Annotated in this window: 52 protein-coding genes and 1 pseudogene (1 of these 53 only partly in view); 18 read left to right on the top strand and 35 right to left on the bottom strand. The window is 66.7% G+C overall.

All coding sequences use genetic code 11. The features are described from left to right. Nucleotides 1-4 precede the first annotated feature (4 nt). Entirely contained in the window at nucleotides 5-382 is a 378-nt protein-coding gene (locus ACIQ1T_RS01355) for a nuclear transport factor 2 family protein (RefSeq protein WP_395942690.1), read from the top strand. 68 nt (nucleotides 383-450) lie between these two features. Here ACIQ1T_RS01355 and ACIQ1T_RS01350 read toward each other — a convergent pair whose 3' ends face one another. Next, on the bottom strand, nucleotides 451-663 hold the full coding sequence (locus ACIQ1T_RS01350; RefSeq protein WP_314122654.1) for a cold-shock protein: 213 nt from the start codon (nucleotides 661-663) through the stop codon (nucleotides 451-453). Between the two features lie 238 nt (nucleotides 664-901). Between ACIQ1T_RS01350 and ACIQ1T_RS01345 the strand changes: the two genes are divergently transcribed. Further along, a complete protein-coding gene (locus ACIQ1T_RS01345) occupies nucleotides 902-1,093 on the top strand; it encodes a hypothetical protein (protein WP_395942689.1) in 192 nt (63 codons plus the stop codon). Between the two features lie 4 nt (nucleotides 1,094-1,097). Here ACIQ1T_RS01345 and ACIQ1T_RS01340 read toward each other — a convergent pair whose 3' ends face one another. Together ACIQ1T_RS01340 and ACIQ1T_RS01335 are read right to left on the bottom strand one after the other, a co-directional pair. Then, nucleotides 1,098-2,288 (bottom strand): DUF1501 domain-containing protein, encoded by a 1,191-nt coding sequence (locus ACIQ1T_RS01340; protein WP_395942688.1) that lies wholly within the window; start codon nucleotides 2,286-2,288, stop codon nucleotides 1,098-1,100. Beyond that, a complete protein-coding gene (locus tag ACIQ1T_RS01335) occupies nucleotides 2,285-3,757 on the bottom strand; it encodes a DUF1800 family protein (protein WP_395942687.1) in 1,473 nt (490 codons plus the stop codon). The genes ACIQ1T_RS01340 and ACIQ1T_RS01335 overlap by 4 nt, the downstream gene beginning before the upstream one ends. A 118-nt stretch (nucleotides 3,758-3,875) precedes the next feature. On the opposite strand from ACIQ1T_RS01335, the gene ACIQ1T_RS01330 reads away from it, so the two are divergent. Further along, nucleotides 3,876-4,475 carry a GNAT family N-acetyltransferase gene (locus ACIQ1T_RS01330; protein ID WP_395942686.1) on the top strand — a complete coding sequence of 200 codons (600 nt, stop codon included), beginning with the start codon at nucleotides 3,876-3,878 and terminating at the stop codon, nucleotides 4,473-4,475. Between the two features lie 13 nt (nucleotides 4,476-4,488). Continuing rightward, nucleotides 4,489-6,156, top strand: a complete 1,668-nt coding sequence (locus ACIQ1T_RS01325) for a putative bifunctional diguanylate cyclase/phosphodiesterase (protein WP_395942685.1) — start codon at nucleotides 4,489-4,491, stop codon at nucleotides 6,154-6,156. A gap of 4 nt (nucleotides 6,157-6,160) precedes the next feature. Here the strand turns inward: ACIQ1T_RS01325 and ACIQ1T_RS01320 are convergent, their stop codons facing one another. Then, nucleotides 6,161-7,267, bottom strand: a complete 1,107-nt coding sequence (locus ACIQ1T_RS01320) for a DUF5694 domain-containing protein (RefSeq protein ID WP_395942684.1) — start codon at nucleotides 7,265-7,267, stop codon at nucleotides 6,161-6,163. A gap of 181 nt (nucleotides 7,268-7,448) precedes the next feature. Between ACIQ1T_RS01320 and ACIQ1T_RS01315 the strand changes: the two genes are divergently transcribed. The 3 genes from ACIQ1T_RS01315 to ACIQ1T_RS01305 all read left to right on the top strand — a co-directional run bounded on the left by ACIQ1T_RS01315 (nucleotide 7,449) and on the right by ACIQ1T_RS01305 (nucleotide 11,243). Next, entirely contained in the window at nucleotides 7,449-8,543 is a 1,095-nt protein-coding gene (locus tag ACIQ1T_RS01315) for a Fic family protein (RefSeq protein WP_395942683.1), read from the top strand. Between the two features lie 24 nt (nucleotides 8,544-8,567). After that, a complete protein-coding gene (locus ACIQ1T_RS01310; protein ID WP_395942682.1) occupies nucleotides 8,568-10,259 on the top strand; it encodes a bifunctional protein-serine/threonine kinase/phosphatase in 1,692 nt (563 codons plus the stop codon). A 144-nt stretch (nucleotides 10,260-10,403) separates the two neighbouring features. After that, the gene (locus tag ACIQ1T_RS01305) at nucleotides 10,404-11,243 is read left to right on the top strand and encodes an outer membrane protein (RefSeq protein WP_395942681.1); all 840 of its coding nucleotides are present in this window, start codon (nucleotides 10,404-10,406) and stop codon (nucleotides 11,241-11,243) included. A gap of 85 nt (nucleotides 11,244-11,328) precedes the next feature. Here ACIQ1T_RS01305 and ACIQ1T_RS01300 read toward each other — a convergent pair whose 3' ends face one another. Continuing rightward, nucleotides 11,329-11,793 carry a chemotaxis protein CheW gene (locus ACIQ1T_RS01300; protein ID WP_395942680.1) on the bottom strand — a complete coding sequence of 155 codons (465 nt, stop codon included), beginning with the start codon at nucleotides 11,791-11,793 and terminating at the stop codon, nucleotides 11,329-11,331. Further along, nucleotides 11,793-13,292: a methyl-accepting chemotaxis protein gene (locus tag ACIQ1T_RS01295; RefSeq protein WP_395942679.1), complete on the bottom strand. Its 1,500-nt coding sequence runs from the start codon at nucleotides 13,290-13,292 to the stop codon at nucleotides 11,793-11,795. The genes ACIQ1T_RS01300 and ACIQ1T_RS01295 overlap by 1 nt, the downstream gene beginning before the upstream one ends. Before the next feature lie 280 nt (nucleotides 13,293-13,572). Between ACIQ1T_RS01295 and ACIQ1T_RS01290 the strand changes: the two genes are divergently transcribed. Continuing rightward, nucleotides 13,573-14,067 carry a MarR family winged helix-turn-helix transcriptional regulator gene (locus ACIQ1T_RS01290; protein ID WP_395942678.1) on the top strand — a complete coding sequence of 165 codons (495 nt, stop codon included), beginning with the start codon at nucleotides 13,573-13,575 and terminating at the stop codon, nucleotides 14,065-14,067. A gap of 3 nt (nucleotides 14,068-14,070) precedes the next feature. Here ACIQ1T_RS01290 and ACIQ1T_RS01285 read toward each other — a convergent pair whose 3' ends face one another. Beyond that, on the bottom strand, nucleotides 14,071-14,640 hold the full coding sequence (locus ACIQ1T_RS01285) for a YqgE/AlgH family protein (protein ID WP_395942677.1): 570 nt from the start codon (nucleotides 14,638-14,640) through the stop codon (nucleotides 14,071-14,073). Nucleotides 14,641-14,766: 126 nt separating this feature from the next. On the opposite strand from ACIQ1T_RS01285, the gene ACIQ1T_RS01280 reads away from it, so the two are divergent. Beyond that, the gene (locus tag ACIQ1T_RS01280; RefSeq protein WP_395942676.1) at nucleotides 14,767-15,252 is read left to right on the top strand and encodes a peroxiredoxin; all 486 of its coding nucleotides are present in this window, start codon (nucleotides 14,767-14,769) and stop codon (nucleotides 15,250-15,252) included. 36 nt (nucleotides 15,253-15,288) lie between these two features. Next, on the top strand, nucleotides 15,289-15,795 hold the full coding sequence (locus tag ACIQ1T_RS01275) for a very short patch repair endonuclease (RefSeq protein ID WP_395942675.1): 507 nt from the start codon (nucleotides 15,289-15,291) through the stop codon (nucleotides 15,793-15,795). Here ACIQ1T_RS01275 and ACIQ1T_RS01270 read toward each other — a convergent pair. From ACIQ1T_RS01270 to ACIQ1T_RS01250, 5 genes are all read right to left on the bottom strand, one after another. Beyond that, the gene (locus ACIQ1T_RS01270; RefSeq protein ID WP_395942674.1) at nucleotides 15,696-17,612 is read right to left on the bottom strand and encodes an ATP-binding protein; all 1,917 of its coding nucleotides are present in this window, start codon (nucleotides 17,610-17,612) and stop codon (nucleotides 15,696-15,698) included. The two genes, ACIQ1T_RS01275 and ACIQ1T_RS01270, sit on opposite strands and share 100 nt — an antisense overlap. Before the next feature lie 72 nt (nucleotides 17,613-17,684). Continuing rightward, nucleotides 17,685-18,731 carry a quinone-dependent dihydroorotate dehydrogenase gene (locus ACIQ1T_RS01265; protein ID WP_395942673.1) on the bottom strand — a complete coding sequence of 349 codons (1,047 nt, stop codon included), beginning with the start codon at nucleotides 18,729-18,731 and terminating at the stop codon, nucleotides 17,685-17,687. Beyond that, on the bottom strand, nucleotides 18,728-19,072 hold the full coding sequence (locus tag ACIQ1T_RS01260; protein ID WP_395942672.1) for a DUF952 domain-containing protein: 345 nt from the start codon (nucleotides 19,070-19,072) through the stop codon (nucleotides 18,728-18,730). Before ACIQ1T_RS01260 ends, ACIQ1T_RS01265 begins: the two co-directional genes overlap by 4 nt. After that, a complete protein-coding gene (locus ACIQ1T_RS01255; protein WP_395942671.1) occupies nucleotides 19,069-19,572 on the bottom strand; it encodes a SixA phosphatase family protein in 504 nt (167 codons plus the stop codon). The genes ACIQ1T_RS01260 and ACIQ1T_RS01255 overlap by 4 nt, the downstream gene beginning before the upstream one ends. An 86-nt stretch (nucleotides 19,573-19,658) precedes the next feature. Continuing rightward, entirely contained in the window at nucleotides 19,659-20,405 is a 747-nt protein-coding gene (locus ACIQ1T_RS01250; RefSeq protein WP_395942670.1) for a class I SAM-dependent methyltransferase, read from the bottom strand. A gap of 45 nt (nucleotides 20,406-20,450) precedes the next feature. Here ACIQ1T_RS01250 and gloB point away from each other — a divergent pair, with 45 nt between their 5' ends. Continuing rightward, nucleotides 20,451-21,179 carry a hydroxyacylglutathione hydrolase gene (gloB, locus tag ACIQ1T_RS01245; RefSeq protein WP_395942669.1) on the top strand — a complete coding sequence of 243 codons (729 nt, stop codon included), beginning with the start codon at nucleotides 20,451-20,453 and terminating at the stop codon, nucleotides 21,177-21,179. Here the strand turns inward: gloB and ACIQ1T_RS01240 are convergent. The 8 genes and pseudogenes from ACIQ1T_RS01240 to ACIQ1T_RS01205 form a co-directional block, all read right to left on the bottom strand. Then, the gene (locus ACIQ1T_RS01240) at nucleotides 21,169-21,885 is read right to left on the bottom strand and encodes a DUF4908 domain-containing protein (protein ID WP_395942668.1); all 717 of its coding nucleotides are present in this window, start codon (nucleotides 21,883-21,885) and stop codon (nucleotides 21,169-21,171) included. The two genes, gloB and ACIQ1T_RS01240, sit on opposite strands and share 11 nt — an antisense overlap. A gap of 100 nt (nucleotides 21,886-21,985) precedes the next feature. Continuing rightward, complete coding sequence (gene phbB / locus ACIQ1T_RS01235) at nucleotides 21,986-22,711, bottom strand: acetoacetyl-CoA reductase (RefSeq protein ID WP_395942667.1); 726 nt, start codon at nucleotides 22,709-22,711, stop codon at nucleotides 21,986-21,988. Between the two features lie 133 nt (nucleotides 22,712-22,844). Beyond that, on the bottom strand, nucleotides 22,845-23,906 hold the full coding sequence (locus tag ACIQ1T_RS01230; RefSeq protein ID WP_395942666.1) for an NAD(P)-dependent alcohol dehydrogenase: 1,062 nt from the start codon (nucleotides 23,904-23,906) through the stop codon (nucleotides 22,845-22,847). 75 nt (nucleotides 23,907-23,981) lie between these two features. Continuing rightward, nucleotides 23,982-24,731 (bottom strand): DUF72 domain-containing protein, encoded by a 750-nt coding sequence (locus tag ACIQ1T_RS01225; protein WP_395942665.1) that lies wholly within the window; start codon nucleotides 24,729-24,731, stop codon nucleotides 23,982-23,984. A gap of 104 nt (nucleotides 24,732-24,835) precedes the next feature. Then, the gene (locus ACIQ1T_RS01220) at nucleotides 24,836-25,183 is read right to left on the bottom strand and encodes a barstar family protein (RefSeq protein WP_395942664.1); all 348 of its coding nucleotides are present in this window, start codon (nucleotides 25,181-25,183) and stop codon (nucleotides 24,836-24,838) included. Nucleotides 25,184-25,312: 129 nt separating this feature from the next. Continuing rightward, nucleotides 25,313-25,444, bottom strand: a pseudogene (locus ACIQ1T_RS01215) (DUF72 domain-containing protein); the annotation flags it as partial. Continuing rightward, the gene (locus ACIQ1T_RS01210) at nucleotides 25,441-25,761 is read right to left on the bottom strand and encodes a type II toxin-antitoxin system RelE/ParE family toxin (RefSeq protein ID WP_395942663.1); all 321 of its coding nucleotides are present in this window, start codon (nucleotides 25,759-25,761) and stop codon (nucleotides 25,441-25,443) included. The gene ACIQ1T_RS01210 and the pseudogene ACIQ1T_RS01215, both read right to left, overlap by 4 nt. Beyond that, the gene (locus ACIQ1T_RS01205; protein WP_395942662.1) at nucleotides 25,761-26,006 is read right to left on the bottom strand and encodes a type II toxin-antitoxin system ParD family antitoxin; all 246 of its coding nucleotides are present in this window, start codon (nucleotides 26,004-26,006) and stop codon (nucleotides 25,761-25,763) included. Before ACIQ1T_RS01205 ends, ACIQ1T_RS01210 begins: the two co-directional genes overlap by 1 nt. A gap of 233 nt (nucleotides 26,007-26,239) precedes the next feature. On the opposite strand from ACIQ1T_RS01205, the gene ACIQ1T_RS01200 reads away from it, so the two are divergent. After that, nucleotides 26,240-26,956, top strand: a complete 717-nt coding sequence (locus tag ACIQ1T_RS01200) for a hypothetical protein (RefSeq protein ID WP_395942661.1) — start codon at nucleotides 26,240-26,242, stop codon at nucleotides 26,954-26,956. Nucleotides 26,957-26,972: 16 nt separating this feature from the next. Here ACIQ1T_RS01200 and ACIQ1T_RS01195 read toward each other — a convergent pair whose 3' ends face one another. The 12 genes from ACIQ1T_RS01195 to ACIQ1T_RS01140 form a co-directional block, all read right to left on the bottom strand. Further along, nucleotides 26,973-28,289, bottom strand: coding sequence for a retropepsin-like aspartic protease (locus tag ACIQ1T_RS01195; protein WP_395942660.1), 1,317 nt, complete (start codon nucleotides 28,287-28,289; stop codon nucleotides 26,973-26,975). A gap of 50 nt (nucleotides 28,290-28,339) precedes the next feature. Further along, complete coding sequence (locus ACIQ1T_RS01190; protein WP_395942659.1) at nucleotides 28,340-29,917, bottom strand: ATP-binding protein; 1,578 nt, start codon at nucleotides 29,915-29,917, stop codon at nucleotides 28,340-28,342. A 70-nt stretch (nucleotides 29,918-29,987) separates the two neighbouring features. Continuing rightward, nucleotides 29,988-31,349 (bottom strand): glutamate--cysteine ligase, encoded by a 1,362-nt coding sequence (locus ACIQ1T_RS01185; RefSeq protein WP_395942658.1) that lies wholly within the window; start codon nucleotides 31,347-31,349, stop codon nucleotides 29,988-29,990. A 227-nt stretch (nucleotides 31,350-31,576) separates the two neighbouring features. Then, on the bottom strand, nucleotides 31,577-32,308 hold the full coding sequence (locus ACIQ1T_RS01180; protein WP_395942657.1) for a 16S rRNA (uracil(1498)-N(3))-methyltransferase: 732 nt from the start codon (nucleotides 32,306-32,308) through the stop codon (nucleotides 31,577-31,579). 113 nt (nucleotides 32,309-32,421) lie between these two features. Next, entirely contained in the window at nucleotides 32,422-32,754 is a 333-nt protein-coding gene (locus tag ACIQ1T_RS01175; RefSeq protein ID WP_395942656.1) for a GIY-YIG nuclease family protein, read from the bottom strand. Nucleotides 32,755-32,859: 105 nt separating this feature from the next. Then, entirely contained in the window at nucleotides 32,860-34,038 is a 1,179-nt protein-coding gene (locus ACIQ1T_RS01170) for an acyl-CoA dehydrogenase family protein (protein ID WP_395942655.1), read from the bottom strand. 176 nt (nucleotides 34,039-34,214) lie between these two features. Next, on the bottom strand, nucleotides 34,215-35,999 hold the full coding sequence (locus tag ACIQ1T_RS01165; protein WP_395942654.1) for an acyl-CoA dehydrogenase C-terminal domain-containing protein: 1,785 nt from the start codon (nucleotides 35,997-35,999) through the stop codon (nucleotides 34,215-34,217). A 3-nt stretch (nucleotides 36,000-36,002) separates the two neighbouring features. After that, on the bottom strand, nucleotides 36,003-36,485 hold the full coding sequence (locus tag ACIQ1T_RS01160; protein WP_395942653.1) for a MerR family DNA-binding transcriptional regulator: 483 nt from the start codon (nucleotides 36,483-36,485) through the stop codon (nucleotides 36,003-36,005). Between the two features lie 171 nt (nucleotides 36,486-36,656). Beyond that, nucleotides 36,657-37,073, bottom strand: coding sequence for a DoxX family protein (locus ACIQ1T_RS01155; RefSeq protein ID WP_395942652.1), 417 nt, complete (start codon nucleotides 37,071-37,073; stop codon nucleotides 36,657-36,659). 194 nt (nucleotides 37,074-37,267) lie between these two features. Next, nucleotides 37,268-37,495, bottom strand: coding sequence for a helix-turn-helix domain-containing protein (locus tag ACIQ1T_RS01150; RefSeq protein ID WP_395942651.1), 228 nt, complete (start codon nucleotides 37,493-37,495; stop codon nucleotides 37,268-37,270). Between the two features lie 8 nt (nucleotides 37,496-37,503). Then, nucleotides 37,504-38,031 (bottom strand): DUF2975 domain-containing protein, encoded by a 528-nt coding sequence (locus ACIQ1T_RS01145; RefSeq protein WP_395942650.1) that lies wholly within the window; start codon nucleotides 38,029-38,031, stop codon nucleotides 37,504-37,506. Between the two features lie 118 nt (nucleotides 38,032-38,149). After that, a complete protein-coding gene (locus tag ACIQ1T_RS01140) occupies nucleotides 38,150-39,562 on the bottom strand; it encodes a protein adenylyltransferase SelO family protein (RefSeq protein ID WP_395942649.1) in 1,413 nt (470 codons plus the stop codon). Between the two features lie 228 nt (nucleotides 39,563-39,790). Between ACIQ1T_RS01140 and nhaA the strand changes: the two genes are divergently transcribed. The 3 genes from nhaA (at nucleotide 39,791) to ACIQ1T_RS01125 (ending at nucleotide 47,378) form a co-directional block, all read left to right on the top strand. Then, complete coding sequence (gene nhaA, locus ACIQ1T_RS01135) at nucleotides 39,791-40,987, top strand: Na+/H+ antiporter NhaA (RefSeq protein WP_395942648.1); 1,197 nt, start codon at nucleotides 39,791-39,793, stop codon at nucleotides 40,985-40,987. A 262-nt stretch (nucleotides 40,988-41,249) separates the two neighbouring features. Then, entirely contained in the window at nucleotides 41,250-43,904 is a 2,655-nt protein-coding gene (locus tag ACIQ1T_RS01130) for a TonB-dependent receptor (RefSeq protein ID WP_395942647.1), read from the top strand. Nucleotides 43,905-44,306: 402 nt separating this feature from the next. Next, nucleotides 44,307-47,378 carry a carboxypeptidase regulatory-like domain-containing protein gene (locus ACIQ1T_RS01125; RefSeq protein WP_395942646.1) on the top strand — a complete coding sequence of 1,024 codons (3,072 nt, stop codon included), beginning with the start codon at nucleotides 44,307-44,309 and terminating at the stop codon, nucleotides 47,376-47,378. A gap of 282 nt (nucleotides 47,379-47,660) precedes the next feature. Here ACIQ1T_RS01125 and ACIQ1T_RS01120 read toward each other — a convergent pair whose 3' ends face one another. Both ACIQ1T_RS01120 and ACIQ1T_RS01115 read right to left on the bottom strand, forming a co-directional pair. Next, a complete protein-coding gene (locus tag ACIQ1T_RS01120) occupies nucleotides 47,661-50,753 on the bottom strand; it encodes an efflux RND transporter permease subunit (RefSeq protein WP_395942645.1) in 3,093 nt (1,030 codons plus the stop codon). A gap of 9 nt (nucleotides 50,754-50,762) precedes the next feature. After that, nucleotides 50,763-51,932, bottom strand: coding sequence for an efflux RND transporter periplasmic adaptor subunit (locus tag ACIQ1T_RS01115; RefSeq protein WP_395942644.1), 1,170 nt, complete (start codon nucleotides 51,930-51,932; stop codon nucleotides 50,763-50,765). Between the two features lie 197 nt (nucleotides 51,933-52,129). Here ACIQ1T_RS01115 and lepA point away from each other — a divergent pair, with 197 nt between their 5' ends. Further along, complete coding sequence (lepA, locus tag ACIQ1T_RS01110) at nucleotides 52,130-53,938, top strand: translation elongation factor 4 (RefSeq protein WP_395942643.1); 1,809 nt, start codon at nucleotides 52,130-52,132, stop codon at nucleotides 53,936-53,938. A gap of 199 nt (nucleotides 53,939-54,137) precedes the next feature. Here the strand turns inward: lepA and ACIQ1T_RS01105 are convergent, their stop codons facing one another. Beyond that, a complete protein-coding gene (locus tag ACIQ1T_RS01105; protein ID WP_395942642.1) occupies nucleotides 54,138-54,686 on the bottom strand; it encodes a hypothetical protein in 549 nt (182 codons plus the stop codon). A gap of 303 nt (nucleotides 54,687-54,989) precedes the next feature. Between ACIQ1T_RS01105 and ACIQ1T_RS01100 the strand changes: the two genes are divergently transcribed. Then, nucleotides 54,990-55,565, top strand: a complete 576-nt coding sequence (locus ACIQ1T_RS01100) for a hypothetical protein (protein WP_395942641.1) — start codon at nucleotides 54,990-54,992, stop codon at nucleotides 55,563-55,565. Further along, nucleotides 55,562-55,785, top strand: partial view of a hypothetical protein gene (locus tag ACIQ1T_RS01095; protein ID WP_395942640.1) — the start only. The gene runs 550 nt beyond the window's last position; the window shows 224 of its 774 coding nt (coding positions 1-224); its start codon is at nucleotides 55,562-55,564; the stop codon falls past the right edge of the window. Before ACIQ1T_RS01100 ends, ACIQ1T_RS01095 begins: the two co-directional genes overlap by 4 nt.

The raw sequence follows: 55,785 nt of genomic DNA, 5'->3' as shown, positions 1-55,785 counted from the left end.
GTCCGTGACCCCCGAGACAAACAGGCAGACGGCGCGGGACTTCTACGACCTGATGTTCAACCAGTGTCGGCCCAGGGAGGCGATCGACCGCTATGTCGGGGATCGCTACATCCAGCACAATCCGGTCGTGCCGGACGGCAAGGACGGCTTCATCGCCTATTTCGAACGGATGGCCGAGGACTATCCCGGCAAGCGGGTCCATATCGTCCGCACGCTGGCCGAAGGCGATCTGGTGGTGTTGCACACCCGTCAGGAATGGCCGGGCGACAGCGACTGGGCCGGAATGGACATCTTCCGCTTCGAGGGCGGCAAGATCGTCGAGCATTGGGACGTGTTGCAGCGGGTGCCCGCAGAGGCGGCGAACGGCAACACGATGTTCTAGGTCAAGCCGCAATTGAAAACGGCGGCTCCGCGAGGAGCCGCCGTCGGCATTTCAGCTGGAAGCTGAAATCAGCCTTGGGTCTGGAGCTGGCCAGCCGATTCCTTGCCCGAACGCTTGTCGCGTTCCAGCTCGTAGGAAACCTTCTGGTTTTCGTCCAGGCCGCGCAGGCCGGCGGCTTCAACGGCCGAGATGTGGACGAAGACGTCCTTGCCGCCGTCGTCGGGTTGGATGAAGCCGTAACCCTTGGTCGGGTTGAACCATTTAACAGTGCCGGTAGCCATGATGAGACCTCCGCTAGAAGTTGACCGAGGGAACGTCCCTGCGGCCTGTCGGGTCTGAATGGAGCGGCCTGGACTCGGTGCGTTCGCAAAGAGGGTGGCGTTACGCAGAGAGATCGACAGAGCCTATGTGCTCAGGTCTTTGTGACAAATGCAAGCGCGGCCGCTGAGGGCCAATATTTGGGACGGGGGAACGGTCCAGCTTGGCAGGCGTTTCATGACGACCAGGAAAGGCTCCAACATGAACCGTACCCATGTCGTGGAGCGCGCGTACCAGCTCGCTCGCACCCCCGATTGTCTGAACACCGGCGACGTCGTCAAGGCCTTGTCCGCAGAGGGTTATTCGGGCGCCGAGATGTCCCATTTCCAGGGCACGTCGATCCGCGCCGACTTGAACCGCATCTGCAAGGAAGCCCCAAGCGAGGCCGCCTAGACCGTTAGACCAGGTTGTCCAGCGTCGGCGCCTCGGCTGCGCTGCCGGGGAAGACGCGGGCGTCCAGGGCGGCGCGGTCCACGCCCATATGGTCCCGCAACACCCCCTTGAACACCGATCGCACGTCCAGGGTCGGCGCCAGGTCGCGGCCCTCGAACAGGCGATTGTCGGCCAGGGTCGGCCAGTCGCCGATCAGGCCGCCCGGCTTGACCGCCCCGCCCGCGAGCAGCAGCGACGAGCCCGTGCCGTGGTCCGTGCCCTGGGTTCCGTTGGCGCGGGCGGTGCGGCCAAACTCGGTCGCGACCATGACGACCGTGTGCGACCAGTCGTCGGCCAGGCCATTCCTCAGACCTGAAACCAGCTGGTCCAGGCCCGTCAGACGGGTCTGAAGCTGGGCCTTCTGGCCGGCGTGGGTGTCCCAGCCGTCCAGCGAGACCGCGACGACATCGGCGCCGTCGGCCCCTGTCATCAGCCGCGCGACGGCGCGGCCCAGGCCTTGGGCGTCGTTGCGGCGCAGGGTCTCGCCCCCTCCGCCCCCTCCGCCCATGCCGACCAGTTCCTCGGTGGCCAGGCCGCGCGCCAGGTTTCGGCCCAGCAGGGGATCGTCGACATAGAGATCCTGCAGCAGGGAGGCGATCCGGTCCTCGCCACGCACCGCGCCCCCCGGCGCCCAGCTGGAGACGGGGGCGTCGCCGCGCAGGATCAGCGGCGTCTGCGCCCCGATCGACAGCCCCTTCAAGGCCGTTCCGCCCGCCGCGACCATGGCCCGGTTCAGCCAGCCGTCGTCCTGTTGGCGCAGGGCTTCGCCGCCGTTCTCGAGCACGTCCTGGGCGTCGAAATGCGAGCGAATCCGCACAGGCAAGGCCACGGCGGCGGCGAACCGCATCCGCCCCTGTCCATGCAGGGCGTGCAGGCCCGCGAGGGCGGGGTGCAGGCCGAAGCCCTCGCCCAGGTCCAGCACGCCGTCGGCCTCGCCCGGCGCGGGCAGGGCCAGGCCGCCGCGCAGGGCGACATAGTCGGGATCGGCGTGGGGCGCGGTGACGGACAGGCCGTCCATGGCCCCTCGGGCGATGATCACGACCAGCTTGTTCCGGGACGCGTTCGACTGGGCGACGACGCGCCCGGCGAAGCTCAGGCCCAGTCCGGCGGCGGAGGCGCCCAGAAGGGCGCGGCGGTTGAGGGCGACATGGGTCATCGGCGTTGAAACTCCGGCGACATGAGAAGAAGGGTCAGGGCCTCGGGCCGGCTTTCGGCCCGGGCGACGGCGAGGCGGGTGCGGTCTGTCATTCGGTCGCCCAGGGCCGAGGCCGCTGCAGCGTTCACATCGGCGATCCGGGCGGTCTCGGCGACGGTCCTGGCCCAGTTGAGGCGTTTGACCAGGGCGTCGGGGCCGGCCCAGTCGGCCGCCGTGTCGGGCCAGCCCTCGGGCGAGGGGGGCGCGAACGGCGGCTGGCCCATGGCGACCAGAGCCTGGCGCAGAGGCTGGATGGTTTGGGGCGGGGCGCCCAGCGCGCGGTGGGTGGAGACGACGAAGTCGTACGGGGTCTTGAACTTGGCCGGCTGGGCCGACCAGGTCTCGGGCGCCTCGATCAGGGCGCGGGCCACCTGGGCCAGATCGCCGTCGGACCGGGTCCAGGCCTGTTCCAGCCGGGCGACCAGAGGTTCGGGCGGCGTGTCCGAGGTGAAATGGGCGGCGATCCGGCGCGACAGGCGTTTCGCCGTGGCGGGATGGCGGGCCAGGTCGCGCAATATGGTCTCGCCCTGGATCTCGCCCGTCTCCGCATAGGTCCGGCCCATGACGGTGCGGGCGCCGGGTTCGTGGATATCGGCGCGGAAGACGAAGCCGTTGACGCCGGGCTGAACCTGGCGCGCCGCCTGTCGAGCGCGGCGGGCGGGGTTCGGCGTCGGCCGATCCTGGGCCCGGGGGACGGACCAGCCCGTCAGGGCGCGCGCCAGTTCGGTGACGTCGGCCTGGGTGTAGCCGGCGTCGGCGCCGACGGTGTGCAGTTCCAGCATCTCGCGCGCCAGGTTCTCGTTCAGGCCGCCGTTGCGGCGCGCGCCCGCCATACTGTCGGGACCGGCCGAGCGGGTCTGATCCAGATAGAAGAGCATGGCCGGATGCTGTTCTGCGGCGACCGCCAGATCCTCGAACCGGCCGAAGACGTGGGGGCGGATCGCCTCGCGCTCGTATTGTTCGATAAAGGCGCCGCTGTCGAACTTGACCGAGGAGACGGTGATGGCGTTGGCCCAGAACAGGGCCCAGCGCTCGGCGAACCCCTGGTCGGTCGCAGCCCCCAGCCGGACGCGCGCCAGAAAGGCCTGGGCCGTGTCCTGGGCGAGGTCGCGACGGGCGGAGCGGCGCATGGCCGCAGGCTCGGCGTCGCCGGGGGCGGGCCTGGCGGGATCAGACGCCTGGGCGGCGGCCGGCGCGATGTCCCGCCGGGCCTGGCGGCTCTGGCGCCGCCCGGCCTGGTAGTCGAGAAATTCGGTCATGCGCCGGTCGGAGGGAACCAGGTCGTCGGCGGGCTGGGGCGCGCCCTCGGGCCGGATCTGGTCCAGGGGCCAGCCGCGCGGGTCGGGGGCGACGCGGTCTATCTCTCCGGGGCGGGCGCCGAGACCCAGTCGGGTCAAGGCTATGGCGGCGTCGGTCGGGGATGAGGCCATGGGCGGTCTCCTTGTCCGTCGTTCCTCATTGTAACGCGCCGGACGCAAAACTCCGTCGCGCATCAGATTCGCGTGCATCCGTCGCCAAGCGGTTGTCCACGCGCTAGATTGGGGTTCGATGGCCCTGCTGGACTGGATGAGCGATGTGGCCGGACCCATGGTCCGGGGCGACGGCGTGCTGCTGCGGCCGCCGCGCGCGTCCGATTACGCCGCCTGGTCGGCCCTGCGCGACAATTCCCGCGACTATCTGCAGCCGTGGGAGCCGGCCTGGCCCGAGGACGACCTGTCCAAGCCCGCCTTCCGCCGTCGGTTGTCGATCTATGCGCGCGAGATGGAGCTGGGCAACGCCTGGCCCTTCTTCGTCTTCATCGACCACGGCAAGACCCTGGTCGGGGCCGTGACCCTGTCGAACGTTCGGCGCGGCGTCGCCGAGACCGGCACCCTGGGCTACTGGATCGGCCAGCCCTATGCCGGCCAGGGCCATGCGACGGCGGCGATGCGGGCGGTGGTCGGCTACGCCTTCGATAAGCTGAAACTGCACCGGCTTGAGGCGGCCTGCCTGCCGACCAACCACGGATCGCGGCGGGTGCTGGAAAAATCGGGCTTCCGCAACGAGGGAAGGGCCCGCGCTTATTTGAAAATTAACGGCGAGTGGGCAGATCATCTTCTGTTCGGCCTCGTCGAGGACGAGCATCGCGGCGACCGAGCGCCGACTTGAGGGGGCGACAGCCGTGAACGCGCGATCCCGATCGCTGGCCTGGGACGCCACGACCGCCATCGAGGCGCTCGCGGCCGCCGACACGGCCCTGTGGATCTGGACCCCCGGCGAAGACCATCTGAGATTCACCGGCGCGACGCGGGCCCTGGGCCTAGGGCCGCTGGCGCCCGAGTGCACCGCCGCCGGCTTCGTCGCCTCGGCCCTGCCGCAGGACCGGTCGCTGGCCGAGAAGATGCTGAAGCCGCAGGAGGAGGGGACCGAGGTCGCCGTCCGCCTGAGGATGCGCGGATCCGAGACCTGTCTGTGGCGCGGGGTCTGGCTGGAGGACGGACTGCGGGCCGCCGGGGTGGTGGCGCTGGAGACCAAGTTCGCGGCCTCGGATCGGGATGCGCTGACCGGCCTGCTGGACCGCCGCGCCTTCATCGCCCGGATCGGCGAGGTTCTGACCCAGACCGGCGACTACGAGATCGTGGTCGGGGACGTCGATCGGCTGCGCCGACTGAACGAGGCCCTGGGCCACGAGCGGACCGACCTGGTCCTGTCGGCCCTGGGCTCGCGCCTGGCCGCGGCCTTCTCCAAGGACGCCTCGCCGGCCCGGATCGGCGAGGACGAGTTCGCCGTCATTGTGCCCAAGACCGCCAGCCACACCAGCTATCGCCTGCGGGAGGCGCTGGAACAGCCGCTGCGGGTCGCGGGCTTCGACATCTATCCGACCGTCTCCATCGGCGCGGTGGTGGTGGAGGGCGGGCCGGATGCGCCCGACGCCTCCGAACTGCTGCGTCGGGTCGAACTGGCGGTGGAATCGGCCAAGGGCGCCGGACGCGGCGGATCGGCCGCCTATGGCCGGGCGCTGGAGAGCGACAGCCTGAGCCGACTGGCGCTGGAGGCGGATCTGAGGAACGCCTTCGTGCGCGGCGAGATCGTGCCCTTCTTCCAGCCGATCGTGAATCTGAACACCGGGGCCGTCGCCGGCTTCGAGGCCCTGGCGCGCTGGCGTCACCCGCGCCGCGGCCTGGTGCCGCCGGACGAATTCCTGGGCCTGACCGCCGACCTGGGCATGATGAACGACCTGGGTCTGCTGATGATGACGCAGTCGGCGCGGCAGCTGGCCGAATGGATCCAGCGCCATCCCCAGGCGGGCAAGATGTTCTGCAGCGTCAACCTGTCGGTCGGCGAGATCGAACGGCCGCACCTGTGCGAGGACGTGGCCCGGATCATCAAGGAAACCGGCCTGCCCAGGGGCGCGCTGAAGCTGGAGGTCACCGAGGGCGACATCATGCGCGACACGGCGCACGCCGCCGAGGTGCTGCAGTCGCTGAAGGACGTGGGGGCGTCCCTGGCGCTGGACGATTTCGGCACCGGCTTCTCGTCCCTGTCCTATCTGGCGCGCCTGCCGTTCGATACGCTGAAGATCGACCGCTATTTCGTCCTGACGATGAACAAGGACGAGGGCTCGGCCAAGATCGTCAAGTCGGTGGTCAACCTGGGCCGCGACCTGTCGCTGGAGGTCGTCGCCGAGGGGGTCGAGAACGCCGAACTGGCGGGCCTGCTGCTGCAGGCCCAGTGCCACTACGGCCAGGGCTTCGGCTATGCGCCCGCCCTGCCCGCGCAGGAGGCGGAAGTCTATCTGGCCGAAAGCCTGGCCGACGGGACGGCGCCGCTGAAGCAGCGGTCGGCCTGACGGGTCAGCGCAGCACCGGCTCCGCATCCGCCAGCACGACGTCGTGCATCAGGTTCAGATAGGCCTCGTAATAGGGTTTGTGCGAGGCGCCGACGATGGTCAGCATCCGCGTGCCGGGGTGTTGGCCCAGGACGTCGCGCATATTGGCGACCATCCGCAGGTTCCGCGTCTCCCAATAGCCGACATAGGACCGACCGAAGCCCTGGGTCGACGGCTCGACCAGGGCGGCGCCGAAGTCGGACTGATAGGTCCGCAGGGCCTGATACGGCGCGTTGTAGGCGCGGTACAGGTTCAGCACGCCGTCCGGTTCGCCCAGCCGAGATTCCAGCCGTTCGGACTCGGCGCGGCGGGCGGCGGTCGCGGGATTGTCCCAGGCGCCCATGATGGCGTCGCGGCGGGCCTTCAGTTCGACGGGATCCTGAGGGTCGGCGGCATCGGCGGAATGGTCGTCGACGCTCCAGAGGCGCTCCAGTCCGAGACGAGCGGCGAGAGGCGCGGCGATCTGGTCGGTTTCATTGCGTCGCGCCTTGATGCGGTCGAGACGCGCGGCCAGGTCGTCGGTTAGGCCGTCGCCGGAGCGGCGTTCCTCGGTCGGCAGGCGCAACCACTGGACCAGGGCGGAACCCTGCTCGCCGGCCGCCAGGAAGACCGCCGCCAGACGCCGGCGTTGCCCCGCCGCCGGGGCGGCCGGCCAGTCGGCCAGCATCCGTTCGGCCTCGGCGTTCGCCGCCGGGACGTCCAGCCCCAGGGCTTCGCCGGCCGCCGTTGGATCGGAGCAGTAGGTGTCGATCGTGTCGGCGTAGCGCTGGGGGTAGCGGCGCAGGCTGTCGCACTGAAGCCCGGACAGATCCTCGGTGGCGATCGCGGTGGGCCGCCAGGCCTCCAGCCTATCCATCAGAGGCGCCAGAAGTGCGAAATCGAAGGTGGCGGGCAGGCCCGACAGGTGGGCCGTGCCCAACACCAGCACCGTATTGGGCTCGCCCGGCGGCGGACCCTTCAACTGGTCGGGGTGGAAGTCCGGACGATAGTCCTGCGCCCCGGCCAGGCTTGCAGTCGCCGCCGCCGCCAGGACGACGAAGGACGACAGGATACGGTGACGCGAACGCTTCATCTCGGCATGGCCTTGAACTGAGACCGCCAGCCCCGGCGGCGACGGGACCATGGCGCGGAATATGGCCGAGCGCCCGTTAAGCTTTGGACATCTAGCTGTGGTCCGGACTGAAGGATGCGACCTTAACACATGGACTGTATCATGTTAAAAAAATCTACAAAAACGAACACGTGGAGGCGACATGTTAAGTGCGACCTATGTGATTCCCACCCTGCCGCCACGGCCTGATCTGGAAACCGTCGCGGTTCTTCGGGGGGCCGCGAAAGCGCATCGGCATCTGGCGGAGCTCAAGGGGCGTGCGCGCAGCATTCCGAACCAGGCCATCCTGATCAACGCTCTGGTGCTGCAGGAGGCCAAGGCCAGTTCGGAGGTCGAGAATATCGTCACCACTCAGGACGAGTTGTTTCGTGCAAGCCTGTTTTGGGAAGAGGCGGATTCGCCGGCGGCGAAAGAGGTCGCGAATTACGGAGACGCCCTGAAGCGTGGTTTCGATCGGTTGCAGGCAGGCCAGGGCCTGCTGACCAACAACATCCTGATCGAGATGTTTCAGGTCCTGAAGCGCAGCCAGGAACGGTTTCGCTCTACGCCCGGCACGGCATTGAAGAACCAGGCGACCGGCGCGGTGGTCTATGTACCGCCGCAGTCCGAGGCCGAGATCGTCCGGCACATGAAGGATCTGGAGGTCTTCATCAACGACGATGCGGCCAGTGATCTCGATCCGTTAGTGAAGATGGCCCTGATCCATCATCAGTTCGAAAGCATCCACCCGTTCTCGGATGGAAATGGCCGGATCGGGCGAATCCTGAACGTCCTATATCTGACGCGGGCGGGACTGCTGGACATCCCGGTTCTCTACCTCAGTCGCTATGTCACGGCGAACAAGGGTGAATACTATCGCCTGCTGCAGGACGTCCGCGACAACGGCAGGTGGGAGCCCTGGCTGCTGTATATGCTCAGCGCCGTGTCGGAGACGGCGCGCCAGACGCTGCACCTGATCGACGGTATGAGCGCCCTGATGGCGGACTATAAGGCGCGGCTGCGCGCGCACGAGACGATCCGCTATTCGCAGGATCTGTTGAACAACCTGTTTCGCCATCCCTACACTCGGATCGAGTTCTTGCAGAATGATCTCGAGGTGACACGGCAGACGGCGGCGAAATACCTCGATCAGCTTGCGGCGGCGGGCTTTGTCGAGAAGCATCAGTCCGGGCGGAACAACTATTACGTCAACACGCCCCTGATTGCCCTGCTGATGAAGGTGTCGGATGAAGGATAAGGCTTTCACCGGCGAAAGACGGACATGACCGACGCCAGACTGGAAATCGCCGCCGGCTTCGCCACCGCCATCGGGCCCAAGGCGGGCAATCAGGATTTCGGCGGAATCCATCTGGGCACGCCGGCCGAGCAGCGCGAGCACGGGGTGGTGGCGGTGATCGCCGACGGGGTGTCGGGCTCCAAGGCCGGGCGGATGGCGGCCGAGCTGACGACGCGCAGCTTTATCGACGGCTATCTGGACCAGAACCCGCTGAACGGCATCGCGCCCAACGGGATCAAGGCGTTGCGGGGCTTCAATCGCTGGCTCCATGCACGGGGCAAGATCGATCCCGCCATGGAGGCGGCGGCGACCACCTTCACCGCCCTGATCCTGCGCGGGCGGGAGGCGGTGGCCCTGCATGTCGGGGACAGTCGGGCGTATCATTTCAGGGACGGGGTGCTGACCCGCCTGACCGAGGATCATACGCGGGCGCAGCAGGGGCTCAGCCATGTGCTGTATCGGGCCGTGGGGATCGAGGCGGACGTCAAGCTGGACGTGCGTCATGTGGGACTGGCGCCGCACGACCGGCTGTTGCTGACCACGGACGGGGTGCACGGGGTGCTGCCGGACGAGGCCCTGGCGCGGCTGCTGGGGCGGCGCGGCTCGCCGGACGCCGACGCCAAGGCCATACTGGCCGAGGTGGCCGAGATCGGGGCGCGCGACAACAACACCGCCCTGGTCATCGACGTGGTCGCCATCGGCGCGCCGGACTGGGAGGCGATCACCGCCGAGGCCGAGGGGCTGGCGATCCTGCCGCCGCCCAATGTGGGCGAGACGGTCGATGGGTTCGCGCTGGAGCGGGTGGTGGCGGACGGGCGCTACACCCGGCTGTTCCTTGGGCGGTCCGGCGACGAGCGGGCGGTGCTGAAGTTTCCCAAACCCGCCGTGGTGTCCGAGCGCGGCGCGCGCACCGCCTTCCTGCGCGAGGCCTTCATCGGTCGGCGGATCGACAGCCCCTATGTGGGGCGGGTGCTGAGCCTGGACGCCGGCCGGCAGAGCCGGCTCTACATCGCCCAGCCCTTCTATCAGGGCCAGACCCTGCACGCGCGTCTGGCCGAGGAGGGCCCGTTCGAGATCGCCGAGGGGATCGGGGTGGCGCTGAAACTGGCGAAGGGCGTGGCGGCCCTGCACCGGGCCGGGGTGACCCACCGCGACATCAAGCCGGACAATGTGATCCTGGAGACGAACGGCGGGCTGAAACTGGTCGATCTGGGCGTCGCCCGCCTGCGTCGCGCCGAGGAGTTCGCCGAGGCCGAGGCGCCCGGCACCCCCGGATACAAGGCGCCCGAGATGTATGACGGCGAGAGCGGGAATGCAGCGACGGACCAGTTCGCCCTGGGCGTGACCCTGTACCGGATGTTCACCCGCACCTATCCCTGGGGCGAGGTCGATCCGAACGACGCGCCCCGGTTCGACCGCACGCCCGCCCCGCCGACGCGGCACCGGCCGGACATGCCCGCCTGGCTGGAGGCGGCCATCATGCGCGCCGTCGCGGTCGATCCGGACGAACGGTTCGAGGACGTCGAGGAACTGATCCACGTGCTGGAGACCGGCAGCGCCGTCGCCGCCCCGGCGCCGCGCCCCCTGTCCCTGATCGAGCGTGATCCGGTGCGGTTCTGGCAGGGGCTTTGCCTGGTTCTGGTGGTGCTGCTGATGATATCCCTGGCGACGCGATAGGGGCTAATACGCCGTGCACAGCCGAATGGATGCTGCGGCATATGGCGACAGGTCGTGCGTGGAACATACCGAAGTTCAATGCTTTTCGGTGCCGCGGGGACAGTCGTGCCCGTTCTCTCTTTCAGGCACGAAGGCCTTACGCACATGATCAAGACCCTGACCACCACCAGCGTTCTGGCGCTGGCGCTCGTTTCCACGCCCGCCCTGGCCCAGTCCGTGGCTCCCGACTGGTCCGGCCCCTACATCGGCATCTTCGGCGGCTACAACCAGTCGAACGAGGACGAGGACGAGATCCTGCGCTTCGACCGCAATCTCGACGGAAACTACGGCGACACGGTTACGACTGCAGCCGGCGCCGACGCCTTCAGCCCCGGCTTCTGCGGCGGCGCGGCGACCAGCACCGGACCGGCGACGGGTTGCCGTGACGACAACGACGGCGTCGAGGCGGGCGTGCGCGGCGGCTATGACTGGCAGTTCGGCAATATCGTCGTCGGCGCCCTGGCCGAATACAGCGTCAACACCGTTCAGGACACGGTGACCGGCTTCAGCACGACCCCGGCCTTCTACAGCTTCACCCGCGAGCTGGAGAGCACGGCCGCCGTTCGCGCCAAGCTGGGCTACGCCATGGGTCCGGCCCTGATCTACGGCACGGGCGGCTACGCCTACGGCAAGTTCGACAACACCTTCCGCACCTCGAACACCGCCAACCGCTTCACCGAGACCACCGAATCCGATGACGGCGACGGCTGGCAGGCCGGCGGCGGCGTGGAATACGCCCTGGGTCGCGGCCTGACGGTCAGCGGCGAGTATCTCTATACTTCGCTGAGCGTCGACAGCCCCGTGATCCGCGTCGACAGCACCGGCACGACCCCGGCGACCAACCCCTTCATCCTGGCGCCGAACACGACCGGTACCGACATGACGCGCGGCAACGGCAAGTTCGGCACGCACATGGTGCGCATCGGCATGAACTACCGCTTCTAAGAAGCGCGGGTTCCATAAACGACGACGGCCGGGGTTCGCACCCCGGCCGTCATCAATTCGACCGCTGGCCGGAGGCGCCGGACCGTCAGGCGGCTTCGGCCATCGGCGGCAGGACGTTGTCGAGTTCCAGCAGGCTGATCATGTCGCCATCGACGGCGAAGATGCCGGCGATGACGCCCGCGCCGGCGTCGGCGCCCATGTCCGGCGTCTGCTGGCGCGAAGAGTCGTCCAGCTGGACGATGTCCGAGACGGCCTCGACCAGAAGGCCGACGGTGCGGGTTCCGCACTTGACCACCATGATGGCGTGACGGGCTGAGGGTTCCTTGGTCGGCAGGCCGAGGCGCGCCGCCAGGTCGATGATCGGCAGGACCGTGCCTCGCAGGTTCACGACCCCCTTCATATAGTCCGGCGCACGCGGCAGGGGCGTGGTCGGGGTCCAGCCCCGGATCTCCAGCACCGAGGTGATGTCGATGCAGAAGGCCTGTTCGCCGACGCGAAAGCCGACCAGTTCACGTTGACCGCCCGTGCCGCCCAGTGTGGTGCCTGCCATCAAAACGCCTCCCAATCCGATGTGGCGCCGGCATATCCGCCGCCGCCTGCCGCCACCTTGCGGGGGCGAGGGTTCGTATCCGCCGCGAAGGCCTCGATGCGCGCCTGGACCTGATGGACCGGCGTCGGCGCGCGCTGGGCTCCCGGGGCGGAGACCTGGAAACGACCCACGAGCTGGGACAGGTCGGCGGCCTCGCGACTGAGGCTCAGACTGGCGGCGGTGGACTGTTCGACCATCGCTGCGTTCTGTTGCGTAACCTGGTCCATGTCGTTGACCGCCGTATTGACCTCGGCCAGGCCGATGGCCTGTTCCTGGGTCGAGGCCCTAATCTCGCCCATCAGGCTGGTGATTTCGTTAATCCGCGCGGCGATTCCTGTCAGAGCCTCGCCCGATTGACGCACCAGGACCACGCCGTCCTTGACCTGTGCGCCGCTGGCTGAAATCAAGGTCTTGATTTCCTTTGCGGATTCGGCCGAACGCTGGGCCAGGGCCCGCACTTCCGAAGCGACGACGGCGAAGCCGCGACCGGCCTCTCCGGCCCGCGCCGCCTCGACGCCGGCGTTCAGGGCCAGAAGATTGGTCTGGAAGGCGATCTCGTCGATCACCCCGATGATCTGGCCGATCTGGTCGGACGAACGTTCGATCTCGCCCATGGCCTCGACCGCCCGCTGCACGACCGCGCCGCCGGTCTCGGCCTGGCCGCGGGTCTGGCCCACGACGGCGTCGGCGGCCTGGGCGTTCTCCGCCGTCCTGCGGACGGTGGCGGTGATCTGGTCCAGGGCGGCCGCGGTCTCCTCCAGGCTGGCGGCCTGGCGTTCGGTGCGGCGCGACAGGTCTTCCGCCGCGCTGCTGATCTCATCGGCGCCCGACTGCATCGATCCCGCATTGCCGCCGATCACGCCCACCGCCTGGTCCAGGGCCGCGATGGCGCGGTTGAAGTTGTCGCGCAGCTGGGCGTATTCGCCGGGGAAGGTCTCGGCGATCCGGTAGGACAGGTCGCCCGCCGCCATCGCGGCCAGGGCGCGTCCCGTGCCCTCGACCACGGCGTTCTGAACCTGGGCGGCCTCGCGATCGGCCTCGGCGCGGCGCTCGCGCTCGATCTCGGCGGCGGTCACGTCGGTGGCGAACTTGACCACCTTGTAGGGTTTTCCCGCGGCGTCGAAGATCGGATTGTACGACGCCTCGATCACCGCGCGCTTGCCGCCCTTGCCGTAGCGGGTGAAGGTGTCGGCGACGAATTCGCCGGCGTTCAGACGTCGCCAGAACTCAACGTAGGCGGGCGAATTCGCCTCGCCCGGATCCATGAAGATGCGGTGGTGTCGGCCCTTTATCTCGTCGAGATTGTAGCCGACGACCGAAAGAAAATTCGCGTTGGCGTCGCGAATGACGCCGTCCAGGTCGAACTCGATCACGGCCTGAGATCTCTGGACTGCGGCAAGCATGCTGCGCAGGTCCTGGGCTTCGCTGGTCTCTTTGACGGACCGCTTGAAAATAGGCATGGACGTCTCCCCCGAGTGATGACGCCTCGATGTAAAGCGATGTGGTTTATTCCACATATCGATATGGTTGCATGTGCAACTTTGGATTTAACTTATGATCCTGGCCGAAATTCAACCAGCAGGATACATGCGCTTGCGCCGCTCCAGTATGAACATTAGTTGAGCGCGCTTACTTCTTGATCGGCGACTCGCGTCGCCGCCGACACGGTGAGTGTGGTCTCCGAACATGCCCGATTTCACTGTCAAAGGTCTTGATGAAATCTTCCGGCATAAAGACGAATTGAGTAAAATTGACGAGGAGCGATCCGCCGTCCAGATCTTGATCAAGCAGAGGATCGCCCTGGTCTCGCGCCAGTGGACCGCGCGCGCCGCGCGGCTGTTCAAGACCTCCGGCTATACGAACGCTCAGCGCGCGCCGCTCTATCTGTTGCGCGACGCGCCGACCGGGATGACGCAGACCGAACTGGCCACGGGCCTCTCCCTGTCGGAGCCGACGCTGTCGCGCCGGATCGCGCGCCTGCTGGAGGACGGTCTGGTGTCGAAGCATCGGCTGCTCGGCGACGGGCGCGCCAACCTGATCAAGCTGGAGCCCAGCGGCCTTCAGGCCCTGCACAGCTCGGAAGCCACCGCATCGCGTGATCGGAACCTGCTGTTTCAGGGACTGTCGGACGAGGATCTGGGCGTCACCCTGAGGGTGCTGAACGTGCTGGCGTCGCGGATTTCCGGGCCGGTCGATATCGGCGGCGAGCCCGAGGGCGAACTGGCGTCCGTCTGAGCCTTAGGCGCGGCCGCCCTGGCTGGACAGTCGGGCCGCATCGACGCCCATGCGGGCCAGGGCGCGGGTCCATTTGGACTCGTGATCGGCGTCGAAGATCAGGTCCAGATCCGCGTCGGCGGTCAGCCAGACATTGTCGGCCAATTCGTCTTCGAGCTGACCCTCGCCCCAGCCGGCGTAGCCCAGCAGCAAGGCGGATCGGCGCGGGCCGTCGACGGCGTCGGTCATGGCGGCCAAGGCTTCGCGCGTGCCGGTCATGGCCAGGCCGTCGCCGAAGGGCAGGGTGTCGTCGCCCACGCTCCAGTCGTCGGTGTGCAGCACGAAGCCGCGCTCCCGCTCGACCGGACCGCCCATCAGGACGGCGCGGCCGATCGATTGTTCGGGGGCGGGAGCGTCCAGCTTGTCGAGTACGGTCTTCAGGTCGACGCCCTTGGCCGGGCTGTCGAGACGCAGTCCCATGGCGTGGTCCGGGCCATGGGCGCAGATCAGGATCACGGCATGTTCGAACCGGGGGTCGCCGATGCCGGGCATGGCGACCAGCAGACGGCCCGTCAGGGAGGAGGCGTCGGTCATGATAGGCATATCATCGGGTGGGAAACGGGTGGACGCAAGCGGCGTTGATGCTTGCGGTGTCGCAGCAGGCCTCTATGTGTCGCGGGCGCTGTTTCAATTCCAACCCATCCCGCGCGGAGAGACCTCATGACCATTCAAATCGGCGATCGCATCCCCAACGCGACCTTCGCCCAGGCGACGGCCGAAGGCCCCAAGCCTGTCTCGACCGCCGACGTCTTCGGCGGCAAGACCGTGGCCCTGTTCGCCGTGCCCGGCGCCTTCACCCCCACCTGCTCGGCGCGCCACCTGCCGGGCTTCAAGGACAATCTGGACGCCATCAAGGGCAAGGGCGTCGACGTGGTCGCCTGCATCTCGGTCAACGACGCCTTCGTCATGAAGGCCTGGGCCGAGAGCCAGGGCATCGAGGACGAGTCCATCGTCATGCTGGCCGACGGCAACGGCGACCTGACCCGCGAACTGGGTCTGGTGCTGGACGGTTCGGGTTTCGGCCTGGGCGAGCGTTCGCAGCGCTATTCCATGCTGGTCAAGGACGGGACCGTCACCCAGCTGAACATCGAACAGGGCGGCGAGTTCAAGGTGTCCTCGGCCGAGCATCTGCTGGCGCAGCTCTGAAGTGGATCAATCCCGCCGTCTGAGCGTGGATTGATCGTGACGACCGACGTCTTCAGCCCCGAAAAGCGCAGCGCCGTGATGCGTCGCGTGAAGGGGTGGGACACGTCGCCGGAACTGGCCGTGCGCGGGATATTGCGCGCGGCCGGGATCGGCTATCGGCTGGGCGGCCTGGGCCTGCCCGGCAGGCCTGATGTGACGATGAAGGGACGCAGGATCGCCCTCTTCGTCCACGGCTGTTTCTGGCACGGGCACGATTGCGCGCGCGGATCGCGCAAGCCCAAGGCCAACGCCGAATACTGGACCGCCAAGATCGACCGCAATCGCGCCAGAGACGCGCGGGCCGTGGCGGCGCTGGACGCCGGGGGCTGGCGCGTGCTGACCGTGTGGGAGTGCGACCTCAAATCGCCGGACTTCGCCGCGCGGCTGGTCGCCGCCGTCCGGGGTCAGGCGGCCTCGGTCTCGGAGGCCTGGGCCGTCTCGTCCAGCACGTGCTGCAGCGCGCCCAGCAAGGCCGGGGGCGTCAGGGGTTTGGAGACGAAATAGGCCATGCCGGCCGCCTGACAGGCGGCGACATCCTCGGGCGCGGTGTCGGCGGTGACGGCGACGACCGGGGTGCGGGCGTTGGGGCCGCCGCCGGCGCGCAGGCGACGGGTGGTCTCGCGGCCGTCCAGTTCCGGCATGCGAACATCCATGAAGATCACGTCGAAGACGGTCTCCGCGCACCGTTCCAGGGCGATCATGCCGTCGGCGGCGGTGACGATGTCGCAGCCCAGCGGCTGCAGGATCAGCTGGACCGCCCGGCGGTTGATGTCGTGGTCGTCGACGACCAGCAGGCGCAGGGGCCGGCCTTCGTCCTCGTCACCGTCGCCGTGGCTGTCGGCGGGTGCGGGATCGGCGTCGTTTCCGGCGATCGGCGGGGCGTCGATCTGGGGCGTGGGCGCCGAAGCGGGTCTGGCCGCCGCCTCGGCCTTGCGCGACGCCAGGGCGCGGGCGATGTCGACGCGGCTGTCATCGGTCGGCGCGGCCGTGACGACGACCTCTTCGCCGCGCGGCAGGAACAGGGAGACGGTGAACCGGGCGCCCTGTCCGGGCGTGCTGCGCGCCGTCAGCCGGCCGCCCATCAGTTCGATCAGGTCGCGGCTGATGGCCAGGCCCAGGCCCGATCCGCCGTGCCGGGCGCTGACGCCGTCGGCGGTCTGGTCGAACGGGGTGAACAGGCGCGTCAGCTGGTCGGCCGTCATGCCGGGGCCGGTGTCGGCGACCTCGAACAGGATCGAATAGCCGCAGGGTTCCTCGACCCAGGCGTCCAGACGCAGGGTGACCTCGCCCTGGGGCGTGAACTTCACGGCGTTGGACATCAGGTTGTTCAGCACCTGACGGATGCGCATGGGGTCGCCGCGAACGCTGCGGGGCATGCGGGCGGCACCTTCCAGGCGCAGTTTCAATCCCTTGGCCTCGACCGGTCCGCGCCACAGGCGCAGGGTCTGGGCCAGCATGACGCGCAGGTCGAAATCGACCGCCTCGACCGTCATCCGGCCCGCGCCGATCTTGGAATGGTCCAGCAGGTCGTCCAGCAGGGCCTTCATCATCAGACCGGCGTCGGTGATCAGATGGGCGTTCGTCCGCGAGTGGGAGTCCAGCGCCTGCAGCTCGGCGGCGCCGGTCAGGATGGCGCCTATGGGGGTGCGCAGGTCATGGCCGACGGCGGCCAGGAAGGCGGTGTGGGCGGCCAGGTCCTGCTCGGCCTTGAGCCGCAGCCGGTCGGCCTCGGCGTGGGCGCGCAACTGGTTCTCGGTCGCCTCGCTCATCTTCTGCCAGCTGATCACCGTGTAGATGGCGTAGAGGACCACGGCCGCCGAGGCCGTCATCACCAGCGGCGAGGGCGCGCCGAACGAGGCGGCGAAGAAGGGCACCGCCAGCAGATAGAGCATCGGCGGCGTCAGGGTCGAGACCAGGATCGCCTTCGACCGCGGCGAGTTGATCATCGCGAACAGCATCAGGGCCGGCAGCATCAGGGCCGCGCAGACGCCGCCCAGCGGGCCGCCGATCAGCCACATCGGGATCGACAGGCCGCCGAACAGCGAGGCGCTGGTGAACAGGGTCAGGCAGCCGATGGCCTTGCGCCAGCGCGGCATCTCGCCCGCATCGCCGCGCGTGACCGGGGCGAAGGCCACCAGTTCCAGGAATTGCATCAGCCCATAGGCCACGGCCCAGCCCAGGCAGACCTGCCACCCCATCATCGGGGTTACGACCAGGGCCACGGCGGCGCCCAGACCGACGCGCTGCAGCAGGGTGCCGCGACGGTGGCGCACAGCCACGGTCCAGCCGCTTGCAGCAGTATCGACGGTCGCCTTCGGCATAGAGTTCCCCGACTTTGCGAACCGTGTTCGTTCGCTTCGGGTCAGTATGGGGGAAGTGAGGCTAACGCTCTGTCAACGCGGGGCGCCGATCGCCTCGAAAATCGTGGAAAAGCCGTCGGAGCGGAGACGCGCGGCCAGATCCCGCTTGATACGACCCACCAGGCCGGGGCCTTCATAGATTAGGGCGGAATAGATCTGGACGGCCGACGCCCCCAGGCGGATGCGGGCATAGGCCTCGGCGCCGCTGTCGATTCCGCCGACCGCGATCAGGGGCAGCCGCCCGCCGGCCGCCTCGGCGGCGGCGCGCAGCGCCTTCTCCGCAAAGGGCCGGACAGGCGCGCCGGACAGGCCGCCGGTCTCGCGCGCGTCGGGCGAACGCAGGGTCTCCGGCCGCTCCAGCGTGGTGTTGGACACGATCAGCCCGTCGATCCGGTGCGCCAGCGAGGCCTCCACGATCATGCCGATCTCGTCGGCGATCAGGTCGGGCGCGATCTTCAGGAAGACGGGCACGCGGGCCGCGCCCGCCGCCGGGCGAGCGGCGTCGATCCGGCCCAGCAGGTCGTCGAGCTGTTCGCGGCCCTGCAGCGCGCGCAGGCCCGGCGTGTTGGGCGAGGAGATGTTGACCGTGAAGTAGGAGGCGCGGCCGACCAGCCGCTCAAGCCCCGCGACATAGTCGGCGGCCTTGTCCTCGGTGTCCTTGTTGGCGCCCAGGTTGGCGCCGACCACAACGCCCGCCGGGCGGCGGTCCAGCCGGGCGGCGAAGGACTCCAGCCCGGCGTTGTTGAACCCCATCCGGTTGATGATGGCCCGGTCCTCGCTCAGGCGGAACAGGCGCGGCTGGGGATTGCCCGCCTGGGCGCGGGGGGTGACCGAGCCGCATTCGACGAAGCCGAAGCCCAGGCGCGACAGGCCGCGCAGGGCCTGGCCGTTTTTGTCCAGCCCGGCGGCCAGACCGACCGGATTGGGCAGGCTGAGGCCCGCCACCGTCGTATGCAGGATGGGATCGTCGGCCGGGGGCGCGGGCAGGGGGGCGAAGGCCAGGCCCTTGATCGCCAGCTGGTGGGCGGTCTCGGGATCAAGACGGCGCAGGGCGGCGGCGGCCAGATTCGACAGGCTCATGCCGCGTCCTCGAACACCATGGCGCCGTCCTCGGCGACCGAGAAGGCGCGCGTCGCCGCGACGGCCGCGACCGGCAGGGGGGCGTAGAGGTGGGGGAACAGGTCGCCGCCGCGTGACGGCTCCCACACCAGATCCTCGCCGAACCGGGCCAGATCTACGGTCAGCAGCATCAGATCGATCCGGCCGGCGTAGTGGCGGCGGGCGGTCTCGACCAGCTGCTCGCCGGTCGACATATGGATATAGCCGTCGGCGACGTCGACAGCGGAGCCTTCGTAGCGGCCCTCGGCCACGGCGGCGCGCCACTCGTCGGCGCCGACGATCTTGTAGGCTGTTCCGGTCATGCGGCGCCCAGGGTGCGCGGGGTCAGGAAACCCTCATAGGTGCAGCGGCCGGCCACATCGACGGTGAACAGGGCGGCGGCCCCGGTCGGGAAGCCGGCGGCGAGGCGATCCAGAATGGCGGGCGAGGCGGCGCTTTCGGACAGATACTCGGCCGCCAGCACATGGACGCCGGGATTGTGGGCCAGGACCATGAGGCAGCCGGCCTCGTCCTCGCTGGCCTCGACGAAGCGGCGCAGGGTGTCGGAGGCGGCGTTGTAGAGAAGCTTTTCGGTGCGCACGTCCACGTCGCCGAAGGCGTCGTGCATCTGGTCCCAGGTCTGGCGGGTGCGGACGGCGGACGAGACCAGGGCCAGGTCGGGCTTCAGCCCGCGCTCGGCCAGGGCCCGGCCCATCAGCAGGGCTTCGTTGCGTCCTGCGGCGGACAGGGGGCGGGCTTCGTCGCCGCCGGACGGGGCAGAGGCCTCCGCCTGGGCGTGCCGCATGAGGATCAGTCGATGCATGGGGCTTCGCCATAAGGCCGTTCGCGCCCGGCGAACAGATGGGACGGGCTCAACTCCCCGTCAGCAGTCGGATCGCGGGGGGCGTATCAGCGAGGACGGGGCGTTCGCAGCGAGATATTGGCGGCGGGCTGGGGCGTCAGGACGGGCTTGGCCGGCGCCCGTTGGGCGTGGCCGCTGGGGCGGATGCGGGCATAGGCCTGGCGCGAGGCTTCCAGCAGGATCACGCCCGCCGTTCCCGGAGCGATACGACGCCCGACCTGTTCGAATCCATCGGCCAGAGGCAGCAGCGGCGTCCACGGCGGGACGTACAGGGTCTGGGACCAGGCGGCCGGCTCCAGCCCGACCTCGCGCACCAGCCGTTCCAGCTGGCCCCGGGTGAAGGGGCGGCCGTGCCCGAAGGGGGTGTTCTCGGCCCGCGCCCAAAGACCGCCGCGCGCCGCCGCCGCCAGGATGATCCGGCCGGTCGGCGCCAGGGCCCGCACCGCCTCCAGCAGCAGGGCGGCGGGATCGTCCGCCTCCTCCAGCGCATGAACCAGCAGGATTCGGTCGAAGGAACCGGCGGCGAAGGGCAGGCGGCGGTCGTCGACCAGAAGCGTGCGGTTGCGCCCGACCACGGGCCATTGTTCGACCCCCTGACCGCCCGGCATGGCGGCGACCACGCGGCGGGCGCCGACGAAGGCGTCCAGCCAGGGGGTGGCGTAGCCGAGGCCCAGCACGTCGCAGTCGGGCGCCTCGCCCCAGGCGTCGTCCAGCCGTCGCGCCAGCAGGCGACGCACCAGCGCCCCGGTCGGCTCGCCGTAGAAGGTTCGGAGATCGTCGATGCTGCGCCGCATGGGTTCAACATAGGCCGGGCCGGGCCGCCCTGCTAGAAGGTCGTCATGACCCTGGATGTTCACCTGTTCCCGTGCCGCAGCGACAACTACGGCTTCCTGATCCGCGATGCGGCGACCGGCGTCGTCGCCACGATCGACACGCCCGACGCGGCGCGCATTCTGGAAGAGCTGGAGGCGCTGGGCTGGGGGCGGCTGGACCTGATCCTCAACACCCACTGGCACCCGGACCATACCGAGGGCAACGAACGGCTGAAGGCCGAGACCGGCTGCGAGATCGTGGGGCCGGAAGAGGTGCGACGCGTCGCGCCGCTGGACCGCGTCGTCGGCGACGGCGACGTGGTGATGGTGGGCGAGACCCGGTTCGAGGTGACGGCGACCCCTGGCCATACGCTGGGCCATGTGGTGTTTCGCTCGATCGCGGACGATCTGGCCTTCGTCGGCGACACCCTGTTCGCCCTGGGGTGCGGGCGGCTGTTCGAGGGGACGCCGGAACAGATGTTCGCCAGCCTGCGCATCCTGGCCGCCTGGCCCGAGGCGACCGTGATCTGGTGCGCCCACGAATATACGGCGTCGAACGCGCGCTTCACCCTGAGCCTGGACGACCGGCCCGAGACGAAGGCTCACGCCGAGGCGATCTTCGCGGCGCGGGAACGGGGCGAGCCGACCGTGCCCACGACGATCGGGACCGAGCTGAGGTTCAATCCGTTCCTGAGGGCGGTCGACGTCGCCGAGTTCGCCGCGCGTCGGGCGGCCAAGGACGGCTTCAGCGGCTGAGGACGTCGTCCGCCACCACGCGGACGATGCGCGCGGAAGAAGGCCGGCCCGCCAGTCCGGCCCGGGGATCGATGACGATCCGCAGCGTGCCCTGGCTCAGGGTCACGGCCGGGCGACCCTGGTCGGACACGACGACGCGCCGCACCCGATCGACCTCGCCGCGCAGATTGGACGAGCGCGCCATGCGGACGATGGCGTCGCTGGCGGCCGAGACGGCGTCGGCGGCCAGCTGCTCGGAGCCGGGCTGGATGTCGACGTCGATGACGATCAGCCGGCCGAGGGCCTGGCTGGCGCGGTAGCTCTGGCGCATGAAATAGTCGACCAGCTGGGCGCCGTTCAGGGTGGCGCGGGCCAGGCCCTGGGCGTCGCCGGCGCGGGACACCGGCGAGCCCTGAGGCGCGCTGGTCGTGTACAGGGTCATGCCGCCGTCGGGCGTGACGCGCAGGATCTGGTCGCCGTTGTCGTTGCGATAGATGATGTCGCCGCGCGGCGCCGGGGTGGGACGCAGCACCCAGACCTCGGTCGAGCGTTCGAACCGCATCAGCGGACGCGAGCCGGAGGTGTCCAGCACGAAGGCCTGACCCGTCCCCGACACATAGCGGGCGGTCGGCGGCCCCGAGCGACGGCTCTGGGCGTGGCAGTCGGCGGGCAGCAGGACGGGCGCGAGCACGGACAGGCCCACGGCCGCGACGGCTGCGAACGCCATCGCGGTCACGCGAGGCGATTTTTTCGCCCAGACCGTTTCCGTCAACTTCATGAGACTGTGGATGAAACCGGCGCGCGGCGGATTTTAGGCGAAGCTGCGATCACCCGACCAGGTACTGACCGCCGTTCAGCGAGAGTGTGCAGCCTGTGACATATCCGGCACGCTCGCCGACCAGCCAGGACACCATGTCGGCGATCTCCTCGCCCTTGCCCAGACGGCCCACGGGGATCTGGGCGACGATGGATTCCAGCACCTTGGGATCCATCGCCCCGACCATTTCGGTGTCGATATAGCCGGGGGCGATACAGTTCACGGTCACGCCCTTGCGGGCGTTTTCCAGGGCCAGGGCCTTGGTGAAGCCGATCATCCCGGCCTTGGCGGCGGAATAGTTGGTCTGGCCCACCTGCCCCTTCTGGCCGTTGATCGACGAGATGTTGACGATTCGGCCGTGGCCCCGGTCGCGCATCCCGTTGATGACCTGGCGCGTGGTGTTGAAGACGCTGTCCATATTGACCCGGATCACATCGGACCACTGGTCGTGGCTCATCTTGTGGAAGAAGCCGTCGCGGGTGATGCCGGCGTTGTTGACCAGGATGTCGACCGGACCCAGCTCGGCCTCGACCTCCTTCACCGCGCGGGCGCAGTCGTCGAAGCTGCCGACATTGCCCTTCACCACCATGCAGTTCAGGGCCCTGGCCGTGGCCAGGGCGGCTTCGTCATTGCCGGAATAGCCGGCGGCGACGCGGATCCCGTCCTCGCTCAACCGCTGGACGATGGCCCGGCCGATGCCCCGGGTGCCGCCGGTCACGAATGCCACGCGCGCCATGATGTTTCCCTGTCCCGTGATGCCCGTCTGTGCGGACCGTCGTTCAAAGGTTTAGCGGGGCGTCTGTCACAGGCAAGCCCGATTTCCGTTGCGGAAACCGGGCTTGATGTCGCGTCCTCCCGACGAAGGGAGATCAGGCGGCCAGCTTCTCGATGTCGATGACGAAGCGATAGCGGACGTCGGACTTCAGCATCCGCTCATAGGCCTCGTTGATCTGCTCCGGGGCGATCAGTTCGATGTCGCAGGCGATGCCGTGCTCGGCGCAGAAGTTCAGCATCTCCTGGGTCTCGGCGATGCCGCCGATCAGCGAGCCGGCGATGCGGCGGCGACGCCACAGCAGGGGCAGGGCGAAGACCGGCAGGCCCTCGGTCGTCAGGCCCAGCATGACCATGGTGCCGTCGCGGGCCAGCAGCTGGGTGTGGGATGCGATCTCGTGGGTGGCGGAGACGGTGTTGATGATCAGGTCGAACTTCTCCGCCGCCGCCTTCATCGCGTCCTTGTCCGAGCTGATCAGGAAATGTTTGGCGCCCATCCGCTCGGCGTCGGCCTTCTTGCGGTCCGAGGTGGACAGGACGGTGACCTCGGCGCCCATGGCCGCCGCCTGTTTGACCGCCATGTGGCCCAGGCCGCCCAGGCCGATGACCGCGACCTTGGAGCCGGGGCCGACGCCCCAGGTCTTCAGCGGCGAATAGGTGGTGATGCCGGCGCACAGCAGGGGGGCGGCGGCGTCCAGCGGCAGGCTGTCGGGGATGGACAGGACGAAATGCTGGTCCACCGTGATGTGGTCGGAATAGCCGCCCTGGGTGATGACTTCGGCCGTGCCGCCCTTCTTGTCCTTGCCGCCGTAGGTGCCGGTGAAGCCGGGCACGCAATACTGTTCCAGACCTTCCTGACAGGACGAACATTCGCGGCAGCTGTCGACCATGCAGCCGACGCCGACGCGGTCGCCTTCCTTGAAGCGGGTGACGTTCGCGCCGACCGCCTTCACGACGCCGGCGATCTCGTGGCCGGGCACCAGCGGATAATGGGCCGGGCCGGTCTCGCTGCGGGCCATGTGCAGGTCGGAGTGGCAGATGCCGCTGAACTTGATGTCGATCAGCACGTCGTCCGGACCGGGATCGCGGCGCTCGAAGCTGTAGGGGGTCAACGGCTTGTCGGCGGCGGTCGCGGCGAAGGCGCGTGTGGCGATCGGCATGGGCAGTCCTTTTAGGCTTTGCTTTGGGCGCGCTTCAGATGTGACCTGCGGCGGTCGGCCGCAAGGCGGCGATCTCTATTTCAGTGTGGCGATCAGCGCCTGGGCCGCCGCCGGGTTCCGCACCTTCGCGCCCGAGATGAAATAGGCGAAGACGTCGCCGCGCCTCGCCCAGGTCTTGGCCTGGTCGGCGACGGCGGACAGTTCTGCGGCGGTCATGCCGGTCGGTTCGTCCTCGCGGCTGGACATCAGCCGGGCGTAGGCGAAGTCGGCAGTGGCCTCGTCGATCTGGGGCCAGGTCGGCTCCTCGTCATCGACCGCATAGACGATGGCCGCGCCATATTTTCGGGCCAGGTCGTAGAACTGTTCGGTGGCGAAGGTCGGGTTTCGCACCTCCAGGGCGTGACGCAGGCGGACGCCGTTCTTCTCCTTCGGCAGCAGTTTCAGGAAGCCCTCGAAATCCTCGGGGTCGAACTTCTTGGTCCCCATGAACTGCCAGTTGATCGGGCCCAGCTTGTCGCCCAGTTCGGTCAGACCCTGGGACAGGAATTTGTCGAAGCTTTCGCCGCCTTCGGACAGGATCTTGCGGTTGGTGCAGTAGCGGCTGGCCTTGACCGCGAAGACGAAGCCCTCGGGCGTCTCGTCGCGCCACTTGCGCCAGGAGTCCGGCTTGAAGGTCGAATAATAGGTGCCGTTGATCTCGACCGAAGGTAACTCATTGGAAATAAAGGACAATTCGTCTTTTTGACGCAATCCGGATGGATAGAATGTGCCGCGCCAGGGCTCGAAAGTCCAGCCGCCAACACCAACTCTAATTACACCTGCCATGGCAGTCCTCCTGTCGGGTGTTGATCGCAGAGAAAGCCCGACCTTGCCACCCGATAGCGGACGTGACGAATGACCGAGAGGGGTGGGAAGCGGTCATTTCGCGCCTAGGAAAAGTAGCCAGACATGAGCAGGGAGAGCACAGGTCTGCCTCCGATCTCGACACGTCGATAATTAACGAACGCGGTGCATTCCACCAATGCTTTGAACTGCTCGGGACAACGAACAGCGAAGTCCGAGGTATCGTCAATTTGGAGGGTCAATAGCTCGCCTGGGCGTACCGTTCTGGCCAGCATCTGCTCTTCTGGCTCGTCCGCATATGTCATGCAGTCGATCCACGCATCCATGTTTGCGCCATAGTAAGCGGGAAAGCCAAGAGCCTCCGCGAAGACCTTATGGAAGGAAGGCCAATCTGAAATCAGGTTGGTTGGGATCGGAACGATAGTGGTGTTCATGAGCGCACCATACGCGTGAAGCAGCGAATGTTCGCAATGGGTCGCAGGCGGAAATTGACTCTCGGCTGCAAAGTGGACTTCGAGTGATTGGTCCGGGCGAGTTTCAGAAAGTGTAGAACCTTATAAGGGAATTTCGATCGAGGTCAGTTTCGAGGCGGCGTATTCCAGCTCGCGCTTCTGGACCAGGCCTTCGGGATAGAAGGTCCCGCGCCAGGGCTCGAAGGTCCAGCCGCCGATGCCGATATGTATGGAGTGGGTCATGGGGCTTCTCCGGTGTCGGCGTCGTCCGCCGACGTAGCGTTTTGCCAGTCCTCAAGACCGTGTCGGATCCGGCGGACGAACACGTCCGTTTCATCGTCGATACGGTAGAGCAGGGCGTGGCTCTTGTAGAACAGGACGTAAGTGTCCGAGCCAAGCTCCGGCCGTGCAAGACCGATGCGCGGAAACTCGGTCAGCAGATCGAGCTCCGCCAGCAGGCCGTCGATATAGGCGTCCGCCTGTCGCACGCCGAACAGTTCGACGCCCTGAAGATAGACGTGCTGCAGGTCCGCTCGGGCCTTGCGGCTCAGGCGGAGCATCAGGAGGCGCGCTTCAGTTGCGCCCGCAGTTCCTCGATGACTTCGCGGGGGGACTGGTCGGACACGCCGCTGGCGTCGGCCTCCTCGATCAGTCTGCGCCAGTGGGCGATCTTTTCGGCCTTCACCTGTTCCTGCCGGATCAGGTCGCGAACGACATCCGAGGCGTTGGCGTAGCGGCCGGATTTCGCCTGTTCCTCGACCCAGGCCTTCATCTGGTCGGGCAGGGAGATATTCATCGTGGCCATGGTCGGTCTCCTTCCCCTTGAAGGTGGCGTTTTGGCAAACCTTGTCAATCCTTGTCAGAATTCAGACGCACGGGGGCGAAAAACAGAGTCCGAACCGTCCGAAATGTCCGAAATCCGCGCCCGCGGGGCTGGTCCCTAGCCGCCAAGTGCGTCAGTCGCGGACGCAGCAGTTCCTGCTCTGGTCTAGATGTGGCGGCTGAGGCAGGGTTCAAGCCCCCGTCCCGGAGCCTGCCATGATCGCCGTCGCCTTGATTCTCGCCGCCCTGCCGTCGACGCCCGCCGGGATCGAACCCCTGAAGGCGGAAGCGGGTCGGGCCTGCACCCTGGACGGCGCGCGCTGCATCGGGGTGACCGGCGAGGGCGACACGGCGCAGCCGATGCTGCGCGCCGCCGCCGACCTGCCCGCCGCCGCGTCGGAGGAGACCTATTCCAGCGAGACCTATGCGCCGTGGCCGGGCCTGATCCGGACGCCGGACGGTCCGTTGGCCGGGATAGAGGTGCAGGTGCGGAGCATGTATTCGGGCGGCGGCGGCAGCGCCTCGACCCTGCGGCTCTACCGTCTCGACGCTGCCGGGGACGCCCAGGGCGATCCCGTGCTGACCGTGCCGCTGAAGGGCGCGCTGATGATCCGCGCCTGTTTCAGCGAGGCGGACATGAAACAGCGCGCCGGCGCCTGTCACGACGAATACGAATTCGCCGGGGAACTGACGGCCGAGCGCGCGGCGAGCGGATGGCCCGTCCTGCATTACGTCACGACGGCCACGGCCTTCCCGCGCGGGGTGTCACGGTCCGAGGACAGTCTGGAGCAGTCGCCGCTGACCGAGGCCGATCTGGTCGTGACGCGCGATCCGAAATGCAGCTTCGAGCGCCGCTTCGTCTTCGATCCTGCTTCTGCGCTCTATAGGCCGGACGCGCCCCTGCCGGACTGTTCCGACTATACCGCGCCGTGAGGCGCGGCGCCCCGTCTCAGGCCGCCGGACAGGGGTAGCGGGCGTCGAAGATGCGGCCCAGCACCACACCAAAGTCCTCGGCCTGTTCCGCTTCGGACATTGCGCCGATCCGGGCGACGATGTCTTCGGGCGACAGGTCGGCCTGTTCCGGCGGGCAGGCGCGGGGCGCGCCGGCCGCTGCGGATTCCCGGACCTTGGCGCGATAGGCCACGGCGGCTGCCATCATCGTGTCGATCAGCAGGGACGTCTCTTGCGAGGCCATGATCTCGGACGCCGGGCGGGCCATCAGTGTGGTCCAGCGCCGTCGTATCTCCCCCGCCGTCATCGGTCCGACCGGGGCGGTCGGAGGGGCGTTGAAGATCGGCTGCAGCAGGATCTTGCCTGCAGTCCGGTCGAAGACCACCGTAAACGGCAGGAACATCGTGCTGCCCAATCTGCCGTCCACTCCGGCTTTACCCGGAAGTCGCGTGACTTCAGACACCGGGCCAATCAGGTCCAATTGTCCCAAAGTCGTGGGAACGTCCTGGGCGCGCCGAACGGTATGCAGGCCTCCGAAGGCGCCCATGGACTGGCCTTCCACGGTTTCGACGTCGGGAAGGATGCGGGCGAAGACGTCCGTGTAGAGGCTGGCGCCGCCGCTGTCGCCGAGATCCAGTGCGAGTCTGACCGGCTGACCCGCGATCTCTGCCTCTATGATGTCATCCGCACTCAGAGGAATAGTGGTGGCGCCCTCAATGTTGGCGACACCGCTGGGGGCGAAGGCGATTGTCCCGGCCGCGCGGTCGATCGCAATGGCAAGGGCGAAGAATTCCGATCCCAGGATGACATCAACCGGATGATCGAAGTGGGCGGATATGGGCTTCAGATCGACCACCAGCATCGCTGTCGTCGTATCGATCTGGCCGGGGATGCGGAAGGGGATCTGTTGGGCCAGGACCTGGGGCCGCTGTTGCCCGTCCACCGCAATCAGGGACTGGTTCAGCGGAACAGTCTGGAAACCGAGCCGGCGGGCCAGGGTCTCGTCGATGAGGCTGGAGCCCGCGCCGTTGTCGAGCAGGACACGGACCGGAGTGTCGCCGATCCTGGCGTTGAAGAACAGCAGGTTGTGGTCGAGTTCATAAGGGACGGGCGTATGGTCCTTTGCGAAATCGATCACGATCGGAATCGATAAGCCGAGCGGGTCGGGCGTCTGGGCGACGGTGGAGAGGGGAAGCGAGAGGGTCAGAGCCCCGCAGAAGGCCGCGAGTGAAAGCGAGCGGGAGCGGAAAACCATCGTCTGTCCTTCATGCGGCGCGAAACCAGTGCGGGATATGAGATAGACTTTTGCTTGCACGAACCTGACATGAATGTCCGTGCGAGTTGAAATACATTCTTGCCCAGGTTTCAGGCTGCGACCACCGCCTGTATCCCCGCCAGCAGGCTGGCGGCCGTGATCGGCTTGGGCACGTGCAGGTCGGCGCCGGCGTCCAGGGCCTGGTCACGGTGTTCGGCCATGGCGTTGGCGCTGAGCATGACGATGGGGGTGTGGGCGTTGGCGGCGCGGGCGGCCTCCAGACGGCGGATTTCGCGCGTCGCCGTCAGGCCGTCCATGACCGGCATCTGCATATCCATCAGCACCAGGTCGAAGCTCTCGGCCTCGAAGGCGGCGACGGCCTGGGCGCCGTCCTCGACGATGGTCAGGTCGATGCCGGGACCGTCGAGGATCAGCTGGACCACGCGCTGGTTGGTGGGGTGGTCCTCGGCCAGCAGCACGCGCAGAGCCTTTTGAGGTCGCGGGGCGGCGGCCGGGGCGACCCTTTCGCGGGCGTCGTAGTCGGCCAGAGAGATCGAACGGGTCAGGGGCAGGCGCACGCTGAACCGGCTGCCGACGCCGGGCGTCGAGGCGGCGGAGATCCGCCCGCCCATCATCTCGGCCAGGGACCGGCAGATCGACAGGCCCAGGCCCGTGCCGCCGAAGCGGCGGGTGATGGTGGCGTCGGCCTGGCTGAACCGGTCGAACAACTGGGCGGCCTGGTCGGGGTCGAAGCCGACGCCGGTGTCGACCACCTCCATGGCCAGCTCGATCTCGCCCTCGGGATCCCGGTCCAGGAACAGGCGGACGGTGACGGAGCCCTCGGCGGTGAATTTGACGGCGTTGGACAGAAGATTGGTCAGGATCTGGCGGATGCGGGTGCTGTCGCCGACGAACAGGCCGCGCGCCTCGGGAGCGCGGTCGATGTGGAAGGCCAGTCCCTTGTCCTCGGCGCGCAGTCGCATCACGTCCAGCGGGGCGGCCAAGGCCTCGTCCAAGTCGAAGGCGCGGGTCTCCAGCGACAGCAGTCCGGCCTCGATCTTGGAGACGTCCAGAATGTCGGACACCAGCCGTTCCAGGGTCACGCCGGAACTGGCGATCAGGGCCACCATCTCGGCCTGGACCGGATCCAGACTGGTCCGCGACAGGGCGTCGACGACGCCGATGACCCCGTTCAGGGGCGTGCGGATCTCGTGGCTCATATTGGCCAGAAAGTCGGACTTGGCGCGGCTGGCGGCCTCGGCGGCGGCCTTGGCCTCGATCAGGGCCTTTTCGGCGGCGACCTTCTCGGTCACGTCGCGGGCCACGCCGAAGATGCGGTCGCCGAACCTCTGGGCGCGCCATTCGACGGTGACGTAGTGGCCGTCCTTGTGGCGATAGCGATTGACCTGACCCAGGACCGGGTCGCCCGGCTTGCGGTGGGTGACCTCGTCGATGCTGAAATGGGTGGCGGCTAAATCGTCAGGATGGACGAGGGACGGCAGCATCATGCCGACCATCTCTTCCGGTTGATAACCCAGGATGGTGCACCAGGAGGCGCTGGCCTTGATGACCGGCCCGGCCAGTTCCCGCACCACCATCAGGTCCAGCGACACGTCGAACAGGATATCCATGTCCACGCCGGACGCCGCGTCGAACGGAGACGGGGCGGCGAGCGGCAGGCTGGTCATGAGGCGAATCCGTTGAACAGCCCCAAGCTAACGCTTGCCTGGTTAAGGACGCCTTCCCGGATACTTGCCGTCAGTACGCAAAGTCGGCGTAGATCCGCTTCACGTCGCCCTGCCAGGCGCCGTGATACAGGTCCAGCAGGCGCTCGGCCGGGGTGATCCCGCTGTCGGCGATGTCTTCCAGTTCCGACAGATAGCCGCGCTCGTCGACCATGCCGCCCGAGAACATGGCGCGGTTCTTCAGGCCCTGTTTGGCGATATTGACCAGGTCGACGGCGATGTCGCGCACGCTGCGGCCCGCGACCTCGGCCTTCAGGCCCAGGCGGGTGACGTCGCGGCGCAGGCGCTCGTGGTCGGCGATGTCCCAGTCCTTGACCAGATCCCAGGCGGCGGCCAGCGACGGGGCGTCGTACAGGACCCCGGCCCACAGGGCGGGCAGGGCGCAGATCCGGCTCCACGGGCCGCCGTCGGCGCCGCGCATCTCCAGATAGGATTTCAGCCGCACCTCGGGGAAGAGGGTGGTCAGATGGTCGTTCCAGTCCTTGAGGGTCGGATATTCGCGGGGCAGGGCGGGCAGTTTGCCGGCCTGGAAGTCGCGGAAGGACTGGCCCGAGGCGTCGACGTATTTGCCGTCGCGCTTGGCGAAATACATCGGGGTGTCGAGGGCGTAGTCGGCGTAGCGTTCGAAGCCGAAACCGTCCTCGAAGACGAAGCCCAGCATTCCGGTGCGGTCGGCGTCGGTGTCGGTCCAGACATTGGCGCGGGCCGACAGGAAGCCGTTGGGGCGGCCCTCGGTGAAGGGCGAACAGGCGAACAGGGCGGTGGCGATCGGCTGCAGCGCCAGCGAGGTGCGGAACTTGGCCACCATGTCGGCTTCCGAGTCGAAGTCGAGATTGGCCTGGATGGTGCAGGTGCGCAGCATCATGTCCAGGCCCAGCGACCCGACCTTGGGCATATAGGCGCGCATGATGTCGTAGCGGCCCTTGGGCATGACCGGCACGTCTTCGCGGGTCCACAGCGGGTCGAAACCGGCGCCGAGGAAGCCGACGCCGATCTGGTCGGCGACCTGTTTGACCTCCATCAGATGCTGGCCGGTCTCGGAACAGATGTCGTGGATGGTCTTCAGCGGGGCGCCGGACAGTTCGAACTGGCCGCCGGGCTCCAGGCTGACCGAGGCGATGAAGCCCTCGTCGTTGCGACGCTCCAGTCCGATCAGGACGCCGTTCTCCTCGACCGGGGCCCAGCCGAACCGCTGCAGGCCCTCCAGCATGGCCTTGATGCCGCCGGGGCCTTCATAGGCGGGACGGGCCAGGGTGGTCTTGTCGAAGCCGAACTTCTCGTGCTCGGCGCCGATGCGCCACTGGTCCCTGGGCTTGATCCCTCTGGACATGGCCTCGATGAGGACGTCCCGGCTCAGCGGCGCGTTGTCGGTCATGCGTCAGATCCTCTCCGGCGCGTTTCCGAGCGACCGTGTGTCGCGGCTAGATGGGCGAGGATGGGGCCGGGCTCAAGGGGGCAAAACAAATCCGCTCATCCCCGCGAAAGCAGGGACCCGGTTCTTTCGCATTTCCGGTGCTTTGGATCGCCGTTGATCTCTGGTCTTCAGACGGCTTTCGCCCAAAACACCGGGTCCCCGCTTTCGCGGGGATGAGCGGAGAAATTCTATCTTTCCCAATCCCCGACCGCCGCCTGCCAAAGCGTCATGGCGGCGATGGCGGCGGTGTCGGCGCGCAGGATGCGCGGGCCCAGCGAGACGGCGGTGGTGAAGGGCAGGGACCGCAGTCGTTCGCCTTCTTCCGGCGAGAAACCGCCCTCGGGGCCGATCAAAATCGACCATTTTTGGTCTTGGGGCCCCTCGCCCGCGTCACGCAGGGCGGAGACGGCGGGCGCGCCCCCGGTCTCGTCGCAGAACATCAGCCGGCGTCCGGCCTCCCAGCCGTCCAGCAGGGCGTCCAGCTTGATCGGATCATCGACGGCGGGCACGTCCATCCGGCCGGTCTGTTCGGCGGCCTCCTCGGCGATGGCGTCCAGTCGGTCCAGCCGGATGCGGTCGGCGTTGGTGCGCTTGGTCAGGACCAGCCGCACCCGGCGTGCGCCCAGTTCGGCGGCCTTTTCGACGATGGTCTCGACGCGGGCCTTCTTCACCGCGGCGACAATCAGTTCCAGGTCGGGGGCTGTGGTCTGGGGCCGCACCTGCTCCTCGGCGCGCAGGATGACGCCCTTCTTCAGGATTTCGGCGACCGAGGCGCGCCACTCGCCGTCGCGGCCGTTGAAGACCAGCAGGTCGTCGCCGAGCTTCAGCCGCATGACCTGGGTCAGATAGCGCGACTGGTCCAGCGTCGGGGCGACGGGGGCGGCGGGGGCGAGGGGGGATGTGACGTGCAGGCGGATCATTGTCTCTAAATGACCTGAACCCCAGCCCTTGTCATCCCGACCGAAACGACAGCCTGGTGCTTGTCATCCCGGCCGCAGCGCAGCGGAGAGCCGGGACGGGACGCAGCCCCAATCTAACCCAGCCCGGTCGGCGCAGCCGAACCGGGCTGAGCCCTGGCCCGCACCTCGCCGTAAAGGTCGAGCCAACGCGGGTTGTCCTTTTCAACCAGGGCGAACTTCCATTCGCGCAACCACCGCTTGATCCGTTTCTCACGCAGGATCGCCTGATCGATGTATTGATGGGTCTCGAACCAGACGAGCTGGTCGATGCCGCGTTCCGCCGTGTAGCCGGGGATCAGCCCGGACTTATGCTCCGCGACGCGGCGCACGATGTCGTTGGTCACGCCGACGTATAGATAGCCGCAGGGGCCGCTGGCGAGCAGATAGACATAGAATTGTCTGGGCATCGTCCGGTCTCCCGGCTCAACCCTTGCGGGTTGTCCGGGAGTGGTCAAGTGGCGTCCCTTCCCCGTCCCCGATCTCCGCTTCGCTTCGTCGGGGATGACAAGGGCCTAGAGGGTTCTGGCGATCAGCAGCTTCATGATCTCGTTCGTCCCGCCGTAGATCCGCTGCACCCGCGCATCCTTGTAGAGCTGGGCGATGGCGTATTCGTTCATATAGCCGTAGCCGCCGTGAAGTTGCAGCATCTCGTCTATCGTCTCGCCCTGGATGTCGGTGACCCAGTATTTGGCCATCGAGGCCGTGGCGGCGTCCAGCTTGCCCTGCAGGTGCAGGCCGATGCAGTGGTCGACGAAGACCTTGGCGACGGTCAGTTTGGTCTTCACCTCGGCCAGTTTGAACTGGGTGTTCTGGAAATCGATCACCCGTTTGCCGAACGCCTTGCGTTCCTTGACATAGGCCAGGGTGGTCTCCAGCCCGCGCTCGGCGGCGGCGACGCCCTGGACCGCGATGTTCAGCCGTTCCTGCGGCAGTTGCTGCATCAGCTGGACGAAGCCCTGGCCCTCGGCGCCGCCGATGATGTTGTCGCCGGGGACCTTCACGTCATTGAAGAAGAGTTCGGAGGTGTCGTTCCCCTCCATGCCGATCTTGTGCAGGTTCCGGCCGCGCTCGAAGCCTTCCACGTTTTCTCCGGGCGCCCCGTCGGTCTCGACCACGATCAGGGAGGTGCCCTTGGCGCCCTCGGCCGGGTCGGTCTTGGCGACCACGATAATAAAATTGGCCAGCTGGCCGTTGGTGATGAAGGTCTTGGAGCCGTTGACGACATAGCCGTTGCCCGACTTGACCGCCGTGGTCTTGACCCCCTGCAGGTCCGAGCCGGCGCCCGGTTCGGTCATGGCGATGGCGCCGACCAGTTCGCCCGAGGCCAGGCGCGGCAGCCAGCGCGCCTTCTGCTCCTCGGTGCCGTAGTGCCAGATGTAGGGGGCGACGATGGCGTTGTGCAGCGAGATGCCGAAATGGTCCGCGCCCTTCCAGCCCAGCTGGCGCATCAGCACCACCTCGTGCCGATAGTCGCCGCCCATGCCGCCGTCTTCCTCGGGCATGGACAGGCCCAGCAGGCCGTCGACGCCGGCCTGGCTCCACAGGGCGCGGGGGACGCTGGAGTCGGCGATCCATTGCTGGACCTTTTCCGGCGGGGCGTGCTCGTCGATCCATTTGCCGACGCTGTCGGAGAAGAGGCTGATCTCCTCTTCGCGCATGAAATCGGGGTCGGGGCTGTTGAGCACGTTCATGAGCGTTTCCTGGCTCTCCCTCCCCGGAACGGGGAGGGTGGCCGCGGAGCGGCCGGGTGGGGGCGGCCGGCTGGACGGGCTCGGTCTTTGTGTCGCCGAGCCCTCCCCACCCGGTCGCCGCTTCGCGACGACCACCCTCCCCCGCAGGGGGAGGGAGAGGCGTCAGTGCGCCGTAATCAGAAGGCCTCGGCCGGCATGGCCATCAACACGTCGGCGCCGGTCTTCAGCTTCTTCAGATGGGCCTCGGCGTCGGGCAGGATGCGCTCGACGAAGTAGCGGCCGGTCTGCAGCTTGGTGGCGTAATAGGGGTCGGTCGAACCGGCCTCGACCTGAGCCTGGGCGACCTTGGCCATCTGGGCCCACATATAGGCCAGGGCGGTCAGGCCGAAGATGTTCAGATAGTCGGTCGAGGCGGCGCCGGCGTTGTCCGGGTTGGCCATGCCGTTCTGCATCAGCCACATGGTGCCGTCCTGCAGCTTCTTCTTGGCGTCGGCCAGGCCGTCCACGAAGGGCTTGATAGCCTCGTTGGCGCCATTGTCGGCGACGAAGGCGTCGATGTCCGAGAACCAGCTCATGATGGCGCGGCCGCCGTTGGCCGGCAGCTTGCGGCCGACCAGGTCCAGGGCCTGGATGCCGTTGGTGCCCTCGTAGATCATGGTGATGCGCGCATCGCGCAGATACTGCGAGGCCATGAAGTGTTCGGTATAGCCCGAACCGCCGTGGACCTGCATGCCCAGCGAGGCGACATGGAAGCCCTTGTCGGTCAGATAGGCTTTCAGCACCGGGGTCAGCAGGCCCATGTAGTCCTTGGCCTTTGTGGCGACGGCCTCGTCTTCCGACTTCTCGAGGTCGGCCTGCAGCGCGGTCCACAGGATGAAGGCCTGGCCGCCTTCGACGAAGGCCTTGGACTCCAGCAGCATCCGGCGCACGTCGGGGTGGACCATGATGGAGTCGGCGGGGCCATCCGGGTTTTTCGGTCCGGTCAGGCTGCGGCCCTGCAGGCGGTCGCGGGCGAACTCGACGGCGGCCTGATAGGCGGCGGTGCCGATGGCCAGGCCCTGCAGGCCGGTGCCCAGGCGGGCCTCGTTCATCACCACGAACATATTGTTCATGCCGCGGCCTTCCTGGCCGATCAGCCAGCCCTTGGCGCCGTCGTACTGCATCACGGCGGTGGCGTTGCCGTGGATGCCCATCTTGTGCTCGAGGCCGGCGCATTCCAGCGTGTTGCGCTCGCCCAGCGAGCCGTCCTCGTTGACCAGGAACTTTGGCACGACGAACAGGCTCAGGCCCTTGATGCCCGGAACCGCGCCTTCGACGCGGGCCAGGACGGTGTGGATGATGTTGTCGGCGAAGTCGTGCTCGCCGGCCGAGATCCAGATCTTCTGGCCGGTGATCGAATAGGAGCCGTCGCCGTTCGGCACGGCCTTGGTGCGGACCATGCCCAGGTCCGTGCCGCACTGGGGCTCGGTCAGGTTCATCGTGCCCGACCATTCGCCGGTCGCCATCTTCGGCAGATATTTCTGCTTCAGCTCGTCCGAGGCGTTGGCGTGGATGCCGGCATAGGCGCCGGCCGTCAGGCCCGGATACATGGAGAAGGCGGCCGAGGCGCCGGCGGTCATCTGGCCGAAGGCCGAGGCCACGACGCTGGGCATGCCCTGACCGCCGTATTCCGGATCGGCGGCCAGCGCCATCCAGCCGGCTTCGGACATGGCCTTGTAGGCTTCCTTCCAGCCCTTGGGACCGGTCACCACGCCGCCCTCGGCCCAGTGACAGCCTTCCTTGTCGCCCGGATTGTTGATCGGGGCGATGACCTCGTCGGCGAACTTCGCGCCTTCTTCCAGGATCTGGCCGATCAGGTCCGACGAGACGTCCTGGAAGCCCGGCTGGTTGGTGTAGCGGTCGATTTCCAGCACTTCATTCAGGATGAAGGTGAAGTCACGGACGGGCGACTTATAGGCCATGAATCAGGCTCTCGCTTTGAAAGGGTGTTGGTGGTCGTGGTTGAGGCGCGACTTGAGCAGGCGCTCATAGTCTTCCGCCCCAGGCAGAAGGTCGGGGCGGTGTTCGCCCAGTTTGGACTCCATCCAGGCGCAGGCGTCTTCCGCCGTCTGGATGGCGCCCTCGATGTCTTCCAGCTGCTGTTTCAGCGCCTCGATCTGGGCGCGGTGACGGCGCAGGGCCACGGCCATCTGATGGACGTTGTGGTCCTTGCGGTCGTACAGATCCAGCATCTCCTGGATCTCCTGCAGGGTGAAGCCGATGCGGCGGCCCCTCAGGATCAGTTTCAGCCGGGCGCGGTCGCGGGCGTCATAGACGCGCGTCTGTCCCTTGCGGGCCGGGGTCAGCAGACCCTTGTCCTCGTAGAAACGCAGCGCCCGCGCCGTGGCGTCGAACTCGCGGCACAGCTGGCGGATGGAGTAGGTGCGGTGGTCGTCGGCGGTGGCCATGCCGACTCCATAACTTGACGTGTGCGTAAAGGGAAGAGTTTACGTGCGCGTAAGGGTAAGCTTTTCGTCGCAGGTCTTCAGGCAAGAAAAAGCCCGGAGCCTTGGGGGAGGCTCCGGGCGCGACACGCCGGGGTGAGGGGGGAGAGGCCCCGGCGATCGATCTCTTTCGGGTCAGGCCTTGCGGCGGCCCAGCAGCACCGGGACGGTGAAGGCCAGCAGCACAAGATTGACCACGGCCAGACCGATGTCCTGGCTCAGGCCGTGAATGATCAGCATGGTGGTCTCCAGCACGATCAGGCCCGAGGCGGCGGTCAGCAGGAGCGGGCGACCGACGCGCCAGGAAATCAGCGGCGCCAGCATGCCCAGGGCCAGGACCAGTTCGACCACGCCCAGGCCGCGCACCATGTTCTCGGGCGCGACGGCGGGCCAACCCATCAGGGTGATGAGATTGGTCATCGGCTCGGTCAGCTTGGCGTAGCCGGCGGCGATGAAGAACATCGCGATCCAGCCCTGCAGCGTCCACAGGCTGATGTTCTTGTAAGCGGCGCGGCTGCGCGCCTGGGCGACGGGGAGAGTGGTGGTGGTCATCGGGGAGGGGCCTAATTCGTAACAGCCGCGATATCGGATTGCTCGGCTCCGTTCGCAAGGGGGGATATAGCGCGGCTTTTCGTATTTGTCATCAGGCGATGACATCAGCGGATGACATCAGTTGATGACTTAATGTTTCAAGGGCGGCGCGAGTGGCCCGATTCGCGCCGCCGATGCAACGTGTGCGGAGGACTTCAGTCGTGGCCGTCGTCCGGCTGCGGCCCCGGCGCCTGGACGATCAGGTCGCCGGGCTGGCAATCCAGTTCGCGGCACAGGGCGTCCAGGGTCGAGAAGCGGACGGCGCGGGCCTTGCCGGTCTTGAGGATCGACAGATTGGCCAGGGTCACGCCGACCCGGTCGGACAGTTCGGTCAGGGACATGCGGCGCTCGAGCAGCAGTCGGTCCAGCTGGATCATGATCATGGCGCGCCTCAGACCGTGGTCAGCTGTTCGTCGCGCATGGCCGAGCCCTGGCGGAAGACCTCGGCCAGGATGAAGACCACCAGGATCCCCAGCCAGGAGCCCAGGCTGAACTCGTAGTCGGTCGGCGACTGGCCGATGGACTGGGGCGCGACTACGGCCAGCATCATGGCGGTCAGCTGGATGCCCAGCAGGCCCAGGCCCACGGCCTGCAGCCGTTTGACGTTGGCGAATTCGAAGGCGTCGCCCCGATTGACGGACAGCAGGATGGCTCTCAGCCGGTTGATGACCCACCAGGTCAGGGCGCAGGCCAGGAAGGCGCCCAGCAGGGTCAGACGCCCCGTTATTTCAAACGTGGATTCCGGATCGGCCGACGCGCCGCGCAGCCCGTCGATCAGTCCTGCGCCGAAGCTGGGGAAAACCAGGCTGGCGATCAGCGCAAGGCCCGAGGCCAGGGCGCCGAGCATCACGAAGACATTGATGAAGCCCAGGAACCAGCGCAGGGCGCTGGCGATGGAATATTTGCCGACCAGTTTCATTGGATAGCCCTCCGTGGCGCCGCCCTCCGCAGCGCCTTCGTGACTATCGATATGGATTTATCGATAAACGAGCAAGAACATTATCGATAAACGAGATGAAGCTTTCGTAAGGTTCGGCTCAGCCGGTGAAGCCCCAGGCGAGCCTCGCCGCCTCCAGCCGCTCCAGCTTGGCGTGGAAGGGCGCCCAGTCGTCGTCGGCGTCGATGGCGGCCCAGATCGCCTCGACCTCGTCGATCAGCATCTCCTCCGGTTCGCGGGCGGCGAACATCGGATGCTCCAGCCGTTCGATCCGGTCGGGCGCGTGCTCCATCAGGGCGAAGCGGAACACGTCGAAGGCCTCGCCCTGGTACAGTCTGGCGCGCGGTCCCGACAGGGCGCGGGCCGAGGAGGCGAAACCGCCGAACCAGTCGAAGAAGACGGGCTCCCAGCGCAGGTCCGCCCCAGCCTCGCGCATCAGGCCCAGGGTGGCGTCGACCAGCCTCTGGTCCGCCGCCTCGCCCAGGCTGTGAACCCCCAGCCGCATCAGGAAGGCGGCGCGCAGTTCGCGGATATAGGCGGGGCCGAACCCGTTCAAGGCGTCGGCCAGACTCTTGGCGTCCGAGACCAGGGCCAGGCAACTGGCCAGCTGGGTCAGGTTCCAGAACACCGCCTCGGGCTGGCGGGCGAAGGCGTAGAGGCCGCCGTGGTCGAAATAGGCGGCGGTGAACTGCGGGTCATAGTGGGGCAGGAAGCGCCAGGGGCCATAGTCGAAGCTCTCGCCCGTGACGTTCAGATTGTCGGTGTTCAGCACCCCGTGGACGAAGCCGGCGGCGATCCAGCGGGCGGTCAGTTTCGCCGAGGCCTCGACGATGGCGGTCATCAGGCCGGGGACGTCGCCGGTCGCGACGGACGGGTGATAGAGTGTGCGGACGTGTTCGATCAGGGTCTCGATCTGGTCCGTTCGCTTGAAATAGGCGGCGCGCTGGAAGGTCCCGAACCGGACGTGGGAGTGCTGCAGCCGCACCAGGACGGCGGAGCGGGTGGGCGAGGGTTCGTCGCCCCGCTCCAGCGCCTCGCCGGTCTCGATCAGGGAGAAGGCGCGGCTGGTCGGGACGCCCAGGGTCTCCAGCATCGTCGCCGCCAGAACCTCGCGCATCCCGCCCTTCAGCGTCAGCCGCCCGTCGCCGTTGCGCGACCACGGCGTCTGGCCTGAACCTTTCGTGCCGAGATCCAGAAGGCGGCCGGAGGCGTCCCGCATCTGGGCCGCCAGGAAGCCGCGCCCGTCGCCCAGGTCGGGATTGTACTGGCGGAACTGGTGCCCGTGATAGCGCATGGCGACCGGACCCGGCTGGCCGGGCAGGGGCTGGAACCGGCCGAAATGGGCGATCCATTCGGCGTCGCTCAGCCCCTCCAGCCCCACCTGGCCGGCGGCGCGGTCGTTGCGGTAGCGCAGGATGGTCTCTGGAAAATCGGCCGCCGCAACGGCGTCGGCATAGTCCGGACCCAGGTCGAAGAAGCGTGGTTCGGGGCGGTAGGCGGAGGAGGGCGGCATGGGGCTCAGGTGCGCCGCCCGCGCCGCTTTCGCAAGCCGCAGGGCCGGTTTCGGTTGAACCTTTGGCATAGGACCGTATTATCGAACCCAGAGATCAGGTCGCTTCGATCTTATGGATCAGGCGGCCAGGCTGGCGTCCCTTGCCTTGCGAGGCGGCGAATCCGGTCCGACGCCCGTCGATAACCTGGCGTCACGACAGCAATCCTTGTTTCCAAGTGGAGAGCCGCCGTGGCGCGCAAACTTACGCTCGACTTCCTCAAGACCGAGGCCGCTTCCGGTTCGGCCCTGGCCCTGGCGGCGATCGCCGCCGTCCTGGTCGCCAACTCGCCCTGGTCGGCCGACTATTTCGCCTGGCTGAAGAGCCACCACATCCTGCAGATCGGCCCGATCCGGCTGGACGAGACCATCTCGGACTGGATCAAGGAAGGCCTGATGGCGATCTTCTTCCTCGTGGTGGGGATGGAGATCAAATACGAGATCGTGCGTGGCGAGCTGTCGGATCCGAAGAAGCTGGCGACACCCGTTCTGGCGGCGCTGGGCGGCATGGCCGGGCCGGCGGCGGTCTATCTGCTGTTGTCGGGACTGATCGGGGCGCCGCACCAGGGCTGGCCCATTCCTCTGGCCACAGACATCGCCTTCGCCCTGGCCGTCTTCGGCTTCGTCGGCAAGGGACTGCCGTCGTCGCTGCGGGTCTTCCTGCTGACCCTGGCCATCGTCGACGACCTGGGCGCCATCGCCCTGATCGCCGTCCTGTTCAGTCAGGGCGTGGATTGGCTTCCCCTGGCCTGGGTCGCGGGTCTGCTGGTGGTCGGCGGTCTGGTCGCGCACCGGATCCGCATCCCGACCCCCTTCTGGGTCATCGGCTTCGCGGCGGTCTGGTATCTGACGGTCGAGGCGGGGCTCAGCACCTCCCTGACCGCCGTGGCCTTCGCCATGATCGTGCCGATCAAGGCCCGCAACGAAGACCGCCAGAGCCCGCTGAAGGAGGCGATCCACGACCTGCATCCGTGGAACGCCTTCCTGGTCCTGCCCCTGTTCGCCTTCGCCAAGGCCGGGGTCTCCTTCGCCGGCCTGACGCTGGACCAGGCCTTCGCCCCCCTGGTGATCGCCATCGCCCTGGGTCTGTTCTTCGGCAAACAGGTGGGGGTCTTCGGGGCCGCCTGGCTGGCCTCGGCGCTCAAGATCGGCGCCCGGCCGACCGACGCCTCCTGGCTGCAGGTCTATGGGGTGGCCCTGCTGTGCGGGGTCGGCTTCACCATGAGCCTGTTCATCGGCGTCCTGGCCTTCCCGGGCGCGGTGGATTCGCCCGAACAGGTCGAGGTCAAGCTGGGCGTCATCGGCGGGTCGATCCTGTCGGCGGTGGCGGCGGCGATCGTCCTGGGCATGGCCGGACGCAGCAAGCCGGCCGTCGTCGAGGGGGAATAGTCCCTCACGCCGCGCTGCAGCATGGGGAAAACTGTGCGAATACTGACCTAGGGTCAGGATTTTCTGTCTCTTCCTTGTCACACGAGGGTCGAACTGCGGCGAAAAATCGTCGCGGGTAACAACGGTTGCTTGTCGCCCGGCCCGAAGCGGGCTTAGCCTCTCCGGTATTGAGCGCGTCTCCACGTAGAGGCGGGCCGAATGGGAACAAGGAAACGCCGCGGTCGCCCCGCGCGACCGGGCCTCAGAGCCGGGAGGACGCTTCGTGCGCCAAACTAACCGCTATCTCAGGACAACCGTGTCCGCCGCCGTCGTCGGCGCGGCCGTCTTCGGCTTCGCCGGAATGGCCGCCGCCCAGGAGGCGCCGAGCACGGTGGATGACATCATCGTCACCGCCCAGCTGCGCGAGCAGAGCCTGCAGGACGTGCCCGTCGTGGTCACGTCGCTGTCGCAGGAAGTGCTGCAGGACGCCGGCGTCCGCGACATCAAGGATCTGCAGATCCTGACCCCCGGCATGACGGTCACCTCGACCCAGTCGGAAGCCTCGACCACCGCCCGTATTCGCGGCGTCGGCACGGTCGGCGACAACCCGGGTCTGGAATCCTCGGTCGGCGTGGTCATTGACGGCGTCTTCCGCTCGCGCAACGGCGTCGGCTTCGGCGACCTGGGCGAGCTCAGCCGCATCGAGGTGCTGAAGGGGCCGCAGGGCACCCTGTTCGGCAAGAACACCTCGGCCGGCGTCATCAACATCATCACCGCCCTGCCGTCCTTCACCCCGGGGATCGACGTCGAGGCGACCGCCGGCAACTATGGCGCCTGGGGCGTGTCGGGGTCGGTCACCGGCCCGATCAGCGACCAGATCGCCGGCCGTCTGTATGTCGCCGCCCGCCAGCGCGACGGCTTCTATAATGTGGACACCGGCGACGGTCCGCGCGCCAATACCGAAGACGCCAACCAGAATTTCTGGACCGCGCGCGGCCAGCTGCTGATCCAGCCGTCGGACAGCGCCTCGATCCGCATCATCGCCGACTATTCGAAGCGCGACGAATACTGCTGCACCGGCGTCGTCACCCGGTCCAGCCCGACCGCCGCCATCATCAACGCCCTGACGGCGCCCAACGGACCCGGCACGGCGGCGCAAGGGGCCGGCGACGGCCGCGTGCCCTTCTCGCGCCAGGCCTACGCCAACCGCGACACCGACCAGGTGATGGAGGACATGGGTCTGTCGGCCGAGGCCAATATCGACATCCAGTCCTGGAACGCGGTCCTGACCAGCGTCACCTCGTATCGCGACTGGTCGACGGTCAACGGCCATGACATCGACTATACGGGCGCAGACATCCTGTATCGTCCGCCGAACGGCGAATACGGCTACGACCTGACCAACCTGACCCAGGAGCTTCGCCTGGCCGGAACCAGCGACAAGTTCGACTGGCTGGTCGGCGGTTACGCCTCGCTGGAGAATATCGGCCGGGACGACACCTTCTATCTGGGCGCCGACTACAACCCCTTCCTGTCGCTGCTGCTGACCTCCAGCCTGGCGGCCCAGACGGGCGGCGCCATCGCCCCCAGCCCGGCGCGACTGGGCTGTTTCTCGGGCAACTACGCCCTGCTTCCGGCGGCGGCCCGCGCCCAGTATCTGATCGGCTGCGTCGCCGGCAGTCCCCTGGCGCCGCCCCTGCCGGGCGCGCCGTTGAACATCGTCGGTCAGGGCGTGGTCGACCACTACAGCCAGAGGTCCGAAACCCTGGCCCTGTTCACCAACAACACCTGGCGGGTGACGGACCAGTTCGAACTGACCCTGGGTCTGCGCTACACGCTCGACAAGAAGCGGCTGCTGGGCCTGCAGGACAACGTCAACGGCAATGGCGCCTCGTGCGCCGCCGTCCTGGGCAACCAGGCGGTGATCGTCGGCGCCTTCACCGCCGCCCTGGGCAGCCCCGCCGCCGGCGCGGCCGCCGCGAGCGCGGTCATCGGCCCGCAATGCCTGCCCTGGAACAACGTCCTCTACGACAACCGCCGCATCAGCGAGGAGCATGACGACGGCGTCCTGTCCGGCACGGTCAAGGCGACCTATCGTCTGAACGACAGCGCCATGCTCTACGGCTCCTATGCGCGCGGCTACAAGGGCTTCGGCTACAACATGGATCGGGTGCAGACGGGGGTGACCCCGGACGCCTCGCTCTATTTCCCGGCCGAGACCGTCGACAGCTACGAGCTGGGTCTGAAGACCACCCTGCTGGACCGCAAGCTGCTGCTGAACGCCACCTACTTCAATCAGAAGTTCGAGGACTTCCAGCTCAACACCTTCCTGGGCACGGCCTTCGTGGTCGAATCCATTCCCGAGCTGAAGACCCAGGGCGTCGACGCCGACATGATGTGGTTCACGCCGCTGGACGGCCTGACCCTGACCGCCGGCGTCACCTATACGGACGCGGAATACGGCGCGTTCACCGCCGCCGACCTGACCAGCCCCGGCCGTTTCCCGCAGCTGTCGCTGCTGCCCGGCGCCCGTCCGTCGTTCGCGCCGGAATGGTCCCTGGCCGGCTCGGTCAACTTCGACCGGTCCCTGGGGGGCGGCCTGCGCGGCGGCTTCTCGCTCTCGGCCAAATACATGACCGAGTACAACACCGGCTCGGACCTGATCCCGTTCAAGATGCAGGACGGGTTCGCCGTGGTGAACGGTCGCGTCACCGTCGGATCCGAGGACGAACGCTGGGCCCTGGACGTCTGGGCCCAGAACCTGACGGACGAGGAATATGTCCAGGTGGCCTACAACTCGCCGCTCCAGGGTACGGCCTTCCAGACGGCGGCCCAGCCTAACGGCACCTTCTACGACCAGTCTCGCGACACCCAGGGCATCAGCGCCTTCCTCGGCGCGCCGCGCACCTACGGCGTGACGCTGCGGGTGAAATACTGATCGTCCAACCGCCCGGAGCCCCCGGCTGACAGGGCGGAACGACGAAGGCCCGACCGGGAGACCGGCCGGGCCTTTTTCTTTTTCGTTAGAAGTCCCGCCCATTGGGCGGTGAGATGAATTTCGTCCTTCTACGGAAATTTTTGTCATCCTCAACCTTAGCGCCGACGGTGAGTGGGTGAGGATTTCCCAATTCTAAAATATTACAAAATATTTTTGTTATACGAAACGCGTCATATCTGTGTCTTCATTGTGACATGTGACCATTGATTACATTGCTTGAATGTAATGTGGCCTAGCCACGATCCGGCACGCGGATAACCTTCCCTATCCGCGTGCATTGGGGGCGCGGGTCAGTGTGGCCGTCGTCGAGGGGCGATCGCCGCTATTTGAAGGATGGGGATATTGAAAGTTCGTACCATTCGAGAGCGCTTGTTGACCGGAACCATGGTGGGCGGCGTTGCGCTGGCGGCTCTGGCCGCCATGCCAGTCGTTCTGGCTCCGACGACAGCGCTCGCGCAGTCGCAGACAGGGGGGCTGCGTATCGCAGTCACCGGCTCGGCCGGCCAACCGATCGCGGGGGCGACGGTTGTCGTGAGTTCGCCGAGCAGTCTGGTGAGCCGTACTGCCGTGACCGACGCTGACGGCCGCGTCCGAGTCAGCGGCCTCGATCCGGCGACCAACTACACGGTGTCGATCGACGCGCCCGAGTACAGCAACTTCAGCGCTGGCAATGTGGCTATCGTCAGCGGCCGCGACTTGTCGGTGGGTTACAGCCTTGCCGATCGTAGCGGCGCGACGGATTTGGGCGATATCGTCGTCACTGGCACGTCGCTGGCCGCGATCGACACAACTTCTGCAACGGTCTCGACGACGCTGACGCTTGAGACCATGGAAGCTCTTCCCACCGGCCGCAGCTATCAGAGCTATCTGCAGCTGGTTCCCGGCACCAAGCCTGGCAACAACCCGTCGTCGCGTTCAGGTGTGAACTATTCCGACATCGGCGGCGCCGTCGGCAGTTCGACCGACAACCTGTATTATCTGGACGGCGTCGATGTGACAGACCCAGTGTCGGGTACGTTCGGCGCCAACTTCAACTCGGAAATCATCCAGGAGCAGCAGGTTCTGGTGGGCGCGATCCCAGCGGAATATGCGGGCGGCTCCGGCCTGATCTCGCGGGTCGTCACGAAGTCGGGCTCCAACGAGTGGCATGGATCGGCGAACTACTATTTCCAGAACGACTCCCTCGTTCAGGAAGATTACCACAATAACTCGGGCGGCTTCTCGACCTATGATGCGGCGGTCACTCTAGGCGGCCCGATTCTGAAGGACCGCCTGTGGGTCTTCGGCTCGTATCAGAAGCGTAACCGCGAAGACGAAGTGCTCGATCCCAATACCGGTGAGGCCCGCCGTAACGTCGAGCAGGATTCCGAATACTCGTTCGGCAAGGTGACGTGGCAGGTCAACGACGAGAACCGTCTGTCGGCCACCTTCTTCAACGACCCCTATGAAACGACCGGCTCGTCGTCGGCCACCGTGTTGAACAATCGCGACACGCGGCGCGTCCAGGGCGGGAATAACTACAAGATCGACTATACTGGCGTGTTCGACGATCTGACGGTCAACGCCTACTGGTTCCGCCACGAAGGCGAAATTTCGGACTATGCCGCCGACACCTCAGTCACCGAGAACGTGATCTACGCATCAGCTGCGGCTTCGACCCTGGCGCAGCGCTCGCTCGGCGGCTTCGGTGGCGACACGATCCGGAATCGCGACCGGGACGAGTACGGCATCAACGCTGAATACTTCCTGAACACTGGATTTGGTACGCACACGTTCAAGGCGGGCTATGTCTTCACTGAAAACTCGACAATGATCGACAGCTCGGTGCCCAACCCGGATCGGTACACTTCTCTGGCCGCTCAGTACTCGGGCACCAACTTTGCTACGGTTGTCAGCGGCGGTCCAGGCTGGACCGCGCGTCCGATCGTGGCTGGTGACATGACCCGGCTGATCGACGGTATAACGAGCAACGCCACGGCGCTTGCCGCAGTGGACACCGATGGTGATGGCGAGGTGACTACCGCCGAGGTCAACGCACTGACCTTCACCAACACCGCCGACAGCCCCTATGGCAATGTCGCGCTGTATCGGATGAACCGCGTTGCGACCGGCGCGTATGAGGTGAAGAGCGAGGGGCAGAGTGTCTATCTGCAAGACACCTGGACGTTGAACCAACTGACCGTGAATGCGGGTGTTCGCGCCGAGAAGTGGACGCACTTCGACTCCAATGGGGAAGAGGTCGCCAACTTTGATTGGGAAATCGCGCCACGTCTTTCCGTCGTCTATGACCTCTTCGGTGATGGGCGTAGCAAGGTGTTCGGCTATGCGGGGCGCTATTACGATCCGATCCGCAACAACATGACGGATTTTGCAGGCGGCCTGACCGGGCCTGTCGACGAAGAGCAGATCAACGTCGCCGGCGAATGGGTAACCTTCCGTACGCGTGGCGGAGCGTCGACGCCGGACGCCCTGTTCTCTCCCACCACGAAGACGCCGTACACCGACGAATTCCTCATCGGTTATTCGACCACCTTCAGGTCGGACATCGGCTTCACGGCCACGGTCACCCGCCGCCAGACGCGCGATATCATGGAAGATTTCGATCTTGCGCTCTACTCGGATCCGACCTGCACGGCTGAGGATTGCGGCGCTTATGGCTACGCCTTCCCTGGCTCCGCTTACTATCTGCCGTATTCCTACTTTGGCTACGACAGTGCCCCGAACTCGAACTATGTGATCGGCACCCTGCCGGGCGGCGAACGGAACTACACCGGTCTGGAACTGACCCTGACCAAGTACAAGACTGATAACTGGTTCGGTCAGATTTCCTATACCTACAACGATGCCGATGGGAACACGAACTCGGATTCGAACGCGGATTATCAGGGCGACCTTATCTTCCTCGATCCTCGGGCTCCGAATGCCTCCGGTAATCAGCCGGGCAATATTGAACACCAGTTCAAGGCTTACGGAGGCTATGAGTTCGACTGGGGTCTGGTGCTGGCGGGTGTGTTCAACTGGAACTCGGGCTATCTCTACACTCCTGCACAGCCCGTGGGCGGTCGCTACTTTGCTCCGACCTTCGATGACCCGGCATTGAACGCTTGCGGTGATCCCGCCGATCCTTCGCCGGGCTACTACAATGGAGGCGTGTGCGACACCTGGTATCTGCCGGGCTATATCGGCTCCGAGACCGCGCCGTCCTATTGGACGTTCGACATCAAGGCCACCTATACGGTCGATATGCCGTTCGGAAAAACGGAACTGTTCCTCGACATCTTCAACCTCTTCAACAAACAGTCGGCCACGGGCGTCGAATCGCGTCTCGCAGGCAGCGGCGTCTACGACTATCAGGAAGCCAACTCCTGGGTCTCGCCGCGTCGCGCCAACCTCGGGGTCCGCTACTCCTTCTAAGAGGACCAGGTCTCGAGTGATCGAGTGGAATGCCGGTGCGGAAGCGCCGGCATTCTGCATTCAGGTTTGGGTTTATCCAGGGCTGTGCGCTGCGGATTTACGGCGTGACTTTTCTGATCGCCCAACCGCTCAGGCTCCGGCTAAAAGACGGGACGACGAAGGCCCGACCGGCAAACCGGTCGGGCCTTCTTATTCGACCCGATAGCGGATCGATTGCGACTGCGGCCTTCCTCCAGTCCATCATCCTGGGCCAAGGGCGAGGACGACGGGCTGGAGGAAGGCCTATTCCACCAGCGGGTTCTGCCTCGGTTTGGCCAGTTCGCGCTGGCCGGCGGTGGAGCGGTGCAGGATGCGACGGCCCCAGCCGGCGATGTCGTCGACGATGGTGAAGATGGCCGGGATGTAGAGCAGGGACAGGAAGGTCGAGGAGATCAGCCCCCCCAGCACCGCGATGGCCATGGGCGAACGGAACTGGACGTCGGCGCCCACGCCCATGGCGATCGGCACCATGCCGGCCCCCATGGCGAAGGTGGTCATCAGGATGGGGCGGGCGCGCTTGTGCGCCGCATCCATGATGGCGTCGAAGCGGGGCATGCCCTCCTTCTCGGCGATGATGACGTAATCGACCAGCAGGATGGAGTTCTTGGCCGCGATCCCCATCAGCATCAGCACCCCGATCAGGGCCGACATGGAGAAGTTGGCGCCGCCGATGGCCAGGGCGATGAAGGCGCCGCCGATGGCCAGGGGCAGGGCCGCCATGATGGTGATCGGATAGGCGAAGCTTTTGAACAGCAAGGTCAGCACCGCATACATCAGCAGGATGCCCGAGGCGAAGGCGATGCCGAAGCCCATCAGCATTTCCTGGATGAACTCGGCGTCGCCGGCCGGCACCTGGCGCACGCCGGCCGGCAGGTTCTGCACCGAGGGCAGGCGATTGACCGCCGCCCCGGCCGCGCCGGTGGTGATGCCGTCCAGTTCGGCGCTGATCGAGGCGATCCGCGACCGGTCCTGGCGGGTGACGGTGGCCGGACCGGCGCCGAAGCTGATGTCGGCGACGGCGCCCAGCGGCACCGAGGCGCCGCCGTTGGCCGGCACGCGCAGATTCTCCAGCACGGTCAGATCCTCGCGCGCCTCTTCCGTCAGTTGCAGGCGGATCGGGATCTGGCGGTCGCCCAGATTGTATTTGGGCAGATTCTGATCGACGTCGCCGATGGTGGCGACCCGCACCGCCTGCGAGATGGCGCCGGCGGACACGCCCGCCAGGGCCGCCTCGTCGGGGCGGGGCGTGACCAGGATCTCCGGACGGGCGATGGCGGCCGAGTTGACCACATTGGCCAGGCCGGGCACGCCGCGCATCTCCTCCTCGACCTTGCGGGCCGCGGCGTCCAGGGCCGCCGGATTGTCGCTCAGGATCGAGAAGGTGTAGCTGGTGCCGTCGCCGGGCCCGCCGCCCTGCTGGGCGATGCCGGCGCGGATCCGGGCACCGGGGATCTGTTTCAACTCGTCGACCATGACGCGCGAGAAGGCCTGCTGGCTCAGGTCGCGGTCGCCCTTGGGCACCATGTCGGCATAGACATTGGCCTGGGTCACTTCCTGGCCGCCGATGGCGGCGTAGACGGAGACGACCTCCGGCCGGGCTTCCAGCTTGCGGGTGACGGCCTGAACCACGGCGTCGGTCTGGCGCAGGGTCGAGCCCGGCGGCAGTTCGACCTGGAAGGCGGCGCGGGCCACATCGCCCGGCGACATGAATTCGAACGACATCTTGGCCACGATCGAGGTGCCGATCGATCCGACCAGGAACAGGATGCCGATGACGAACACCTTCCATCGGTTGCCCAGCGACCAGCGCAGGGCCTTCAGATAGCCGCCCATCCAGAAGGGATCGCGGTCTTCGTGGTGAGTGTGTTTCAGGATGAAGGCGGCCATCAGCGGCGTCAGGGTCCGCGCCACCAGCAGCGAGAAGGCCACGGAGACGCAGGCCGCCAGGGCGAAGGCCTTGAAGAACTGGCCGATGATGCCCGGCATGAAGCCGACGGGGGCGAAGACGGCGATGATGGTGGCGGTGGTGGCCACGACGGCCAGGCCGATCTCGTCCGCCGCCTCCAGCGAGGCGTCATAGGGCGGTTTGCCGTCGCGCATGTGGCGGACGATGTTCTCGATCTCGACGATGGCGTCGTCGACCAGGATGCCGATGGTCAGCGACAGGGCCAGCAGGGTCACCACGTTCAGCGACTGGTCCAGCGGACCCAGGATGGCGAAGGTCGGGATCAGCGACATCGGCATGGCCGTCGCCGCGATCAGGGTGGCACGCCAGTCGCGCAGGAAGATGAAGACGATGATGACGGCCAGGACGGCGCCCAGCAGCAGGGCCTCCAGCGAGGCCAGATAGGATTCCTCGATCTGTTCGACGCTGGCGGTCACCTGCTGGATGGTCAGTTCGGGATGGGCCTCGTCGATCTTGGCGACTTCCTCGCGGACCTTCTCGGCGACCTTGACCTCGGAGGCGGTGCGCGAGCGCAGGAAGTTGAAGGTCACGGCCTCCTGGCCGTTGTAGCGGGCCAGGCGGCGCGGTTCGCTCCACTTGTCCTCGACCGTGCCCAGATTATCCAGGCGCACCGTCTTGCCGTCACCCAGCGGCACCAGGGTCTCGCGCAACTGCTGCACCGAGGTGGCGGCGCCCAGGGTGCGGACGGCCCGCTCCGAGCCGGCGATGGTGACGCGGCCGCCCGGCAGGTTGTTGTTGACGTTGTTCAGGGCCTGGCTGACCTCGGCCGCCGTGACGCCGTAGGCGGCCAGACGCTGGGGATCCAGCTCGACCCGCATCTCGCGATCCACGCCGCCCGAGCGGTTGACCTCGCCCACCCCGCCCAGGGCCAGCAGGGCGCGGCTCATCTCGTTGTCGATGAACCAGCTGATCTGTTCCGGCGTCATGGTCGGCGAGCGGACCACATAGGTGATCAGGGCGTCGCCGGTGATGTCGATACGCTGGACCGCCGGCTCCTGCATGTCCTGGGGCAGGGAGGCGCGCAGGCCGGTCATGGCGTTGCGCACGTCGTTGGTGGCCCGGTCGGTGTCTGTGCCCAGTTCGAACTCGATCATCGTCGTCGAGACGCCGTCGGTGACGGTTGAGGTGACGTGGCGCACGCCCGACAGGCCGGCGAGGGAGTCCTCGATCAGCCGGGTGACCTGCACCTCCATTTCCGCAGGCGCGGAGCCGGGACGGGCGGCGGTGACATTGACCAGGGGGAAGTCGATGTCGGGGTTGGAGTTGATCCGCATCCCCGAGAAGCCGACCACGCCGCCGAGGGTCAGCAGCAGGAACAGCAGGATGATCGGAATCGGGTTCTTGATCGCCCAGGAGGACATCTGGTTCATGACCGGGTCCTACTTGGAGGCGGGCTGGGAGGCGGGCTGGGAAGCGGGCTGGGCCGCGGGCGCGGCGCGCCCCGGCGCCTGGGGCACATTGACGCGGTCGCCCTCGTTCAGGAAGCCGGCGCCGTCGACGATGACCCGGGCGCCGACATTGACGCCGGTCACGGCCGTCTGGGCGTCGCTGCGCGACAGGACGGTAATCGGCTGGAAGTGAACCGTGCCGTCGCCGTTCAGGGTGAAGACCCCCGGCTTGTTGTTCCGGTACAGGACCGCGCCGGTCGGCACCGTCGTCGCCGGCTGGTCGCCGACGGCGATGTCGGCGCGGGCGAACATCCCCGGCTTCAGCGAACCGCCGGGCGCCAGGGCGACGCGGGCCAGGCCCAGCCGGGTGCCGGCATCGACCTGGGGCGTGACGATGCGGACCGTGCCGCTGGTCGAACCGCCCTCGCTGGAGCTGACGGTCGCCGACTGACCGGCGCGGATCAGGCCCAGTTCGGTCTCGGGCACCTGGGCGTCCAGCTCCAGCCGGCCGTCGCGGACCATGCGGAACAGTTCGGTCCCGGCCGAGATGATCTGGCCCTTGGTCACGCTGCGGCTGGAGATCAGGCCGGCGACGGGCGCGCGGATGGTGGCCTGGGACAGCTGGGTCTGGGTCTGGGCCAGGGTGGCGCGGGCGGCGGCCAGATTGGCGCCGGAGGCCCGCTGGTTGGCCAGGGCCGTGTCCAGGGAGGCCTGGCTGAGGAAGCCGCGCTCCTTCAACTGCTGGGCGCGGTCCAGGGCGGCGTCGTCGCGCGCCACATTGGCCTCGGCCAGTTGCACCTGGGCCTGCTGCTGGCGCAGCTGGGCGCGCAGCAGGACGTCGTTCATCTGCACCAGGGGCTGGCCCTGGCGGACATAGGAACCCTCGTCGACATAGACGGCGACGGCGGTCAGGCCCCCGGTCTCGGCCGCGACCGGCACCTCTTCCCAGGCGGAGACGGTGCCCGAGGCGGTCACGGTGCGGTTCAGGCTGGTCTGGCTGACCGTGGCGGCGGTGACGGTCTGGCGCGAGCCGCCGGCGGCCTTCTCCTCGGTCTTCTCGTCGCCGTGCCCGCCGCAGCCGGCCAGGATCAGTGTGGACAGCGCCACGGCGCCCATGACAGCGGCACGGGGCCCCAAAGCGGATCGGGTCGTCTTGAACACGCGGCGTTTCCTCGGTTGCAGGCGAAGCGTCTTGCCGGCTGCGTCGCCGGTCGTTCGGGGGCTCGTTCCATACCGCGTCCGCGAGCCGCTCTCAAACCCAGATACATATTGTTGCAAAGGCTTAATCTGGCGCTGTAGCAGGTGCAGATAACGACGCGCGCTGGCCCCGGCGCCGCGCGCGTGATAGGGGCGCGCGGATGACGACTCCTCCTATCTCGAACATCCGGAACTTCAGCGTGGTCGCGCACATCGACCACGGCAAGTCCACCCTGTCCGACCGCCTGATCCAGTTCACCGGCGGCCTGACCGCTCGCGAAATGAGCGAGCAGGTTTTGGATAATATGGATATCGAGAAGGAACGGGGCATCACCATCAAGGCCCAGACCGTCCGCCTGAACTACAGGGCCAAGGACGGCCAGGACTATGTGCTGAACCTGATGGACACGCCCGGCCACGTCGACTTCGCCTATGAGGTCAGCCGCAGCCTGGCCGCCTGCGAGGGCTCGCTGCTGGTGGTGGACGCTTCGCAGGGGGTCGAGGCCCAGACCCTGGCCAATGTCTATCAGGCCATCGACAACAATCACGAGATCGTCCCCGTCCTGAACAAGGTGGACCTGCCGGCGGCCGAGCCCGACCGCGTCCGCGCCCAGATCGAGGACGTCATCGGCATCGACGCGTCGGAGGCCGTCCTGGCCAGCGCCAAGTCCGGCATAGGCATCGAGGACGTCCTCGAAGCCATCGTCACCAAGCTTCCGGCGCCGAAGGGCGACGTGAACGCCCCGCTGAAGGCCATGCTGGTCGACGCCTGGTACGACCCCTATCTGGGCGTCGTCGTCCTGGTCCGCGTCTTCGACGGGGTGCTGAAGGCCGGGATGCGGGTCAAGATGATGCGCAACGGCTCGACCCACCTGATCGACCGGGTCGGCGTCTTCCTGCCCAAGAACACCCCGGTCGACCAACTGGGCCCGGGCGAGGTCGGCTTCATCACCGCCCAGATCAAGGAAGTGGCCCACGCCGCCGTCGGCGACACCATCACCGACGAGAAGAAGCCGACCGCCGAACCGCTGAAGGGGTTCAAGGAAGTCCAGTCGGTGGTCTTCTGCGGCCTGTTCCCGGTCGACGCCGCCGATTTCGAGGATCTGCGCGCCGCCATCGGCAAGCTGCGCCTGAACGACGCCAGCTTCACCTACGAGATGGAATCCAGCGCCGCCCTGGGCTTCGGCTTCCGCTGCGGCTTCCTGGGCCTGCTGCACCTGGAGATCATCCAGGAGCGTCTGAGCCGCGAGTTCAATCTCGACCTGATCGCGACGGCCCCCTCGGTCGTCTACAAGATCCAGCAGCGCGACGGGACCGAGATCGACCTGCACAACCCGGCCGACCTGCCCGACGTGATGCAGATCGAGACCATTTCCGAGCCGTGGATCAAGGCCACCATCCTGACGCCCGACGACTATCTCGGCAGCGTGATCAAGCTGTGCCAGGACCGCCGGGGGTCGCAGATCGAACTGTCCTACGTCGGCGCCCGTGCGCTGGTGGTCTATGAGCTGCCGCTGAACGAGGTCGTCTTCGACTTCTACGACCGGCTGAAGTCGATCTCGAAGGGCTACGCCTCGTTCGACTACGAGATCACCGGCTACAAGGTCGGCGATCTGGTCAAGATGAACATCCTGGTCAACGCCGAGCCGGTCGACGCCCTGTCGATGCTGGTCCACCGCGCCCGCGCCGAGACGCGCGGCCGGGGCATGGTCGAGAAGATGAAGGAACTGATCCCGCCCCACCTGTTCGTCATCCCGATCCAGGCGGCCATCGGCGGCAAGATCATCGCGCGCGAGACGGTGCGGGCGCTGCGCAAGGACGTGACGTCGAAATGCTACGGCGGCGACGCGACCCGGAAGAAGAAGCTGCTGGAGAAGCAGAAGGCCGGCAAGAAGAAGATGCGTCAGTTCGGCAAGGTCGAGATCCCGCAGGAAGCCTTCATCGCCGCGCTCAAGATGGACGAGGACTGATCGCGCATTGATCCTCTCCCTCCCCCTGCGGGGGAGGGTGGCTGAGGCGTAGCCGAAGCCGGGTGGGGACGGCCAGGCAAGGCCCCACCGCTCTCGTCTCGAAAGAACCGTGGGGTTTCGCCCTGCCGCCCCCACCCGGTCTCGCCTCCGGCTCGACCACCCTCTCCGGAGCGGGGAGGGAGAGGCATTGCCTCATCCCTCACACCTCCACCCCCTCCGGCGCCCCCAGCGCCTCGCGCAATTCCTTCGGATGCAGCCGGGCCATCTCCTGATCCATCCAGCCCAGCGGCATCAGGCTCCCGTCCTCGCGCCAGAAGCTCTCGGCCCAGGGATAGCCCGCCTCCACGGCCCGCGCCCGATCCCGCGCCGCCGCCTCTTCGCCCAGATGCTCGGCCCGCCAGTGGTACAGCCACGGAATATGCCAGTGGGGCGCCCGCATCAGCCGCTCGTCCTTCATGGCCTCGACCAGACATTCGGCCAGATCCCGCGCATCGCCCAGCCGCTCCTCGAACTCGATCTTTCGCCGGGCCGCATAACGCACCCAGCCCTCGACCGGCTCGGGCTCCGGATCCTGCTCGTAGGCCTGCAGCCGCCGCCACCCCTCGGCCGCCCGTCGCCGCCACAGGTTCGACAGCCCGACCTGATACCGCAGGGCCAGCGACGCCCCGGTCTCGCCCCGCTCCCATTCGCGGCGGATGTCGTACCAGGTCTCCTCCGACCGGATCTTCCACGTCGATGTCTTGGTCATGCCGACAGGGTGGGGCGGGGGGACGTCAGGATCGGACGCAACCACCTCTTCCTTCTCCCCTTGCGGGAGAAGGGAAAGGCGAACCGGGATGAAGGCCTAAGGCCTGACCCGTGCCGCCATGGCCACCGAGATGGAGGCCTGTCGCACCCAGTTAAACTGCGTCCTCGACCCGGAGGCGTCGACCATGACCTTGGATAGCCTGACATGGTACGGCGCGTTAACCTCGCTAAATCGAACGGTGCTATGCACTTTTCTCAGTGAAGCTATAACAACTGATATTGTCTGCAGAATCGGGAGGGCTTGATGGCCAAGCTAACTGTGAATGTCTCTGATGGGTCAATCGAGATCGAAGGGGATGAGGCATTTATTTTGACCGCCTTAGGCGAGGTCCGGGGCGCGCTCAAAGATCTACAACCGTCGAACGGATTTAAATCGAAGTCGCCTGATTCCGAAATCGGTCCTTTGAATTCGTCCGAGGTTGTCTCAGAAAAAATCCCACCATTAAAATCAAAACAATCTCAAATCAAAAATTCTTCCAGTTCGAAGAAGTCTCAGCCTTCGCTCAATACCAACTTGGACTTGAGTAAACTTCCTGAGTTCATCAAGAAATACAAACCAAAAAATAATACCGAAAAAATTCTCGTTTTCTGCTCGTTCTTGCGGGATATTCTTAAGGTTTCGCCGTGTGCAGATTCAGACATATATTCATGTTTTCATAGCATGAAATCAGAAATGAAGATACCTGAGGCGTTTGCGAAGAATATGAATGATGCAAAGAAGGAGGGTTATATTGAGTACACGAAACTTTCAGAGGTTATTATCCCAACTATGGGGGAGAACCATCTAGTTTATATGGCCAAAAAGGTATCTGACGCGTGAGTAATTTAGATAAATCCCATTTGGCGATTTTTTATGCGTCTATACCGGACAGATTGGCTCTTTCTAAGGGTAGATTGGCCGATTATTTTGCATACTATTTGCAGATCGAGGTTGGTCGTGAAAGTGTAACAACGGCTGAGTTGAAGCAGTGTTTTAAGCTCTGTGATCTCATAGTTCCGACGTGGGTCGCTACTCACTTGGCCAATGCGTCTAAAGGAAA

Source organism: Brevundimonas sp., assembly GCF_044336875.1.
In the GTDB taxonomy this organism is placed as follows: domain Bacteria; phylum Pseudomonadota; class Alphaproteobacteria; order Caulobacterales; family Caulobacteraceae; genus Brevundimonas.
Note: the sequence above shows the minus strand (reverse complement) of the source record. Positions and strands in the feature narration are given on the sequence as shown.

Coding starts and splice junctions, on each gene's coding strand:
- ACIQ1T_RS01350 (WP_314122654.1), bottom strand. CDS start 663: ATGGCTACCGGCACTGTTAAATGGTTCAACCCGACCAAGGGTTACGGC.
- ACIQ1T_RS01345 (WP_395942689.1), top strand. CDS start 902: ATGAACCGTACCCATGTCGTGGAGCGCGCGTACCAGCTCGCTCGCACC.
- ACIQ1T_RS01340 (WP_395942688.1), bottom strand. CDS start 2,288: ATGACCCATGTCGCCCTCAACCGCCGCGCCCTTCTGGGCGCCTCCGCC.
- ACIQ1T_RS01335 (WP_395942687.1), bottom strand. CDS start 3,757: ATGGCCTCATCCCCGACCGACGCCGCCATAGCCTTGACCCGACTGGGT.
- ACIQ1T_RS01330 (WP_395942686.1), top strand. CDS start 3,876: ATGGCCCTGCTGGACTGGATGAGCGATGTGGCCGGACCCATGGTCCGG.
- ACIQ1T_RS01320 (WP_395942684.1), bottom strand. CDS start 7,267: ATGAAGCGTTCGCGTCACCGTATCCTGTCGTCCTTCGTCGTCCTGGCG.
- ACIQ1T_RS01315 (WP_395942683.1), top strand. CDS start 7,449: ATGTTAAGTGCGACCTATGTGATTCCCACCCTGCCGCCACGGCCTGAT.
- ACIQ1T_RS01310 (WP_395942682.1), top strand. CDS start 8,568: ATGACCGACGCCAGACTGGAAATCGCCGCCGGCTTCGCCACCGCCATC.
- ACIQ1T_RS01305 (WP_395942681.1), top strand. CDS start 10,404: ATGATCAAGACCCTGACCACCACCAGCGTTCTGGCGCTGGCGCTCGTT.
- ACIQ1T_RS01300 (WP_395942680.1), bottom strand. CDS start 11,793: ATGGCAGGCACCACACTGGGCGGCACGGGCGGTCAACGTGAACTGGTC.
- ACIQ1T_RS01295 (WP_395942679.1), bottom strand. CDS start 13,292: ATGCCTATTTTCAAGCGGTCCGTCAAAGAGACCAGCGAAGCCCAGGAC.
- ACIQ1T_RS01285 (WP_395942677.1), bottom strand. CDS start 14,640: ATGACCGACGCCTCCTCCCTGACGGGCCGTCTGCTGGTCGCCATGCCC.
- ACIQ1T_RS01280 (WP_395942676.1), top strand. CDS start 14,767: ATGACCATTCAAATCGGCGATCGCATCCCCAACGCGACCTTCGCCCAG.
- ACIQ1T_RS01270 (WP_395942674.1), bottom strand. CDS start 17,612: ATGCCGAAGGCGACCGTCGATACTGCTGCAAGCGGCTGGACCGTGGCT.
- ACIQ1T_RS01265 (WP_395942673.1), bottom strand. CDS start 18,731: ATGAGCCTGTCGAATCTGGCCGCCGCCGCCCTGCGCCGTCTTGATCCC.
- ACIQ1T_RS01260 (WP_395942672.1), bottom strand. CDS start 19,072: ATGACCGGAACAGCCTACAAGATCGTCGGCGCCGACGAGTGGCGCGCC.
- ACIQ1T_RS01255 (WP_395942671.1), bottom strand. CDS start 19,572: ATGCATCGACTGATCCTCATGCGGCACGCCCAGGCGGAGGCCTCTGCC.
- ACIQ1T_RS01250 (WP_395942670.1), bottom strand. CDS start 20,405: ATGCGGCGCAGCATCGACGATCTCCGAACCTTCTACGGCGAGCCGACC.
- gloB (WP_395942669.1), top strand. CDS start 20,451: ATGACCCTGGATGTTCACCTGTTCCCGTGCCGCAGCGACAACTACGGC.
- ACIQ1T_RS01240 (WP_395942668.1), bottom strand. CDS start 21,885: ATGGCGTTCGCAGCCGTCGCGGCCGTGGGCCTGTCCGTGCTCGCGCCC.
- phbB (WP_395942667.1), bottom strand. CDS start 22,711: ATGGCGCGCGTGGCATTCGTGACCGGCGGCACCCGGGGCATCGGCCGG.
- ACIQ1T_RS01230 (WP_395942666.1), bottom strand. CDS start 23,906: ATGCCGATCGCCACACGCGCCTTCGCCGCGACCGCCGCCGACAAGCCG.
- ACIQ1T_RS01225 (WP_395942665.1), bottom strand. CDS start 24,731: ATGGCAGGTGTAATTAGAGTTGGTGTTGGCGGCTGGACTTTCGAGCCC.
- ACIQ1T_RS01220 (WP_395942664.1), bottom strand. CDS start 25,183: ATGAACACCACTATCGTTCCGATCCCAACCAACCTGATTTCAGATTGG.
- ACIQ1T_RS01210 (WP_395942663.1), bottom strand. CDS start 25,761: ATGCTCCGCCTGAGCCGCAAGGCCCGAGCGGACCTGCAGCACGTCTAT.
- ACIQ1T_RS01205 (WP_395942662.1), bottom strand. CDS start 26,006: ATGGCCACGATGAATATCTCCCTGCCCGACCAGATGAAGGCCTGGGTC.
- ACIQ1T_RS01200 (WP_395942661.1), top strand. CDS start 26,240: ATGATCGCCGTCGCCTTGATTCTCGCCGCCCTGCCGTCGACGCCCGCC.
- ACIQ1T_RS01190 (WP_395942659.1), bottom strand. CDS start 29,917: ATGACCAGCCTGCCGCTCGCCGCCCCGTCTCCGTTCGACGCGGCGTCC.
- ACIQ1T_RS01185 (WP_395942658.1), bottom strand. CDS start 31,349: ATGACCGACAACGCGCCGCTGAGCCGGGACGTCCTCATCGAGGCCATG.
- ACIQ1T_RS01180 (WP_395942657.1), bottom strand. CDS start 32,308: ATGATCCGCCTGCACGTCACATCCCCCCTCGCCCCCGCCGCCCCCGTC.
- ACIQ1T_RS01175 (WP_395942656.1), bottom strand. CDS start 32,754: ATGCCCAGACAATTCTATGTCTATCTGCTCGCCAGCGGCCCCTGCGGC.
- ACIQ1T_RS01170 (WP_395942655.1), bottom strand. CDS start 34,038: ATGAACGTGCTCAACAGCCCCGACCCCGATTTCATGCGCGAAGAGGAG.
- ACIQ1T_RS01165 (WP_395942654.1), bottom strand. CDS start 35,999: ATGGCCTATAAGTCGCCCGTCCGTGACTTCACCTTCATCCTGAATGAA.
- ACIQ1T_RS01160 (WP_395942653.1), bottom strand. CDS start 36,485: ATGGCCACCGCCGACGACCACCGCACCTACTCCATCCGCCAGCTGTGC.
- ACIQ1T_RS01155 (WP_395942652.1), bottom strand. CDS start 37,073: ATGACCACCACCACTCTCCCCGTCGCCCAGGCGCGCAGCCGCGCCGCT.
- ACIQ1T_RS01150 (WP_395942651.1), bottom strand. CDS start 37,495: ATGATCATGATCCAGCTGGACCGACTGCTGCTCGAGCGCCGCATGTCC.
- ACIQ1T_RS01145 (WP_395942650.1), bottom strand. CDS start 38,031: ATGAAACTGGTCGGCAAATATTCCATCGCCAGCGCCCTGCGCTGGTTC.
- ACIQ1T_RS01140 (WP_395942649.1), bottom strand. CDS start 39,562: ATGCCGCCCTCCTCCGCCTACCGCCCCGAACCACGCTTCTTCGACCTG.
- ACIQ1T_RS01120 (WP_395942645.1), bottom strand. CDS start 50,753: ATGAACCAGATGTCCTCCTGGGCGATCAAGAACCCGATTCCGATCATC.
- lepA (WP_395942643.1), top strand. CDS start 52,130: ATGACGACTCCTCCTATCTCGAACATCCGGAACTTCAGCGTGGTCGCG.
- ACIQ1T_RS01105 (WP_395942642.1), bottom strand. CDS start 54,686: ATGACCAAGACATCGACGTGGAAGATCCGGTCGGAGGAGACCTGGTAC.
- ACIQ1T_RS01100 (WP_395942641.1), top strand. CDS start 54,990: ATGGCCAAGCTAACTGTGAATGTCTCTGATGGGTCAATCGAGATCGAA.